The 57,671-nt window shown below is 61.4% G+C and carries 43 protein-coding genes and 1 pseudogene (2 of these 44 only partly in view); 24 read left to right on the top strand and 20 right to left on the bottom strand.

Annotation, left to right across the window (positions count from 1 at the left end):
• The 4 genes from ACMFWR_RS05890 to zwf form a co-directional block, all read right to left on the bottom strand.
• Window positions 1-176 carry the start of a hypothetical protein gene (locus ACMFWR_RS05890; protein ID WP_413194075.1) on the bottom strand. It extends 421 nt beyond the left edge of the window, so the window shows 176 of its 597 coding nt (coding positions 1-176); the start codon lies at window positions 174-176; its stop codon lies off the left edge, out of view.
• Window positions 177-312: 136 nt separating this feature from the next.
• Window positions 313-2,238, bottom strand: coding sequence for a bifunctional transcriptional regulator/glucokinase (locus tag ACMFWR_RS05885; protein WP_413194074.1), 1,926 nt, complete (start codon window positions 2,236-2,238; stop codon window positions 313-315).
• On the bottom strand, window positions 2,216-2,905 hold the full coding sequence (gene pgl / locus ACMFWR_RS05880; RefSeq protein WP_413194073.1) for a 6-phosphogluconolactonase: 690 nt from the start codon (window positions 2,903-2,905) through the stop codon (window positions 2,216-2,218). Before pgl ends, ACMFWR_RS05885 begins: the two co-directional genes overlap by 23 nt.
• Before the next feature lie 86 nt (window positions 2,906-2,991).
• Window positions 2,992-4,452, bottom strand: coding sequence for a glucose-6-phosphate dehydrogenase (gene zwf / locus ACMFWR_RS05875; RefSeq protein ID WP_413194072.1), 1,461 nt, complete (start codon window positions 4,450-4,452; stop codon window positions 2,992-2,994).
• 965 nt (window positions 4,453-5,417) lie between these two features.
• On the opposite strand from zwf, the gene ACMFWR_RS05870 reads away from it, so the two are divergent.
• From ACMFWR_RS05870 to hpaR, 5 genes and pseudogenes are all read left to right on the top strand, one after another.
• Window positions 5,418-6,659, top strand: a complete 1,242-nt coding sequence (locus tag ACMFWR_RS05870) for an ABC transporter substrate-binding protein (protein WP_413194071.1) — start codon at window positions 5,418-5,420, stop codon at window positions 6,657-6,659.
• 208 nt (window positions 6,660-6,867) lie between these two features.
• Window positions 6,868-7,746, top strand: a complete 879-nt coding sequence (locus ACMFWR_RS05865) for a carbohydrate ABC transporter permease (RefSeq protein WP_413194794.1) — start codon at window positions 6,868-6,870, stop codon at window positions 7,744-7,746.
• Window positions 7,736-8,593, top strand: a complete 858-nt coding sequence (locus ACMFWR_RS05860) for a carbohydrate ABC transporter permease (RefSeq protein ID WP_413194070.1) — start codon at window positions 7,736-7,738, stop codon at window positions 8,591-8,593. The genes ACMFWR_RS05865 and ACMFWR_RS05860 overlap by 11 nt, the downstream gene beginning before the upstream one ends.
• Window positions 8,594-8,673: 80 nt before the next feature.
• Window positions 8,674-9,792, top strand: a complete 1,119-nt coding sequence (locus ACMFWR_RS05855) for an ABC transporter ATP-binding protein (RefSeq protein ID WP_413194069.1) — start codon at window positions 8,674-8,676, stop codon at window positions 9,790-9,792.
• A gap of 120 nt (window positions 9,793-9,912) precedes the next feature.
• A pseudogene (gene hpaR, locus ACMFWR_RS05850) lies at window positions 9,913-10,329 on the top strand (homoprotocatechuate degradation operon regulator HpaR); the annotation flags it as partial.
• 273 nt (window positions 10,330-10,602) lie between these two features.
• On the opposite strand, the gene ACMFWR_RS05845 reads toward hpaR, so the two are convergent.
• Window positions 10,603-11,577 carry a glycerophosphodiester phosphodiesterase family protein gene (locus ACMFWR_RS05845; protein WP_413194068.1) on the bottom strand — a complete coding sequence of 325 codons (975 nt, stop codon included), beginning with the start codon at window positions 11,575-11,577 and terminating at the stop codon, window positions 10,603-10,605.
• A 55-nt stretch (window positions 11,578-11,632) separates the two neighbouring features.
• Here ACMFWR_RS05845 and hemL point away from each other — a divergent pair, with 55 nt between their 5' ends.
• From hemL to ACMFWR_RS05820, 5 genes are all read left to right on the top strand, one after another.
• On the top strand, window positions 11,633-13,102 hold the full coding sequence (gene hemL, locus ACMFWR_RS05840; RefSeq protein ID WP_413194067.1) for a glutamate-1-semialdehyde 2,1-aminomutase: 1,470 nt from the start codon (window positions 11,633-11,635) through the stop codon (window positions 13,100-13,102).
• Window positions 13,102-14,235 (top strand): bifunctional diaminohydroxyphosphoribosylaminopyrimidine deaminase/5-amino-6-(5-phosphoribosylamino)uracil reductase RibD, encoded by a 1,134-nt coding sequence (ribD, locus tag ACMFWR_RS05835; protein ID WP_413194066.1) that lies wholly within the window; start codon window positions 13,102-13,104, stop codon window positions 14,233-14,235. Before hemL ends, ribD begins: the two co-directional genes overlap by 1 nt.
• Before the next feature lie 55 nt (window positions 14,236-14,290).
• Window positions 14,291-14,923 (top strand): riboflavin synthase, encoded by a 633-nt coding sequence (locus ACMFWR_RS05830; RefSeq protein ID WP_413194065.1) that lies wholly within the window; start codon window positions 14,291-14,293, stop codon window positions 14,921-14,923.
• A 444-nt stretch (window positions 14,924-15,367) separates the two neighbouring features.
• On the top strand, window positions 15,368-15,787 hold the full coding sequence (locus tag ACMFWR_RS05825; RefSeq protein WP_413194064.1) for a hypothetical protein: 420 nt from the start codon (window positions 15,368-15,370) through the stop codon (window positions 15,785-15,787).
• On the top strand, window positions 15,780-17,282 hold the full coding sequence (locus ACMFWR_RS05820; RefSeq protein WP_413194063.1) for an ImmA/IrrE family metallo-endopeptidase: 1,503 nt from the start codon (window positions 15,780-15,782) through the stop codon (window positions 17,280-17,282). Before ACMFWR_RS05825 ends, ACMFWR_RS05820 begins: the two co-directional genes overlap by 8 nt.
• A 132-nt stretch (window positions 17,283-17,414) precedes the next feature.
• Here ACMFWR_RS05820 and ACMFWR_RS05815 read toward each other — a convergent pair whose 3' ends face one another.
• Together ACMFWR_RS05815 and ACMFWR_RS05810 are read right to left on the bottom strand one after the other, a co-directional pair.
• A complete protein-coding gene (locus tag ACMFWR_RS05815; RefSeq protein WP_413194062.1) occupies window positions 17,415-18,815 on the bottom strand; it encodes an alkaline phosphatase family protein in 1,401 nt (466 codons plus the stop codon).
• Window positions 18,816-18,859: 44 nt separating this feature from the next.
• Window positions 18,860-20,152, bottom strand: a complete 1,293-nt coding sequence (locus ACMFWR_RS05810; RefSeq protein WP_413194061.1) for a hypothetical protein — start codon at window positions 20,150-20,152, stop codon at window positions 18,860-18,862.
• Between the two features lie 814 nt (window positions 20,153-20,966).
• Here ACMFWR_RS05810 and ACMFWR_RS05805 point away from each other — a divergent pair.
• Window positions 20,967-21,386 (top strand): hypothetical protein, encoded by a 420-nt coding sequence (locus tag ACMFWR_RS05805; protein ID WP_413194060.1) that lies wholly within the window; start codon window positions 20,967-20,969, stop codon window positions 21,384-21,386.
• Complete coding sequence (locus ACMFWR_RS05800) at window positions 21,376-22,134, top strand: hypothetical protein (protein ID WP_413194059.1); 759 nt, start codon at window positions 21,376-21,378, stop codon at window positions 22,132-22,134. Before ACMFWR_RS05805 ends, ACMFWR_RS05800 begins: the two co-directional genes overlap by 11 nt.
• 61 nt (window positions 22,135-22,195) lie before the next feature.
• On the opposite strand, the gene ACMFWR_RS05795 is transcribed toward ACMFWR_RS05800, so the two are convergent.
• Window positions 22,196-22,993 (bottom strand): alpha/beta hydrolase, encoded by a 798-nt coding sequence (locus ACMFWR_RS05795; RefSeq protein WP_413194058.1) that lies wholly within the window; start codon window positions 22,991-22,993, stop codon window positions 22,196-22,198.
• 395 nt (window positions 22,994-23,388) lie between these two features.
• Here ACMFWR_RS05795 and ACMFWR_RS05790 point away from each other — a divergent pair, with 395 nt between their 5' ends.
• The 4 genes from ACMFWR_RS05790 (at window position 23,389) to ACMFWR_RS05775 (ending at window position 28,200) form a co-directional block, all read left to right on the top strand.
• Window positions 23,389-25,260: a methyl-accepting chemotaxis protein gene (locus ACMFWR_RS05790; protein ID WP_413194057.1), complete on the top strand. Its 1,872-nt coding sequence runs from the start codon at window positions 23,389-23,391 to the stop codon at window positions 25,258-25,260.
• A 413-nt stretch (window positions 25,261-25,673) separates the two neighbouring features.
• On the top strand, window positions 25,674-26,225 hold the full coding sequence (locus tag ACMFWR_RS05785; RefSeq protein ID WP_413194056.1) for a YfiR family protein: 552 nt from the start codon (window positions 25,674-25,676) through the stop codon (window positions 26,223-26,225).
• Window positions 26,222-27,514: a diguanylate cyclase domain-containing protein gene (locus ACMFWR_RS05780; protein ID WP_413194055.1), complete on the top strand. Its 1,293-nt coding sequence runs from the start codon at window positions 26,222-26,224 to the stop codon at window positions 27,512-27,514. The genes ACMFWR_RS05785 and ACMFWR_RS05780 overlap by 4 nt, the downstream gene beginning before the upstream one ends.
• A gap of 206 nt (window positions 27,515-27,720) precedes the next feature.
• Window positions 27,721-28,200: an OmpA family protein gene (locus ACMFWR_RS05775; RefSeq protein ID WP_413194054.1), complete on the top strand. Its 480-nt coding sequence runs from the start codon at window positions 27,721-27,723 to the stop codon at window positions 28,198-28,200.
• Between the two features lie 179 nt (window positions 28,201-28,379).
• On the opposite strand, the gene ACMFWR_RS05770 is transcribed toward ACMFWR_RS05775, so the two are convergent.
• The 8 genes from ACMFWR_RS05770 to ACMFWR_RS05735 form a co-directional block, all read right to left on the bottom strand.
• Window positions 28,380-29,927 carry a methyl-accepting chemotaxis protein gene (locus tag ACMFWR_RS05770; RefSeq protein ID WP_413194053.1) on the bottom strand — a complete coding sequence of 516 codons (1,548 nt, stop codon included), beginning with the start codon at window positions 29,925-29,927 and terminating at the stop codon, window positions 28,380-28,382.
• A 107-nt stretch (window positions 29,928-30,034) separates the two neighbouring features.
• Window positions 30,035-31,498 carry an MFS transporter gene (locus ACMFWR_RS05765; protein WP_413194052.1) on the bottom strand — a complete coding sequence of 488 codons (1,464 nt, stop codon included), beginning with the start codon at window positions 31,496-31,498 and terminating at the stop codon, window positions 30,035-30,037.
• 111 nt (window positions 31,499-31,609) lie between these two features.
• Window positions 31,610-34,492: a molybdopterin-dependent oxidoreductase gene (locus tag ACMFWR_RS05760; RefSeq protein ID WP_413194051.1), complete on the bottom strand. Its 2,883-nt coding sequence runs from the start codon at window positions 34,490-34,492 to the stop codon at window positions 31,610-31,612.
• Between the two features lie 13 nt (window positions 34,493-34,505).
• On the bottom strand, window positions 34,506-35,756 hold the full coding sequence (locus ACMFWR_RS05755) for an NAD(P)/FAD-dependent oxidoreductase (RefSeq protein ID WP_413194793.1): 1,251 nt from the start codon (window positions 35,754-35,756) through the stop codon (window positions 34,506-34,508).
• 991 nt (window positions 35,757-36,747) lie between these two features.
• Complete coding sequence (locus ACMFWR_RS05750) at window positions 36,748-39,339, bottom strand: 2-oxoglutarate dehydrogenase E1 component (RefSeq protein WP_413194050.1); 2,592 nt, start codon at window positions 39,337-39,339, stop codon at window positions 36,748-36,750.
• A 228-nt stretch (window positions 39,340-39,567) separates the two neighbouring features.
• Window positions 39,568-41,196: a methyl-accepting chemotaxis protein gene (locus ACMFWR_RS05745; protein ID WP_413194049.1), complete on the bottom strand. Its 1,629-nt coding sequence runs from the start codon at window positions 41,194-41,196 to the stop codon at window positions 39,568-39,570.
• 572 nt (window positions 41,197-41,768) lie between these two features.
• Complete coding sequence (locus ACMFWR_RS05740; protein ID WP_413194048.1) at window positions 41,769-42,494, bottom strand: glutamine amidotransferase; 726 nt, start codon at window positions 42,492-42,494, stop codon at window positions 41,769-41,771.
• Window positions 42,495-42,497: 3 nt separating this feature from the next.
• Entirely contained in the window at window positions 42,498-43,922 is a 1,425-nt protein-coding gene (locus ACMFWR_RS05735; RefSeq protein ID WP_413194047.1) for an APC family permease, read from the bottom strand.
• 136 nt (window positions 43,923-44,058) lie between these two features.
• Between ACMFWR_RS05735 and ACMFWR_RS05730 the strand changes: the two genes are divergently transcribed.
• Window positions 44,059-45,546, top strand: coding sequence for a PLP-dependent aminotransferase family protein (locus ACMFWR_RS05730; protein WP_413194046.1), 1,488 nt, complete (start codon window positions 44,059-44,061; stop codon window positions 45,544-45,546).
• Window positions 45,547-45,575: 29 nt separating this feature from the next.
• Here ACMFWR_RS05730 and ACMFWR_RS05725 read toward each other — a convergent pair whose 3' ends face one another.
• Entirely contained in the window at window positions 45,576-46,271 is a 696-nt protein-coding gene (locus ACMFWR_RS05725) for a M24 family metallopeptidase (RefSeq protein WP_413194045.1), read from the bottom strand.
• Between the two features lie 76 nt (window positions 46,272-46,347).
• Window positions 46,348-47,445, bottom strand: coding sequence for an FAD-binding oxidoreductase (locus ACMFWR_RS05720; protein ID WP_413194044.1), 1,098 nt, complete (start codon window positions 47,443-47,445; stop codon window positions 46,348-46,350).
• Between the two features lie 469 nt (window positions 47,446-47,914).
• On the opposite strand from ACMFWR_RS05720, the gene ribBA reads away from it, so the two are divergent.
• The 4 genes from ribBA (at window position 47,915) to ACMFWR_RS05700 (ending at window position 51,322) form a co-directional block, all read left to right on the top strand.
• Window positions 47,915-49,072, top strand: coding sequence for a bifunctional 3,4-dihydroxy-2-butanone-4-phosphate synthase/GTP cyclohydrolase II (gene ribBA / locus ACMFWR_RS05715; protein WP_413194043.1), 1,158 nt, complete (start codon window positions 47,915-47,917; stop codon window positions 49,070-49,072).
• 120 nt (window positions 49,073-49,192) lie between these two features.
• Window positions 49,193-49,699, top strand: a complete 507-nt coding sequence (gene ribH / locus ACMFWR_RS05710; RefSeq protein ID WP_413194042.1) for a 6,7-dimethyl-8-ribityllumazine synthase — start codon at window positions 49,193-49,195, stop codon at window positions 49,697-49,699.
• Window positions 49,696-50,133 carry a transcription antitermination factor NusB gene (gene nusB, locus ACMFWR_RS05705; protein WP_413194041.1) on the top strand — a complete coding sequence of 146 codons (438 nt, stop codon included), beginning with the start codon at window positions 49,696-49,698 and terminating at the stop codon, window positions 50,131-50,133. The genes ribH and nusB overlap by 4 nt, the downstream gene beginning before the upstream one ends.
• 4 nt (window positions 50,134-50,137) lie before the next feature.
• Complete coding sequence (locus tag ACMFWR_RS05700) at window positions 50,138-51,322, top strand: pyridoxal phosphate-dependent aminotransferase (protein ID WP_413194040.1); 1,185 nt, start codon at window positions 50,138-50,140, stop codon at window positions 51,320-51,322.
• A gap of 100 nt (window positions 51,323-51,422) precedes the next feature.
• Here ACMFWR_RS05700 and ACMFWR_RS05695 read toward each other — a convergent pair whose 3' ends face one another.
• A complete protein-coding gene (locus ACMFWR_RS05695; RefSeq protein ID WP_413194039.1) occupies window positions 51,423-52,553 on the bottom strand; it encodes a transglycosylase SLT domain-containing protein in 1,131 nt (376 codons plus the stop codon).
• A 707-nt stretch (window positions 52,554-53,260) separates the two neighbouring features.
• On the opposite strand from ACMFWR_RS05695, the gene ACMFWR_RS05690 reads away from it, so the two are divergent.
• Window positions 53,261-54,820 carry a UbiD family decarboxylase gene (locus ACMFWR_RS05690; protein WP_413194038.1) on the top strand — a complete coding sequence of 520 codons (1,560 nt, stop codon included), beginning with the start codon at window positions 53,261-53,263 and terminating at the stop codon, window positions 54,818-54,820.
• Window positions 54,821-55,076: 256 nt separating this feature from the next.
• On the opposite strand, the gene ACMFWR_RS05685 is transcribed toward ACMFWR_RS05690, so the two are convergent.
• A complete protein-coding gene (locus ACMFWR_RS05685; RefSeq protein WP_413194037.1) occupies window positions 55,077-55,400 on the bottom strand; it encodes a hypothetical protein in 324 nt (107 codons plus the stop codon).
• Between the two features lie 531 nt (window positions 55,401-55,931).
• Here ACMFWR_RS05685 and ACMFWR_RS05680 point away from each other — a divergent pair.
• Complete coding sequence (locus tag ACMFWR_RS05680; protein ID WP_413194036.1) at window positions 55,932-56,858, top strand: flagellar brake protein; 927 nt, start codon at window positions 55,932-55,934, stop codon at window positions 56,856-56,858.
• Window positions 56,859-57,234: 376 nt separating this feature from the next.
• Window positions 57,235-57,671: the start of a methyl-accepting chemotaxis protein gene (locus tag ACMFWR_RS05675; protein WP_413194035.1), read on the top strand. It continues 1,114 nt past the right edge of the window; only the first 437 of its 1,551 coding nucleotides appear in the window; it begins with the start codon at window positions 57,235-57,237; its stop codon lies off the right edge, out of view.

The following is a 57,671-nucleotide window of genomic DNA, read 5'->3' as shown; positions in this document are numbered from 1 at the left end:
CGATTGAGCCTCATCTGATCGGACGACCGGCCCATGACCCGATCCCTGGACCGCTGATTCGGATTCCACACGTCGAAGAGCTGGGGCTGCATCTTGGTCGATGAACGATACATGTGCGTGCACTCACCAAACGGGACACGCTGATCGTCACCCTTCGAGCCTTGCGCGGCTAGCATGGAACGCCGCTTCTTGCGGCCAACGCCGGGGCGAAAAAAAGAGCGGACCACGAGGTCCGCTCTTGATGTCCATGCTGCCGTGTCGCACACGAAGCTGATCTGCGCGACGATTCGCACACGCAAGGCACGACTACATTTACTCGCCCTTCTGTGCCGCCGCCGCTCCATGGCTCAGCCAGTCGAGCACATCGACCGTCTCCGCCTTTCCTTCGGCACGCGCGCGCTTCGCACTCTTCTGCACATCGACCTGCGGCGCAGCACGGCGAATCGCCACGCCCACCGCGAGTACGTCGATCATGACCAGATGCAGAATCCGCGAAATCATCGAGAGCTGCGACTCGCGAATCTCGATGTGATCGGTTTCGAGCGCCACGGTGGCCTTCTTCGCAAGCGGCGTATTGCTCGACGTGATCGCAATGACCTTCGCACCGTTCTGCATCGCGACATCGAGCACGCGTTGAAGCTCGGGCGCCTTGCCCGACTTCGAGATCGCGACGATCACGTCGCCCGGGCCGAGCAGCGCTGCCGAAGCGCCCTGCATATACAGATCGCCGTAGGCGATCGTCGGAATGCCGAAACGGAAGAACTTGTAGTGCGCGTCCTGCGCGACGATGTTCGAATTGCCGAGGCCATAGAACTCGATGCGGCGCGCGCTGCTCAGCACGTCAATTGCCTTCTCGACGTTCTCGAAGTTCAGATGCTCGCGCAACTGAAGAATCGACGACACCGTGTTGTCGAGCACCTTCGTGCCGAAGTCCGTCGGCGTATCGCCGAGATGGACCTGGCTATGGCTCATCGGAATCGTGCCCGTCAGACCTGTCGCAAGCTTCAGCTTGAAATCGGACAGCCCCTGGCAACCCAGCGTGCGGCAGAAGCGGATCACCGTCGGCTGGCTCACCGCGGCCTTGCGCGCGATGTCGACGATCGGATCGTTGATGACCGAGCGCGGATGGTTGAGCGCGAGGTCCGCCACGCGGCGTTCGGCCGGCGTCAGTGCGTCGAGCATCTGGCGAATGCGCTCGAACACCGCCGAGCCGCCGCTGCCGCGGTCGCTCAGTTGCTCGTGCAGGATCGCCGACACGCCGAGAAACGCCGGATATTCGGCCGTGATCACGTAGATCGGGATATTCGACAAATACGTTTCGAAGCGGCCCTTTGCTTCGAAACGCTGACGGAACGACGACTTCGTGAAGAATTCGCCAAGGCGCGGCACGACCCCGCCGCCGATATAGACGCCGCCGAGCGAACCGAGCGTCACGGCCAGACTGCCGGCAAAGGTGCCGAGAATGCCGCAGAACACATCGAGCGCTTCAACCGCGAGCGGCTCGTTGTCTTCGAGCGCACGGCGCGTGACTTCGGCGGGGTCGATATTCGAGCCGACGCGCTTCTTGGCGCGCGCTGCAAGCCCGCGATAGATGAGCTCAATACCCGGACCTGCGCACATGCGTTCGTACGACACGTGCGGCCACTTCTTCTGCGCATACTCGAGCAGAAAGACTTCACGCTCGTCGACCGGTGCAAACGTCGCATGACCCCCTTCGCTGCCCAGTGCGATCCAGCGATCGTCAGCCGGAATCAGGCCCGACACGCCGAGCCCCGTTCCTGCGCCAAGCAGGCCGATCACGCTGTTTTGCTTGGCCTTGCCGCCGCCGACCTGAACGCGTTGCTCGTCGGTCAGCCGCGGCAGTGCCATCGCGAGCGCGGTGAAATCGTTGACGACCAGCAGCGTGTCGAAGCCGAGCGCACGTCGCGTCGACTCGATCGAAAAGCTCCAGTGGTGATTCGTCATCTTGATCTCGTCACCATCGACGGGGTTCGCAATCGCGACCGCCGCATGGTTGACGTGACCGACCTTCGTATCCTTGAGGTACTTGCGGATTGCATCCGCGACGCCCGGATAGTCAGCGCACGGATAAACACGGACCTGTTCGATCTGGTCCGGTCCGAACTCAAGCGCGAAACGCGCATTGGTTCCACCGATGTCGGCAAGAAGGCGCGGGCCGTCCGCGTGCGGGTTTTCATGCGCCGCCGCGGTGGACTTATTCCGCTGACCAGTAGACATCGAGTTTGACTCCCTTATCATTCGCCAGCTTCGAGATGGCATTATCGAGTGGACTCGCGGCAGCTTTCTCGAGCACGTCGAGCTTGCTCTTGCCAGCGATCAACAGAAACAGGCGGTCGATCCGCTTGAGCGCGGACAACGACCAGCTCACGCGCGCGTGAGGTGCGGCGCCCGGGTGCACGAGCACAAAGCGCGCGTCGGTCGTGATGGCCTCGTTCCACTCGGGCGCATCGGCAAAGATCGATGCCGTGTGGCCATCCTCGCCCATACCCAGCACGGCGATATTGGGCAGCGCCGGGTCGCCCGACGCATTGAGCCGTGCGATCTGGTCAGCGGGATCGCGCGAGACGTCGACGAGCGGCGTAAAGCGCGCATTCGCGGCCTCGCCGCGCAGCAGGTTCTCACGTGCAAACCGGACGTTACTGTCCTTATGATCATCGGGTACCCAGCGGTCGTCGACCAGCGTCAGGTCGATCCGCGACCAGTCGAACGGCTGGCCCGACAGCGCCTGCAGGAAGCGCTTGGGACTGCTGCCGCCCGAGACGGCGAACGTGACGTGACGGGATGCGGGCCCAGCCGCAAGGTGCGCCTGAAGCGCATCGCCAACGGCGCGCGACAACGCGTCCGCCTGGACGATCGGGTCGTCGAATGCGTGAAGCTCGATCACTTCTCCTCCGTCCTTCTCTCTTTATAAGTATGAATCCGGATCTGCCGCGCCCTGGCGCGTCAGGCCCCCCTCTGCAATGCGTACGATCAGTTCTCTTCTTCGAGCCAGCATGTCCCATGTTGCGCCAGCATGGCGCTCGCCGCAGCCGGGCCCCAGGTGCCCGACGCATAAGGCTTCGGCCCCTTGAGCGGCGACGCAGCCCACTCGTCGAGAATCGGCTCGACCCAGCGCCATGCAGCTTCTTGTTCGTCGCGCCGCACAAACAGCGCAAGACGGCCGTTGATCACGTCGAGCAACAGCCGCTGATACGCCTCCATCCGGTTCTCCTTGAAGAACTGGTCGAACGCAAGATCCAGGTGCACCTGGGCGAGGCTCCACCCTTCACCGGGCTGCTTCGCCTGGCAATACAGGCGAATCGATTCATTCGGCTGCAGCCGGATCACGAGGCGGTTCTGGCCCGCGGGCCAGCCGCCGAGCGCGGAGTGCGGCACCTGCCGGAAATTGACGACGATTTCGGCGACGCGATCGGCAAGCCGCTTGCCCGTGCGCAAGAAGAACGGCACACCCGCCCAACGCCAGTTTTCGATCTCGACCTTGAGCGCGACGAACGTCTCGGTCGTGCTGTCCGCAGGCACACCCGGTTCGGCCGCGTAAGCCGGTACCGGCGTACCGCGGATCACGCCCGCGTGATACTGGCCGCGCACAGCGACCTTGCTGATGTCGCCGCGCTGCACCGGCTTGAGCGAGCGCAAGACGCGCAGCTTCTCGTCGCGCACGCTGTCGGATTCGATCGAATGGGGCGGTTCCATCGCCACGATCGAAAGCAGCTGCAGCAAATGGTTCTGCACCATGTCGCGCAGTGCGCCGGTCTGGTTATAAAACTCCCCGCGCGCCTCGACGCCGAGCTCCTCGGCGATCGTGATCTGAATGCTCTCGACCCACTCGCGGCGCCACAGCGGCTCGAACAGCACGTTGCCGAAACGCAGCGCAAGCAGGTTCTGCACCGACTCCTTGCCAAGGTAGTGATCGATCCGGTAAATCTGCTCTTCGGCGAAGATCTCGCCCACCGCGTCATTGATCGCGTTGGACGACGCGAGGTCATAGCCGAGCGGTTTTTCGAGCACGATGCGCGCGCCCGCGTTCAGGCCGACGCTCGCGAGCGCACGGCATGTCGGCACGAACAGCGACGGGCCGGTTGCGAGATAGAACACGCGCACGCTCGCCGGCAATTCCTTGAGCATGTCGCGCAGCAACACGAAATCGTCGCGACGCGACAAATCGAGCGCAGCGTACTCGAACCGGTTGAGGAAAGCCTGCCAGACGCTCTCGTCGAAGTCCGCGTGCGATACATGTGCGCGCACATGCTGTTCGACCCATGCGAGATAGCCTGCGCGATCGTAGCTGTCGCGCGCGATGCCGACGATCCGGCCGCTGTCGGCGAGCATGCCGCCCTTATGCGCTTCGTAAAGCGCAGGCAGGATCTTGCGCATCGCAAGATCGCCCGTCCCGCCGAACAGGACAAACGTGAAGCCCGAGTCGTTTTGCATGTGTCTCCGCTATTGGTTTGACTGCGATCACCGCCTGGCGGACCGCAGGACCGCTGTCCTGCTCGACCGTCGAGCGGCATGCGGGTAACACCTAGTCATCGCAGCGTGCACGTCGAGCGTTGAGGCCGTCATGGGCCCTCGCCCGCTCGCGTACATCGAATGCCGTGAAATTGATATATCAACTGACACACTTCGATCCCGGATGCCACGTCGTGGCATGCACGATGCAGTTGCCGCGCTCAACGTCAGCGCAACACGCTGTGCCGCATCCGGCCTCGATATCGGGCGCGCGCAGCGAGAGACGAGCTAAACACGCATCCGCATCCGCGCGCCGTTCGCACTGCTCACCGCATTCGCCGCCCGTGCGTCATGTCTTTGTCACGACACGCCGATACGAAGACAGGTACCGCATGATCGAACCTCGCACCCCCTGCGCCCCGCATCAAGCTTTCGATGATGGTCACAGTACGGGTGAGCTCGTGATAGGGAGTTGCCCTAAGCCGAGGTAGTCCGACCGATAAATTTTTTGACACTGAATTGTAGTTTAACTACAATCGAATTCAAGGGGTATCCCACGTTTCGGAATGCGCGGACAACACGTCGCGACATGATGTTGACCCGCATAAGGTCCATCGGTCGGCATGCGCATCACACCGGATCGCCGGGTTGCCCGGGCAGTGGTGGAGCGGCGCGGCGGGCGCAGCTCTCCTGCGTAGAACGCAACGGTTTCAGACCGTACACCCGGGTCACCAGGCCCCCTGACCGGACGAGCAGCATCCTCGAATTTCAACAAGGGGTCCGGTCAATATCAAAAGAGGAGACACGTCTTTGCTGCACGCTATGTTCATCTCTTGAGAGCCGCGGACGATCGCGCCGCCGCTCGACCGTCCCCGATGTAGTCAAAACAATGCCCGAGAGGGTTAGTCAACCATTCGTTTTCATCTGGTGTCTGGAGGAGATAAGCAATGAAAGTCCGTGCGATCATCGGCGCGCTGTGCGCAGCCGGAATGGTTGTTGGCACCGCGCAAGCTGCCGAACAGGTCGAAGTGCTGCACTGGTGGACGTCGGGCGGTGAAGCCAAGGCCGTCGGCGTGCTGAAGTCGGATCTCGACAAGCAGGGCTATCAATGGAAGGACTACGCTGTCGCCGGTGGCGGTGGTGCAGCCGCCATGACTGCGCTGAAGACGCAGGTCATCTCGGGTAACCCGCCGTCGGCAGCCCAGATCAAGGGCCCGCTGATTCAAGACTGGGCGCAACAGGACGTGCTCGTGCCGATCGACTCGGCAGCGACCGACTGGGACAAGAACCTGCCGCCCGCGATCGACAAGATCATCAAGTACCAAGGCAAGACCGTTGCTGCTCCGTTCTCGGTTCACCGCGTGAACTGGCTGTGGATCAACAAGGCCGCTCTCGACAAGGCTGGCGCTCAGCCGCCGAAGACGTGGCCGGAATTCTTCGCCCTGGCCGACAAGTTCAAGGCTGACGGCCTGATCCCGGTTGCAGCCGGCGGTCAACCGTGGCAAGACCTGACGCTGTGGGAAGACGTGGTGCTGTCGCAAGGCAACGACTTCTACAAGAAGGCGATCGTCGACCTCGACCAGAAGACGCTGACGTCGGCTCAGATGGTTCAAGTGTTCGACACGGTCCGCAAGATCACGACCTACTTCGACAAGGGCCACGCAGGCCGCGACTGGAACCTCGCAACGTCGATGGTTATCCAGGGCAAGGCTGGCATGCAGTTCATGGGTGACTGGGCGAAGGGCGAGTTCGCGAACGCAAGCAAGGTTCCGGGCAAGGACTACGTCTGCTCGGCAGCACCGGGCACGGCAACGGGCTACACGTTCAACGTCGACTCGTTCGTGTTCTTCAAGGAAAAGGGTCAGTCGGCTGCAACGCCGGGTCAACTGGCACTGGCCAAGACGATCATGACGCCGGAATTCCAGGAACAGTTCAGCCTGTACAAGGGCTCGATCCCGGTTCGCCTGGGCGTGCCGATGGACAAGTTCGACGACTGCGCGAAGGCTTCGTACGCGGATGAACAAACGGCGATCAAGGGCGGCGGTTACGTCCCGTCGCTGGCTCACGGCATGGCACAAGGTGACGCCGTTGCAGGCGCCATCACCGACGTCGTGACGAAGTTCATGAACTCGGATGAAGATTCGAAGACGGCCGTCGCAGAACTCGCGAAGGCAGCAAAGACGAAGTAATGTATTAGCAGCAGCCTGACCTTGCGGGGCAGGCTGCCGACTCCCACGTCGCGCATGTTGCAGCGCGGCGTGATTATCGGCGGCGCCCCACAAACGGGTTTGATATGTGAGTCCTCGCGCCGGCACGTGCATCCGCTTCGTGCCGGCTCGTTTTTAGGAGCGTGTTGTGGCTGTCTCCTTGAGCCCTACCGAACGGCGTGCGTCTTCCCTGAGCGCATTTGCTGACCGCGTGATTCCGAAGCTCGTTCTGTCGCCGAGCGTCGTGATCAGTCTGATCTTTGTTTACGGTTTCATCCTGATTACCGGCTATCTGTCGATGTCGACCTCTCGACTGATGCCGAATTACACGTTCGCCGGCTTCGACCGGTATGAAGAACTCTTCTCGAACGACGTGTTCTGGACTTCGGCCAAGAACCTGGCCTTGTTCGGTATCCCCTTTATCGCGATCTGCACGCTGCTTGGCCTGTTCCTCGCGATCCTGCTTGACCAGAAGATCCGTACCGAAGGCGCGCTTCGCGCCATCTTCCTGTACCCGATGGCGCTCTCGTTCATCGTGACGGGTACCGCATGGCAATGGATTCTGAATCCGAGCCTCGGCCTCGAAAAAGTCTTCCACGACTGGGGCTGGACGTCGTTCTCGTTCGACTGGCTCGGCGATCCCGACAGGTCGATTTACTGCGTGGTCATCGCTGCGGTGTGGCAATCGACGGGTTTCTGCATGTCGCTGTTCCTCGCAGGTCTGCGCGGTGTCGACGGTGAAATCTTCAAGGCCGCCCAGGTCGACGGCGCGACGCTGCCGCGGATCTATCGCAAGATCGTGATCCCGAGCATGCGTCCGGTGTTCTTCTCGGTGCTGCTGATCCTGTGCCACATCACGATCAAGACGTTCGACCTCGTGATCGCACTGAATGCCGGTGGTCCGGGCACGTCGTCGTACCTGCCCGCGATCTTCATGTACACGTTCTCGTTCAACCGCGGCCAGCTCGGCCTCGGTGCCGCCTCTTCCGTGATGATGTTGCTGACCGTGGTTGCCGTGCTTGTTCCGCTGATGTATCTCGAATCGAGGAGCACGCGCAGTGGAAACTAAATTCACCGTCAATCGCGCGATCATTTACGCGATCCTGATCCTGTTCGCGCTGTACTTCGTCTTCCCGATCTACGTGATGCTGTCCACGTCGTTCAAGGACCTCGACACGCTGCGCGCGACCAACCTGCTGACGCCGCCGTCGCATCCGACGTGGGCCCCGTGGATCCGCGCGTGGAGCGAAGCCTGTACCGGTGTGCGTTGCGAAGGCATGCAACCGTTCTTCATGAACTCGGTGAAGATGGTGATTCCGGCCGTGCTGTTCTCGTCGATCATCGGCGCGTTCAACGGCTACGTGCTCACGCACTGGCGCTTCCGCGGCGCCGACGGCCTGTTCACGATGCTGCTGGTCGGCTGCTTCATTCCGTTCCAGGCCATCCTGCTGCCGATGGCTCGCCTCGAAGGCCTGCTCGGTCTGTCGAACTCGACGACCGGTCTGGTGGTCGTACACGTGATCTACGGTATCGCGTTCACGACGATGTTCTTCCGGAACTTCTACGTGTCGGTTCCTGCTGAGCTCGTGAAGGCCGCCCGCATCGACGGCGCCGGCTTCTTCACGATCTTCAACAAGATCCTGCTGCCCGTCTCGCTGCCGATTTTCATGGTGTGCCTGATCTGGCAATTCACGCAGATCTGGAACGACTTCCTGTTCGGTATCGTGTTTTCGGGCGTCGATTCGATGCCGATTACGGTGGCACTGAACAACCTCGTGAACACCTCGACGGGCGTCAAGGAATACAACGTCGATATGGCCGCGGCCATCATCGCTGCGTTGCCGACACTGTTGGTGTACGTGATCGCGGGTCGTTTTTTCGTGCGCGGGCTGACGGCCGGCGCGGTCAAGGGTTGATGGCAAGCGCGGCGCTTGCGTGACTTGCGCCGCGCCCTCCCCTGCCAACTCACAGTATTGTTTGAAAAGGATTCAGTCGCATGGCCAGCCTATCCATTCGTGACGTCTTCAAGACCTACCCGAACGGTGTCGAAGTCCTCAAGGGCGTCAACATCGATATCGAAGACGGGCAGTTTCTGATTCTTGTCGGCGGCTCCGGCTGCGGCAAGTCGACGCTGCTCAACATGATCGCCGGTCTCGAGACCGTCACGCGCGGCGAGATCCGCATCGAAGACAAGGTCGTCAACAACCTGTCGCCGAAGGATCGCGACATCGCGATGGTGTTCCAGTCGTACGCGCTGTACCCGTCGATGACGGTTCGCGAAAACATCGCGTTCGGCCTGAATATCCGCAAGGTGCCGCAGAACGAGCAAAAGGAAATCATCGGCCGCGTGTCGGAAATGCTGCAGATGAGCCACCTGCTCGACCGCAAGCCGGGCCAGCTCTCGGGCGGTCAGCGTCAGCGCGTGGCCATGGGCCGTGCGCTCGCACGCGATCCGAAGATGTTCCTGTTCGACGAACCGCTGTCGAACCTCGACGCGAAGCTGCGTATCGAACTGCGCTCGGAAATCAAGCTGCTGCATCAACGCCTGGGCACGACGATTGTGTACGTGACGCACGATCAGATCGAAGCCATGACGCTCGGCGATCGCATTGCGGTCATGAAGGACGGTGTCGTTCAGCAGTTCGGCGCGCCGCAAGACATCTACAACAGCCCGTCGAACCTGTTTGTTGCAGGCTTTATCGGTGCGCCGTCGATGAACTTCATCAAGGGCACGCTCGTCGAAGCAGGCTCGGCTGTCGGCATCACGATTGATACGGGTGTGCAGAAGACTGTGCTGAACCTGCCGTTCAGCGCGAACGCCGTGCGTGCATCGATTGGCAAGGAAGTGATTCTGGGCTTGCGTCCGGAACGCATCACCGACGACCGCAGCGCGCACAACGTGGCCGATGCGCAGCTGCAAAGCATCGAGGTCAAGGTCGATGTGATCGAGCCGACGGGTCCGGACACGCTCGTGTTCTTCAAGCTCAACGGCGCGCGTGCGATCAGCCGCGTTCACCCGTCGTCGGATCCGCATGCGCGTGAAACGCTGAACCTGCTGTTCGACGTGTCGAAGGCTGTGCTGTTCGATCCGGCTACCGAAGCCCGTATCGCCTAAGCTGTTTTTCTGCAGATCTGCTGTTCCGACGTTTTAATCCAGACGTTCAACGGGTCGCCGCATGGCGACCACCGACGCGCCGCGCTCCCCGCGCGGCGCCATCGCGCTAACGGATATTCCATGACTGGCGAGTTCCAACACCGCAATCTGCCGATGTTGCTGCTGCAGGCCCGCGAAGCCGCGATGTCGGTGTTCCGACCCATCCTCAAGCAATTCTCGCTGACCGAACAGCAATGGCGGATCATTCGCGTGCTGCACGATCATCCGACCGGTGAAATGGAAGCCGGCCAGATTGCGAAGGAATGCTGCATCCTGAGCCCGAGCCTGACCGGCGTGCTGGAACGTATGGAACGCGACGGCCTCGTGCAGCGCGTGCGTCCGGCGCAGGACCAGCGCAAGGTGGTCGTATCGTTGAGCGCGAACAGCAAGACGCTGGTCAAGCGCATCGGACCGCTGATCGAAGAGCAATATCGCCGCATTGAAGACCAGATCGGCATTCCGCGTCTCAACGATCTGTGCCGCGTGCTCGACGATTTGAAGTCGGGCATTGCGTCTGTCGATTCCGTCACGACCGCAGAGCACGACACCCCCCTGCCCGCGCGTGTTGCCGATCCGGGTGAACATGCCGACAACGACGCCATTGCATCGGCGGAATCGGCGATCGTCTCGGCAGCAAGCTAGGTAGCTAGCAAAGCAGGCGGGCACCGTCGCACCGACAAGGTGGGGGCGCGACAGCCGAGCCGTCAAATCCACGCCTGCCCTCTCACGACAGCGGATCGTCGCTATCCAGCGAACGCCCCGCGGACTTGCTCAGTGCGCAACCGCCTCTCTGCCTCGCGCGACGGCACTGCAGTCTAGCGGCGCAGCAGCCTGCGAACGCCATTCACGCGCCGCCCTCGGCGAATCGACGAGCACCGCCTCGATCCCCAGACACGCCGCGTCGTGGTAATCGCCCACGTTGTTGACCGCAAACGCCACCGTGTGCGCTGGCCCGTTTGTATCGAGGCACGCGAGCGCCGTGCGCGTCCATAGCTTCGCCTTGACCGGCGTACGTGCCTCACCGAGCGTGAACGACTCTGTCACCTGCATATCGCGCTGCCATTCGAAGCCCGTCCACACGCCATTGGCAGGTGCATCACATTGCCCCGACAGCGCGACGTCCAGCAGGCGCCCGCGCGTCGCATCACGCGACTCGAACAAGCGAGCCAGCGGATAAGCGGCAAAGGCCTTCTGGTACGTCGCATCCGTCGAATAGATCAACACGCGTGGCCATGCATGCCGCGTGGTCAACACGGCCGCAACAGCGGCCGCCTGCGGCTCGGCCGGCAAGGCCTTCATGTCGAGGATGACCGGAATGTCCGGTGGAATCAGCGCGAGTGCGGCATCGAGCGTCGGGATCGGTGTCGGATCGACACGATAGGGAAAGATCACCTCGCCGCTCGGCAGCGTCTTTCTGAAATTCCAGCCCGCGTTGATCCGCGTCAGTTCGACCGCCGTTCGGGACGACACAGGGCCGCTCTCGGGCGTCAGTGCCTTGAGATTCGCCGGACGGTACAACACCGGAACGCCATCGGCACTGAGCTGCACCGTCAGCCAGATCCGGTCGGCGCCGTTGCGCAGCGCGCCATCGATCGCACGCAGCGTGTTTTCCGGGTAGTCGGCCGTACCGCCGCGGTGCGCGACGATCGCGGGCAGACGCGGCCCGGTCGCATCCGCTTCCGCCAGTCCGCATGCCGCCAGCCACGCAGTGAGTACGACGATCAGCACAAAGGCCATTCGATGCATCGAGTCCTCCGGTTGCGCGCACGTTCATCCGACGAAGCCGTGCAGGAGCGACAGTATGGCCGCTGCGCCTGCCGGTTGCTGGCACAAAAAGCTGGCAAATCTTTTCGCATTAGTGAAAAAGCGCCGCAGGCCCGTGCAGACGCGTGGGGCCGTCCCCGGTGGCAAACGACCCGCTCCGGTACAATCCCCGCTTGGCGAGACACATTCGCGCCCTCTGCCCCTGTCCCTCTTGCAGAACTCCATGTCGCAAAACCAAAGCCTCTTCGAGCGCGCGCAGCGGACCATTCCCGGCGGCGTCAATTCCCCCGTGCGGGCCTTTCGTTCAGTCGGCGGCACGCCGCGTTTCATCAAGCGCGCGCACGGCGCGTACTTCTGGGATGCGGATGGCAAGCGCTATATCGATTACATCGGCTCCTGGGGTCCGATGATCGTCGGTCACCTGCATCCCGACGTCCTTGAAGCCGTGCAACGCGCGATCGCGAGCGGCTTCAGCTTCGGCGCGCCGACCGAAGCCGAGATCGAAATCGCCGAAGAAATCTGCAAGCTCGTGCCGTCGATCGAACAAGTGCGCCTCGTCTCGAGCGGTACCGAAGCGACGATGAGCGCCTTGCGCCTTGCGCGCGGCTTTACCGGCCGCAGCCGCATCGTGAAATTCGAAGGCTGCTATCACGGCCATGCCGACAGCCTGCTCGTCAAGGCCGGTTCGGGCCTGCTGACGTTCGGCAACCCGACGTCGGCGGGCGTCGCGCCCGAAGTCGCCGCCCAGACCACCGTCCTCGAATACAACAACGTCGAGCAACTGCATGAGTTCTTCGGCGCGCTCGGCAACGAAACAGCGGCCGTGATCGTCGAACCCGTCGCAGGCAATATGAATCTCGTGCGCCCGACGCCCGAGTTCCTGCTCGCGTTGCGCGAACTCTGCACCGCGCACGGCACCGTGCTGATCTTCGACGAAGTCATGTGCGGCTTCCGTGTCGCCCTCGGCGGCGCTCAGGCGTTCTACGGCATCAAGCCCGACCTCACCTGCCTGGGTAAAGTCATCGGCGGCGGCATGCCCGCCGCGGCCTTTGGTGGCCGTCGCGACATCATGGCCATGCTGGCACCGCTCGGTGGTGTGTATCAGGCGGGGACACTGTCGGGCAACCCGGTCGCCGTCGCGGCTGGCCTTGCAACCCTGCGGTTGATTCAGCAGCCCGGCTTCTACGAAAACCTGACCGCGCGGACCGCACGCCTTGCAGACGGCCTGACGAAAGCCGCACAGGACTCTGGCGTCGTCTTTTCCGCTGATGCAATCGGCGGCATGTTCGGCCTGTACTTCGCGCCGCAAGTGCCCAAGCGTTTTGCTGACGTGACGCAGTCCGACATCCCGCGCTTCAATACGTTCTTCCATGCGATGCTCGATGCCGGCGTCTATTTCGCGCCGTCGGCTTACGAAGCAGGCTTTGTGTCGAGCGCGCATGGCGACGCGGAAATCGATGAAACGATTGCGCTCGCGCGGACCGCATTCTCCGCAATGGCGGCCTGATGTTCTCGGACACCGACTTCGCGCATATGGAGCGAGCCCTCGTGCTCGCGGCCAAAGGCATGTACACGACCACGCCGAATCCGCGCGTCGGTTGCGTGATCGTCAAGGACGGCGTCGTCATCGGCGAAGGCTTTACGCAGCCTGCCGGCCAGGATCACGCCGAGATCCGTGCGCTCAAGGATGCACGCGCGCGCGGGCACGACCCGCGCGGGGCCACCGCGTACGTCACGCTTGAACCGTGCAGTCATTTCGGCCGTACGCCGCCGTGCGCCAGCGCGTTGATCGATGCGAAGATCGGACGCGTGATTGCGGCAATGGAAGACCCGAACCCGCAAGTGTCAGGACGGGGCTTACAGATCCTTCGCGCTGCAGGCATCGATGTGCGATGCGGGCTGCTCGAGCGTGAGTCGTACGAACTCAACATCGGCTTCGTGTCGCGCATGACGCGGCGCCGGCCCTGGGTCCGCGTCAAAGTCGCGTCGAGTCTCGACGGCCACACGGCCCTGCCCGATGGCACAAGCCAATGGATCACCGGCGAAGCGGCACGTGCAGACGGCCATGCATGGCGCGCGCGGGCTTGCGCGATCCTGACCGGCATCGGCACCGTGCTCGGCGACGATCCGCAGATGACCGTACGCGCCGTTGAAACGCCGCGCCAGCCCTTGCGCATACTCGTCGATCGCAATCTCGAAGTGCCTTCGACTGCGCGACTGCTCGAAGGACCGGCGCCGCTCGTCTACTGCTCAAGCGATGCGGGCGAGGCTGCGCCGCGCGCGCAGGCACTGCGTGATCGAGGCGTCGAAGTCGTCGCGTTGCCCAATGCCGCGGGCAAAGTCGATCTGCCCTCGATGCTGCTCGATCTCGGCAAGCGCGGGATCAATGAATTGCATGTCGAAGCCGGCTACAAGTTGCACGGCTCACTGCTGAGAGAAGGCTGCGTCGACGAGTTGTTGCTGTATGTCGCGCCGAGTCTGCTGGGCGATGCCATGCCGATGTTCAATCTCGCGCCGCCCGCAACACTCGATGCGCGCACGCAGCTCGCATTCCATTCTGTCGACCGGCTCGGTGACGATTTACGCATTCTGGCGCGCATTGCAGCCTCCGCGGCATCGGCTCCGCCTGAGGCGGTTTGAGGCTAGCCGGGCGGTACCACCTGATTCATAGCCATTACGATTGAAGGACCGAACCATGTTTACAGGCATTGTCGCCGCAGTGGGCCGCATCGAATCCGTCGAACCGGAGCGCGCAGGCGATCCTGATGCAGGCGTGCGCCTGACGATCGAAGCGGGTTCGCTCGGTCTCGACGACGTGGCGATCGGCGACAGCATCTCGATCCAGGGCGCATGCATGACCGCGATCGAGATCAAGGGCAACCGCTTCACGGTCGACGTATCACGTGAAAGCCTGAACCACACGGTCGGGCTCGAAGTCCCCGGCGACGTGAACCTCGAGAAAGCGCTGCGTGCCAACGACCGGCTCGGCGGCCACCTGGTCTCGGGTCACGTCGATGGTCTCGGCACCGTGACGCGTTTCGCCCCGGTAGGCGAATCACATGAGCTGCGCGTCCTCGCACCGCAATCGATCGGCCGTTATCTCGCGTTCAAGGGATCGGTCACCGTCAACGGCGTGAGCCTGACCGTCAACTCCGTCAACGATCGCGCAGACGGGTGCGAGTTCTCGATCAACCTGATCCCGCACACGGTCGAAGTCACGACGCTTCGGCATCTGCGTGAAGGCAGCAAGGTCAATCTCGAGATCGACGTGATTGCGCGGTATGTGGAGCGGATGCTCAGTGCATCCGCTACGAGCCATAGTCATTGAACCGCTGTCGGTTCGCGATCACGTCTGTCGGCCCTCTTCTGGCTCTGCGTGTGCATCGTTCGGACACAATTTCTAACGCTACGCGTCAGTCGGGCACATGAGCCGTCGCGGCGCGGTCCCGACCAACGGATTTGACATCCCGTCGTCAAGACAATCGACGCGCGCTTGCTAGTCTTCGATGTGTCGCTCATAGATTGAACGGAACATTCAATCGTAAAGATCGCATTCCAACTTCAATGCGCCGTGCAAATGCGCGAATTTTGAATGCGCGACAACATCAGAACGGCGAAACTAGCGACAAGAATGCGCGAGAAGGCTCAGCGTCTGAGCACTACCTAAGCTTTAGACGTCAATGCATTCCCCATTGGTAAAATGCAACGCTCGCGAAGTGGAGGGGTGACAGACGCCCCTTGCTCAGCGACACATCTCTGCGACACCATCGCTATGAATGCCACCGCCAGCCAATATCGCGGGTCGGAAAAACACAAGAATCGTCCTTCTCATGGCGCTAAGGGCACGCTATGTCCGGAATGGACGCATTCGATACCTCAAAGCGGCTACGAAGGCGACCCATTCCACCACGATTGGTCGCAGACGGAAGCCCACACCCTTTTCGCAGCCGCCGTGCCGCACCCTGATGGAGAGGAGCGATGCTACGCGACCATGAATGGAATCGCTTTTGAGGCGAAACCTACCAATGATGGAAAATGGCATGGATACCCTGTCCCTTGGAAAAGCGTGCCGGATCTTATCGTTGACCAATGGCTTGAGAGTCGCGCTGTGACAAATCGACAAATCAAGCAACGCCAGAAATACCTCAAGACCAACATTCACTGGGCTTTGGAAGTCAATCCAAATGACTAGCATCCACACATTCGGCAATCCAGATAGCTTTGAGATTGCCGCCCAGTGGTTGAACGATCGGGAACCCAGAGACCGACTCCCAAAGGAGTTTGGATGGTCGATGGGCGAGTTGCGAATCAAGGTGGGGGGTGTCACGCTCACCGAACATTGCATTCACGACGAACGGCGAGGGGCGATTCAGTGGTACTTGGGGCCTGTTGTTTCCTGGCTCATCAGCCAGTGGAAATGGCTCATGCACGAGGAAGCGTTTAGCTGGCAGACGCGATCGGGTGAATCGGCTGCGGTCGCAGTCGCCGCCGACCTGGAGCGGTATATCGCATCAGAGTATGCTCCCGACAGGAAACTCTACAAGACAGTGCGCGACTGGTGGAAACGGCACGCACTGCATTCCGCGGATTCAAGTGCCTTATATCCCGACATCTTCTTTCGGCGAGTCAGCGACAACATCGAGATCTCTTGGCTAGACAGACAGCCTGAGTTTCCTCCTACCGGCTTTGAACTGGACTTGAGACCTGGCGCCGCGCTCCTTCCGGTGGAGGATGTCGCAAAGCCGCTCTGGGACTTTCTGCAATGGGCCGTCGGTTCGGCTCGACCTGTTACTGATGGAGATCAGAAGCAAGTTGACGACCTCCGCCTACGCTTGACCGCCCTTCACGAGACTACCGCCGCTGAATTCGAGGCGACACGTGTTGCAAACGAGACCTTGCACACTATTTTGGAGAAGGTCCAAGCTGAATCCCATTGGAAACCCAATCGGAAAGCGCTGACCACCCCTCCCGTGGTGACTGAGTTAGATGCTCCTGCTCTCATGTTCGGCGGCTTAAACGTGAACATTGGAGAGCGCGACGTGCGCGTTCTTTTTAACGTGTTGGTACAGCATCGCGATGGGATTGAATCGCATAAGCTCAACGCGCTCGCTTCGTCCCCTTCGATTTACGAATACATCCAGCCCTACACGCATGGGTACGAGCTCGCCTATCAAACACGTGAAGCCCTCGGAATCGATCATTACGCTACATACGTCGATATCGAGAAGATCCTGAGCGACCTAGGGGTCACGATCCGGGACGAGACTTTACAGACCAACAGCGTCCGTGGCGTGGCCATCGCAGGCGTTGGGTTTTCGCCATCAATCCTGGTTAACAAGAGCAGTGGATTCAACGAAAACAAGCGCGGAAGGCGATTTACTCTCGCTCACGAGCTCTGCCACATTCTTTTCGACCGCTCGAGTGCCCGACGTCTTTCTCACATAAGCGGGCCGTGGGCGTCAGCGCGTGTCGAAAAGCGAGCCAATGCGTTCGCGGCCATGTTTCTGGCCACGCCTCACGCACTGGAAAAGGCGTCGACACCAGGAGATCTTAGAACCCGGATCAAGCAACTTTCCGAAGAATTCGAGATTGGGACAAGGGCATTGCTCGAGCACATGCGCAACCTGGATCTGCTCAACGATGATGAGCTACTGCGGATGACTGACAGAAACGACGCAAGCTATTGAGACACGCCCAGCACTTCGCACACTTCTCCGGTTGGTCCATGCGTAAGCTCCCCTGTCAACTAGACAGCGGTCGATAGAGATTCGAGGCAAGGGTTAGCCTGAGCATGAACTGCTCGGCGGACGTCACCTTGCTCACGATCCCTGATAGATGTCGGGCGCTGGCCAGTTCAACGTCTTGAATGCCACAGCGCCTTGATTGATCTTCGGCGCTGCGGCTGCCGGTGCCAACGGCAATGGCGCGGGGCACGGATGGATCTCACTCGCCCTGCGTGGCTGACTCAGCGTCAACAAGTTCGCCAGCGTGGTGGCCGACCTGAAACGTGGCACGTTGAGCAAGGGAGGTGTCTTGGTATCCAGGATCAGAGCAAGCGTTGCCGCGATGGAGACGTGATCGTGAAAGCCGTGGTCGATGGTGCCTTGCTTGACGTACGGGGACACCACGATAGCGGGGACTCTGACGCCGAAGCGGTCGAAGCGGAAACCCCGCTTGGTCAGTCCGGTCGGCTGGGTCGGCTCGAGAGTGGGCATATCGCTCACCACGGACGCGTCGGGTATGACGTGATCGAAAAAGCCACCATGTTCGTCAAAAACAATCAACAGCAGGCTTTCTTCCCAATAGACTGAACTGCGAATCCATTCGTAGACGTTGGCTACCAATGCCTCGCCGCTTCTGACGTCACCGCAAGGGTGCATCGACTCACCTCGACGAAACCCTCCGATCGGGTCGTACTCAGGCTCGATAAAGATAAAACTCGCGTCGACCTTGCCTGCAGCAAGGGCAGTCTGAAGTTCGGGGTGTCTGATGAAGTTCGATGGATGCGCGTCCACGCCTTTGAGCGACCAGGATTGCGGTGTATCACCGTGAGCGACGAGCCACTGCTGCGGCGCCAATCGAGTCAGAAGCGAGTCACTACCGTTCCCGAACTTTGCACCTTCGAAGATGGTGTCCACCACGGTGTCGGCATCGCTCGGAGAGTGGTCCAGTCCCCACGATGTCCCGGCCAATGCAAACAGCCGGTTCGGCCAGGTCGGGCCCGGCATCGAGGCAAACCACCGGTCACACACGGCAAACTGGCGGGCGAGGAAGTTCAGCACGGGCAGTTGGTCTGGCGTAAAGCCACGCATTCCGACGGGCACGTCGTATCCGTGTGCCTGGAGATCGTAGGCATATCCCAACGCTGCGGGACTCGTCGCAATGGGCGGATAGGTGCCCCCGGCCAGCACAGCGGAGTCCTGCCGGATACCGGCGAGGTAAGCCGCCGCATTGACCGGACCGCACAGCTGAACCAGCGTGTCCGTAAATTCGTGGCCGGGATCATAGGGCATTCGGAACATCGCCCCAGGTCCGACGGCGTAGGCGTTGTGGTTGGCATCCGTGTTTGAGATCGCTACCTTGCCGAGCAATCCATCCGCCTGCGTCGCAGTCCCGTCAGGCGTCCAGCCGCTGATGTCCGACCAACCGAAGATGTTGTCGTACGAACGATTCTCGAGCATCAGCACAAACAGTTTCTTGATGTTCTGAATGGCCGTCATAGCGTGCTCCATGTGTCGTTGGATTTGAAACAGATACGCTGCCCTTAGTGCGACTTTGCAACGGTCAGGTATCCGATGACGAGTTCGCTTGGCGACTTCCACCCGCTATCGTCGACTGCCCAGAGAATCTTGATGGCTGCTTCGGTGGCGACACGCTGACCCAGTCTCGCTAACACGGCCTTGAGTACGGCCTCGACTGTCTTGTTATCGCCGAACGACAATTTCCCGAACACGCCAAGCGAAACACCCACGCCACCGAAGCTGCCTACCGTCAGCCCTGTCATGCCGGATACGCTCTGATTGACGAGTTGCGACACGTAGTACACGGCCTTCGCTTTGTTTGCGTCGAGCCCGCAATACGCCGCGCTGGCTGGCGTAGCAGCTGTCATCGCCGCCTCCGCCTGTGCTGCAGCTTCGCCATCGGCCGCGTCGGTCGCCCCCGCCGCTTGCGGAGCAGAAACGGTTGACGGCTTTTGCGGTTGCCCATACAGCGCCTGAACAGGCGCCCACGTTTCATCACGCAGGACCTTCGAATCCAGAATCTCCGGGTCATATTCAAATGCAACAGCGGTCGGCACAGCGATTTTGCTTCCCTCGGACGTCCCAGCCGGAGCTGGGGCTGCCGGTGATGCGGGCGCGGCCGCCTGGACAGGCACCGGCGTTGCAGGAATCGTCGCCTTCTTAGCGACACGCATGGGCTGGGCGGCATCGTGCCCGAGCTTCGGCGCAGCTTTCGCTTCTGCATGCCCGGCGGGAGCGGCGGCGGTCTCCCCCGGCACCTGACCGTCCGCACCCTTGGCTCCCGCCTTGCCCCCCGATGCGTTCGCCGTCTCCGCTCCCATGTACGGGTAGTAATGACTGTTTTTGGCCGCATAGTCCGAGGGGCTGAACGGGGCCGTGGGCGTCCCTGCCTCGACCCAAACCGGTCGCCGATCGGCGAAGTCCATCAATGCATCGACGAACACGGTAACCACCGCAGCGATTTCGGTATCACTGACGGTTGCCGACATCGCTGGCGCGGGGATCGCCGTGCCCATTCGATCAACGTACTTGTTGTTGAACAGGGCATCGAGGTAGTAGTAGAGGACGACGGCGAGCAGCCTCGCGTTCTGTTCGTCTTTTGCCGGGCCCGCTTTCGACGCTGCCCCGGAACTCGCCATCGCCCGCGTGACCTCGTGCATTTTCAGCGCGAACGTGAGCGGAGACTGCGTGACCTGACCGTGCACCTGGTGAGCCAATCCGCGCATATCCAGAGGCCCAAGAGGATTCTCGTTAATGGGCTTACCCGGCAGGTTCGTCAAACGTTCCGCGACCGAATCAAGGACTTTGCCCAACACCCCACCGCTCGGCTCGCTGGAATCGTTGTCGCCCGCCAGAATATCCAGCCCGCGCTTGATGAATCTGATGCGCTCGGGCGCGGCATCCTTCGCCTTAAAGACCTCCGAGCTTTCCAGACAGGCGGATTTCGCAAGGGGCAGCCCGTTCGCCGGTCTGACATTCGGGAGTGTTTCCTTTATATCGATTGAGCTGCAACCTGCGCAGAGGCAAATCGCGCTTGCGGCAAGTGCGCTTTCCAAGCGTCTGACATGCATCGCGGCTCCTTACTTTATTTGTTCGCGAAACCCAACGCTGCATCAATTCGGCAGAGGCGATCCGACTCAACGGAATTCACGCGTCCACGCTTGTCTGTGATCGCTTGCCGGAAATGGGCGACATCATCCCGATCGCGAGTCGTCGCGACCAAGATCCAGTTTTGTCGAAGAGTCTTGCTGCTAAGCGGATGGGTACCGTCGGCGACGCCGACGCAAGAACGCGAATGCAATTGCACACGGCGGCTGATGCGCAGACTGCAATGGGGCAGAAATTCGCACGATGAGTCTCCCGCCTGAATGTGATTTCACATCAGACTTTCATCACGACACTTAGGGAAAATCAACAACCAAGTAAGAAAGCCTTTCTTTGGCGTGCTTCGGAACGGCATGAGAATAAATTACGTCGTCCCATTTCATTCTTCAAATGCACGTATACCCTCTCGGGTCCGACGAAGTAGATGGGGGGTCCGCGGGACAATCGCGTCGGTTTGTGCAAGCGCCAACATCCCGTTTCCATTCAGCATTCACGTAGGGTCATCAACGATCGCCGAGACCATACGTGAATGCGAACAACATCAAGAAGAAACTGATCTACGAGCCAGACGAACACCGGGTCAAACACTGTTGGCATGAGCCTTTCGCAGGCATCGTCCGCTGCGGCGTGGCAGTCGTCGGCAAATGCCCCAGAGTCATGTCCAAAAGGCAGGCGCGCGACCTACTCGATGACGCTGAGTACGAGGGGAAGATCCCCGGCGAAAAGGCGTTCGATGCGCAACCCAAACGCATGTGGAATGTTCATCGAGGCATCGTATACGAAGCTGTGCGCACCCAAGCCGGTTCGTATCACGGCTATCCATGGTTTGGTCGCCCCGGCAGAAATCGCCTTCCCCGTCGCGTCCGCTCTGTTCTTCAGGAACGCGCTCAGCGGCAAGGCTATGAAAAAGAGTTTCACGAATGGATGACGTGTCATGAATGCTAATTCACTGCTCCGATTCGAGTTTTCGCCCGACAACGATGCCCAACGCGTCAATGATGGCTGGGGCCTCGGCATGCTGCTGCTAAACGGCAAGCCCTATTGGTTTTTCGGCTCCGACGCAGACCCTTCGCCAGTGTCGTGGACCTGGATTGATTTCCTCGAATATCTGGCGGGCGCGTGGAGCGCACTCGCTTCTGAACAGTCCTATCCGTTTGATTGGCTTCAGGACGCAACGCATCCCGGCGAACTATGGACCATCGCCGACCGGCGTTGGGCGCAGACCGGGGACAGCATCGCGGATCTTGAGGAGCCCGCCCTGATCGAATTCGATCGCAGGCACAACCTCTCCGCTGCGTGGAAAGGACTCGGGCTCCCGGCAGTCACCTGCTTTCGCACCGGTGAAACAGTATGGCTTTGCCCCGAGCTTGGAGAGCCGCTACGCGAATCGCTCCGCGATTGTCTGGATAGTCTTCGGGAGTTTGGCGACAGACTGGCAAGTGCCTACGCAGGTTCAAGTAACCCGCGCGTGGCCGCCGCAGTCGTAGCCTGGCGCGATCGCCACGCTACATTTCGGCCTCGAAACATGCCGCTTGTGACCGCCCTCGCACCCGCGCTTGTGGACTGCGTCGAGGAATCGCGACATACGGCGGTGTATTGGGCGAGTTCGTCAAATGCCGGGCGACCAAGATCACTGCACGCGAAGGAGCGATGCACGGCGTTCTATGGGGCAACGACCGAGCTTGATCCCTGATCTTCGCTAAAGATCTCAATCGCCGCTTGATGGAAGGCGGAGCGACGCATTTTCGCCCCGCCTACTTCGCAACTTCAGATTTTCGCAATAGCCAGTCTTGGATTCCGCCAAGCACTTGCCGCTCGATTCCAAGGAATCCATGCGGAGAGTGCCCCTGACATTCCGTCGTCTTGTCGCCACTCCCCTCGCCCGAGTCCATCGATACGAAATCGAAGTGGTTGTGATCGGCCAGCTGCTTTGCCGCGTAGGGCGGTGACGATGCACACTCGTCATGTTGGTTCGACACGACCAGTCCGCGATACTTCGTGCCGTCCACATCGAGGCTTGCAAGCGTGCCACCACCTCGGCGCGACACAGTGACAGGAGAAGTCAGCACATACGCGTCCGCGAGGCTTGGATCGCGTTGCGCTGCATTGCCGACCGAGACCGTTCCCGCGCTTGTGCCAACTAACGCAATCTTGGCGTTCGGGAAACGCTGCCGCACATTGGCCACAACGGCCTTCGAATCGGCGAACGACTCGCTGCTCAAGCGAAACAGATCGTCGACGCCATCGGCTTTGTCAGACGGCGTGTCGACGAGCACAACAGCATCGCCGGCTTCAAGCCAGTGACTCGCTGAACGCACCAGAAAGTTGCCTCTGAGCGTTGTTGCCCCCGTGGCATCCAGATGCAATGCCCCGGGCGTGCCGGGAAACAGCACGACGACCCAGTCCGGGTTCGGAGCCGGCGATTCGATAAAGATGCTTTGCGTCACACCATCTCGCGTCGTCAAGCGCACCAGATCACCGTGGTCGAGTGGCGCAGCGAAGGTTTGAATCGAAACAACGATCGCTGCCAATGCTCCCAGAAAGCGTCTCATCGAAGGTCGTCCTTTTGCACGCAACGTCAGAAACTGTCGTTGAGTCATATCAAGATGGATCTGTAAACGGCAGCGTATCCCACATATCCCTTCATTCCCTAGCCATCATCCCCCGCAAAACTCGCCTCGAAAAGCCAGCAGCGTCGTTTTCCAACACACCAATAAAATAAAATCAACATTGACACGCCAGAGACAAATTAACATCAAAGAATGACATAACGCACGCGAATACCCGCTAAGCGTTCTCTCAAAAGAAGAGAGTCTTCATTGATTGCGCACAGAATCGCAGCAGCTTGGGGAAAGCTGGATCAATGGGGCCTAAAAACAATTCCAGACCAATGACCAAATTACTTTCACAACTCAGCCTTGCCTCGAAATTGGCGATTCTCGGCGCAATGGCACTTGTTCTTGTTGCAATTCCGAGCACCTTCTATTTCTACGGCACGAATGCCCAGATCAGCCTGAAGGAGCGCGAGATCTCGGGGATTCCGACGGAACGGGCGGTCTTGCGGGCCTTGCAGTTGACACAAAAGCACCGCGCCGATTCGGCTATCTGGCTATCGCCGGACAACACCGGTGATCATTCTCCGCAAAAGACGGCCGACGATGCGGAAACGGCATACAAAACTGTCAGTGCAGAAGTCGAACAGTTCGACAAAAGCGATCCCGTGATTCAGCAATGGGCGCGCACCGTCGATGCATGGCACACCTTGCGCCAGAACGTCGCAAACAAATCCATTAATCAACGAGAGAGCTTTACGGCACACGCGAGCGTCATTGCGAATTTGCTTAAGGCAAACGCTTTGCTTCTCGATCACTACGGATTGTCGATCGACGGCGATCTCGATACGTCACACCTGACGACCAGTTCTTTAAGCGATCTTCCCGCACTGACCGAAGAGCTGGGCAAAGCACGGGCCAAAGGCGCGAATATCCTGTCCCAGGGCCACGCCACCCCGGCTGATGTGGTCGAACTCACCAATCTGCTCGACCGCGGCAAAGAGCGGTCCGGCCTGTTCAACAGCGCGATGGGCAAAGCCACCAGCCAGAATCCCGAGCTCGCCAAACTGCTGACGCGTCCGATCGAAGATGCTGAGGCCGCGGCGGCAGGCGTACTGGACCTTGCGGACAAACGCATCGTAAATGCGACGGCGCTCGATCTCGCGCCCGTCGAGTACGTCAAGCAGTACACGCACGCGATCGATCTGTTCTTCAGCGCGGGCACCATCGCCGTGGACGGCCTTGACGTGCAGCTCCGGCAACAGCGCTCCCACCTGCGCGCCATGCAATTGACCGTGCTTGCCACGCTGCTCGTCGTCGTCCTGCTGTCGGCCGCGTTCGCGATGGCGGTTATCCGCTCGGTCGTGAGGCCCATCGACCAGGCCGTCGAGTTCGCGCGCCGGGTCGCAAAGGGCGACCTCACGGGTCATCTCGCAGTCACGGGCAACAACGAGAGCGCTCAGCTCCTGCTCGCATTGCAGGACATGAACGCCCAGTTGCTCGGGCTGGTTGGCAACGTTCGACATAGCTGCCTGGCCATCGCAGAGGCCGCCAACGAAATCGCGCGCGGCAACACTGATTTGTCGCAGCGCACGGAAGAGCAAGCTGCGTCGCTCGAAGAAACGGCATCGACGATGGAGCAGCTGACCGCCAGCGCGAAGCAGAATGCGCAAAATGCGGGCGCCGCGTTTGATCTTGCGCATGCCGCATCGGAAACGTCCCGCGTCGGCGGGAGTGCCGTCGAGTCCGTGGCCGTCGTGATGGACCGGATATCGGGCCGCGCCACGAAAATCAGCGAGATCGTCGGCCTGATCGATGGCATCGCGTTCCAGACCAATATCCTCGCGCTGAACGCTGCCGTTGAAGCCGCACGCGCGGGCGACGAGGGCCGTGGTTTTGCGGTCGTCGCCGGAGAAGTCCGCGCACTGGCACAGCGAAGCGCGTCTGCGGCCAAGGAAATCAAGTCGCTGATCGAAGAATCGGTCTCGGAGATCAAGGAAGGCGCCGATACGACGACCACAGCCCGCGACACCGTGTCACGGACGGTCGACGCGATCCGGCAGGTCAACGCGATCATGGACGAGATCGCGACGGCGTCTCAGGCCCAGGGCAACGGCATCGATCACGTGAGTATCGCGATCTCGCAGATGGACCAGGTGACTCAGCAAAACGCGGCGCTAGTCGAACAAGCGTCGGCCTCCTCCGCAGCCATGGCGGAACAGGCCGAGAAGCTGACACGAGCCGTGGAAGTGTTTGTGGTTGCCTGAGTGTAAAAACGTGGCGCCTCGTCGCATCCACGGTCTTAGACAGTGCGACGAGGAATACGGCCGACATAACAGGCCGAGAGGCTGACACGAGTTGTGGAAGTGTTGGTGATTGCCTGAGTGTGACAACGTGGCGCCTCGTCGCATCCGCAGCCTTAGACGGTGCGACGAGGAATAAAGCCGATACGTAAGCCACGAGCTATGAGCAGAGCGTGCGAATGGATCTGCGGCTTGCGGGTTTTGCGGATCAATGGATTCAAACGGCAGTGCGGGTCCGTGTCGCCCGACCGCATTTCATAGTAACCTTGCGCCCATTCGCAGACTGCACGGCTGACCGGTTGATCACCCGCCACAACCCATGCAGCGCGATGACAGACACACCATCCAAGCGGTCATAAAAAAGGGGCCTGGCGGGTATGCGCAACCTGCTATCCAGAGTGAAGTTGTTGTTGATGCTGTTGGCAGTCGCGCACGCAACGTGCCCCTCCGCACAGACGACAACAGCCCCTTCGGACAGTCACGACACCGACGCGGCCATCGCAAGGGCTGTCGCAGGCATCATCAGCTACACGCATTGGCCTACCCCGTTGTCGACCGTCCGCTTGTGTGTCGTCGGCGACGCGCGGGATTGGTCCTCAGCCACAACCACATCCGCCCTGCCTTCAACGCCGCCGATCTCGGTGATGCCATCTGCACCATCGGCTGACACGCTTGTCGGTTCCTGCGATGCGCTTTACATCGGCGCGATGACCGACACCGACCGTCGTGCGCTGTTCCAGCGCATCGCGGGCCACCCGCTCCTGACGATTGCCGAGCAAGACCGCTCGTGCACGTCCGGCGCCATGTTTTGCATCAGCGCGAGCCACTCGCACGTCTCGTTCGACGTCAACATCGACAGCGTGTCCCGTAGTGGCGTCCGCGTGAGTCCGAGCGTGCTCGAACTCGCCCGCAAGTTGAATACGCCATGACGACTCGCCTGACATCCTCGACCGCCACGGCAACGGTCAACCCGGCACCTACGACCGCAACGCGCGCCACCTCCCTGCGTGCCGTGTTCCGTCGTACGTACTCACGCTTTGCGATGATGGCGATCGCGACGGCCGCGATTCCGTTGATTCTGGTGGGCTGGATCGCCCTGCGCGCCTACGCCGATGACAACCTGCATCTGGTCGCGCGCTCGCTCGCCTATACCGTCGAGGCAGCGTTGGTGTTCGGCGATAACGTCGCGGCACGCGATGCCGTCGCATCGATTGCACCGTTTGAAGACATCGCCCAGGTCCGCATTTCGGACAGCCACGGCAAACAGTTCGTCGAATGGGACGACCACGCAGACCGCTCGGTCTCGATCATGGGAAGCCTGAGCGCATTCGCACTGCCGGGCCCCGTCATCGTGCCGGTGAACCACAACGGCCAGCTCGTCGGCACGCTTGAAGTCCGCACGCGCGGCCGGCGGTTCGCGCTGTTCCTGTGGGGCGGCATCGCCGGCATCATCGCCTGCCTGATCGGCACCGTCGCTGTCGGCGCCTTGCTCGCCAAGCGCATGTATATGGACATCGTGAAGCCCCTTCGCGAGCTGGCCCATGTCGCGCACGCCGTGCGTCGGGAGCGCTCGTTCGGATCGCGCGTCGGCCCGACACCGATCGTCGAGCTCCGGGAACTCGGCGACGACTTCAACGCGTTGCTCGAAGAACTCGCAGGCTGGCAACGCAACTTGCATGAGCAGAACGCGACGCTCAGCCATCAGGCGAATCACGATGTGCTGACCGGGCTGCCCAATCGGGCGCGATTCGAATCGCAATTGCGTTCGGCAATGTCGGCGGCAAACGAGTCGGGTCACCGCGTCGCGTTGCTCTATGTCGATTGCAACCGCTTCAAGGAGATCAACGACACGCTCGGACATGATGCGGGCGATGCGGTGCTCGTCGCTCTCGCGACGCGACTGCGTCAGCCGCTGCGTGCCATCGATGTCGTTGCCCGACTCGGCGGCGATGAATTTGCCGTCATATTGCCGGGCATCGAGAACGACGTCCCGGTGCGTAAAATCGCACAATCGTTGATCGAAGCGATGCACGAGCCCATCACGATCGCCGGCTCAGTGACGCCGGTTGTCGCCGAAATCAGCATTGGCATTGCGATGTATCCGCAACACGGGCGCGACCTGCCCGAGCTGGTCCGCGCCGCGGACGACGCGATGTACCGCGCCAAGCGCACCGGCCGCAGCGCCTGGCAATGGTTTGAAGGCGAGACCGCCGTTTGACGGTTCCGTTTGAGGGGTGCGCTTGAAGGGTCCGCTTGAGGGGCCCGTTTGACGAATCACCCAGTATCCGCAGCATGCAGTTGAAACGAACAGGCCACATCGTGGGCAGCGCTCGTCGGCTCTCCACGCGGGGAAACACCATGAAGAACAATCGGCAGTCAGCTACGTTGCACGCAGTCCGGAAGCACGTGTCTCGCAGCGTGGGAATGACCTGCGTACTGCTTGCCAGTGCGCTTGCAGGAACCCTGGCGGGATGCCAGTCGGCGCCGGTGATCCACGGCTTGAACGCCAGCCAGATCCAGGCGCTCGAACAGGCCGGATTCCACGAGGTCGACGGCGCCTGGGAACTGGGCCTTGACGATCGTGTGTTGTTCGACGTCGATAAGTCCGATGTCCTGCCGGGTGCGAAAACGACGATCGGCCGTCTGGGGCAAACGTTGACCAAGGTCGATATCCGGCACGTGCGCGTCTATGGCTATACCGACTCGACCGGCAGCGACGACTACAACGACAAGCTGTCGTGGCGTCGCGCCAATTCCGTCTCCGATGTGCTTGTCGACGCCGGCATGCCGAGAGACGGCATCGTTACCGCAGGCAAAGGCAAGCAAGATCCGGTCGCCGACAACGCGACGGTCGAAGGCCGCGCACAGAATCGCCGCGTCGCGATCGTCGTGACGACGCCCTGATCGTCACGTACTCGTTTGCCAGGTTTCATGCACGACCATGAGCGTCGGAATCCGGCCGTCCCGGTGGCAGCCAGCTGTCGCAGTCAGCTGCCGCAGACAGACGGCTCGGTCAGCCTTGCCGGTCAATCGCGAACGTTCGCGCTTCGACCTCACGGAACGGCCCTCATCTTCGCAATCGCTCAAGCGGGCAGCGTAAACGAAGCCACCGAACGGACCAGATCCCCGGCCTGACTCTGCAGCGAACTCGCAGCCGCTGCCGCCTGTTCGACGAGCGCCGCGTTTTGCTGTGTCACCTCGTCCATCTGCGACACGGCATGATTGATCTGGTCGATACCGTTCGACTGTTCGTCCGATGCCGTCGAAATCTCGCTCATGATGGCCGTGACGTGCCTGACAGAGCGCACGATCTCTTCCATCGTTGCGCCGGCACGCTCGGCTTGCTGCGCGCCGGTCTGCACCTTGTCGACAGACTCTTCGATCAGCTGCTTGATTTCCTTCGCGGCCTGCGCAGAACGTTGCGCGAGCGTGCGCACCTCGCCCGCCACGACGGCAAATCCCTTGCCTTGTTCGCCGGCGCGCGCTGACTCGACAGCTGCGTTGAGCGCGAGGATGTTCGTCTGAAAGGCGATCCCGTCGATCATCGACACGATGTCGGAAATCCGCGCTGAACTCTCGGAGATGTCTTTCATCGTCGTCACGACCTCGGAGACCGCTGCACCGCCTCGCAGCGCGACTTCCGAAGCCGTGGCGGTGAGCCGGTTCGCCTGATGGGCGTTGTCGGAGTTCTGCTTCACCGTCGTCGCGAGTTCTTCCATCGACGCAGCCGTTTCCTCGAGCGACGCGGCCTGCTCCTCGGTACGCGAGGACAGGTCGGTGTTGCCAGCCGCAATTTCACCCGACGCCGTTGAGATGTTTTCCGCGCCCTCGCGAATCTGCAGCACCATATCGGCAAGACGCCCGTTCATGTTTTTCAGCGCCAGCAGCAATTGGCCCACTTCGTCCGTCGTGCGCGCTTCGATCCGGGCCGTCAGGTCGCCATTGGAAATCGTTTGCGCAATATTCACCGCTTCATTGACGGGGCGCGTAATCGATCGTGTGATCCACACGGCGAAGGCCGTACCCAGCAGCATGGCCAACGCACCGACCGCCAGCATCAGGTTGCGAGCCGACACGATAGCTTCGGTCGTCTGGACGCCCTTTTCCTGCACGAGCTTGTTTTGCAGATCGACCAGACCTTGAAGCGACTTCGACGCCACATCGAGTCGCGGCAACGTTTCAGTCATGACCAGTTGCTTCGCTCCTTCCATATCGCCGTCGCGGGTCATCTTCCCCGCTTTCGTGAACGACGCCACGTATTGCGCACGATCGAGCTTGAATTGATTCAGCAGCGCAGTGCCTTCCTGAGAATCGATCAGCTTCTGCAGCGTTTGCACGTTGTCGTCGATCAGCTTCTTGTTGTCGGCGATGTCGTGAAAGATCTGGTCTCGCTGCGCGGGATCAGTCGTGACGATCAGTTCGAGCGTGCGTCGCGCGTTCGACCGCATCGTGATGTTGATCGCACCGGCGGCCTGGGACTTGACCCAGTCGGAATCGATCAGTTGCGCGTTCATGTCCCCGATTCGCGAGAAGCGCGACAGGCCCGCACCAATCAGCACGACCATCAAAAGCATAACCAGCCCGAAACCCAGGCCTAGCCGCGTGCCGATCTTCATGTTTTCAGCATTCATCTCTTTTCTTCTCTAATTGTTCTTTGATCAGATACGTTTAACAACATCCATACAACAACCACACTCACGTCGGGCACCCCGGGGCCCGCCCTGAAGCGTGGAGGACTTCATCGCTTCGCTTCAAGCGAATCGAAATGCAATACGCCGGTAGCTGCGCCACCGGATTCCGCGGCGGACCCCATGACCGGATGCGAACCGGTCGCGTGAGTCGCGTGGCTGCTCTGGGTCGCGTGCACAGGCCGCGCCCAGACCGTCCACGACTTGCGCAACGCAAACAGCGCGCCGAAAGCGCAAGCGGCGAGCAAGCCGAACGTTGCAAAGCCGATCTGGTAGCTGCCGGTGCTTTCCTTGGCAATGCCCATGACGACCGGCAGATAGAAACCGCCGATGCCGCCTGCCGCGCCGACGATGCCCGACAGGAGGCCGGTACGCTCCTTCCATCGATGCGGCACGAGCTGAAACGTCGCGCCATTGCCCAGGCCAAATGCGAAATACAGGCAGACGAGCAGTGCGGCCCCGCCGGCAAACGGCGGCATCGCGGCGGCGAACACGAGGTCTGAAATGGCAATGCCCGCGAGCAGCACGAGCAGTGTGTGCACGCCCGACACCTTGTCGGCGATCAATCCGCCCAGCGGCCTCACGAGCGCGCCGAGGGCGGCGAGGAGTGCCATGACCAGACCGGCCTCGATCGTTGGCAGGTGGTAGAGGTTCGTCAGCAGAAGCGACACATACGACGACATGCCGACGAACCCGCCGAACGTGATGCTGTAGACGAGCATCAGCACCCACGCATCACGCTCCGCAAACACCGCGCGATAGCGTTGGGGAAGCAACGCCACAGCAAGCAGTACGCCAAGCACCGGCATCAGCAGCACGCGCGCTTTCCCGGTGCCCATCACGCCTGCATCGAACAACAGCGCAATGACGATCAACCCGGCCAGCGTCAGCATGAAGCCGCGCGCCGCTCGCATCGCACTGCCCGTCTTGGGACCGGCATCCTTCGCCCAGAAGAACAACGCCAGCGCTGACAAGGCCAACACCGGCAACGCGGCGGCGGTGGCGGCACGCCAGCCGAAGTGGGCGGCCAACGGCGGCAGCAGGAAGCCGTCCAGCACGGCGCCCAGATTGCCGGCGGCCGCGAGGCCAAGGACCAGTCCCTGCACTTTGGGCGGATAGTTGCTGCCGGCCATTGGCAATGCGACGGAAAAGCTTGCACCGCCCACGCCGAGGAAAACGCCGAGCACCAGCAAGAGCCCGTATGACGGCTCGAACGGCATGAGCGGCAATATCACAGCCGGAATCGAGCACAAGGCCACGCCGAACAACGCGATCTGCCGACCGTCCGCCGATTGATACAGATTGCCGAGCGGCACCCGCAGAATCGCTGCCGACAACACCGGCACGGCGACGAGGAACCCCTGCTCCGCCGCGCTCATCGTGAGGGTCTTGCTGATGAACGGCGCAAGCGGCCCGTACAGCACCCAGGCTGTAAAGCCACTGCCGAAATACAAAAAGCAGGCGATCAGCGTGCGCCAGTTTCCGCTTTTGAGCGAGTCGAGGACGTCCTTCATGAGGTATCTGTCTCAGTGCCTATGACTGTGTGGGTGTGGGTGTGGGTGTGGGTGTGGGTGTCAGTGTTGGTATCGCTCTATCTCGGGCTGTCCGTTGCGCTTTCGCTCGTGTCAGGGCAAGGCTGGCGCCATCGATACGGTCTCGGTCAACAGCTTCTTCAGCTCGGGCACGCACGATCCACAGTTGCCGCCGGCCTTCAGGCCCGCGGTGATCTGCGCGACGCTCGTCAGGCCTTGCTCGCGGATGGCCTCGCAGATCACGGCACGCCCGACGCCGAAACACGCGCAGACCGTGGGCCCCGTGTCGCCGCGCGCGGAGAGCGGCTCGCCAAGCAGCAAGGCCGCACGATCGTCGTCGTCGAGCACGTCCTTGGCGAACAGGCTCGCGAGCCACGTGCGCGCCGACGCCTCAGGACGCGCCGAAACGAACACGCAGCTTTCGATGCGTCCGTCCCTCACGTCGACAGCGCGATACACCCCTTCATGGCTGTCGAGGTACTCGATCAGCTCGACGTGCGGATCGTCGATACGCAAGAGTTCGCGCGCCCAAACGCCGTACTCGGCGATCGGTGCATTACCAGCGAGCTCGTAGCGCACGAATTGCGAGCCCTGAATGCGCGTCCAATACGCGCTGCCTTCGAGTGCCGGCTCGAAGCGGCTGATCGAGAACCCGTGCCACGCCGGTCGAAACGGCTCGACACGCACGGGCGTGTGCTTGAACTCGGGCTCGCCGGAGACCGGGCAGACGACAGGATTGACCAGCGCACCGACGCGCCCGCTGGAGGCGACCTGATCGTTCCAGTGGATCGGCACGAACACGCTGCCGCGTCGCACGCCGCCGCTGAATTGCACGCGCGCAAGCATCGATCCCCAGCGGGTCGACAGACGCGCGAGCTCGCCCTCGCGCACACCGCATCGAGACGCATCCGCGGCATCGATGTCGACGAAGGGCTCCGGCACGTGGTTCGCAAGCGTCGGCGCCTTGCCGGTGCGGCTCATCGTGTGCCACTGATCGCGTACGCGGCCGGTGTTCAGCGTCAGCGGGTAGGTGTCATCGGGTGCATTGACCGGGCTTCGCGGCACGGTCGCAACGAAGCGCGCGTTGCCGTCCGGATGGGAATATCGTGAGTCTTCGAGCAGACGTGCGGTCCCTCGGTCACCGGCGCGATAACGGGCATGCACAGGCCACTGGATGGGCGTCAAAGCGTCGTAACCGTCTCGACCCAGCGTCGTCAGACCGGACAGATTGAATACGCGGCGCGCGCCGCGCGCGACGGCATCGTGACGTGCGCGATCATCGGATTCATCCAGCGTATCGGTGCCTGCACGGTCACCCCGCGCCGACGGCGTGTCGTTGTGCGTCTCGGAGTGCGTGTCGTTGCGCTTGTCGTCGTGCGTCTCGTTGTGCCACGCACTCAGCCGTGCATGCTCGTCGAAGATGTCATACGGCGTCGCATACTCGAACCCCTCAAAACCCATGCGGCGCGCGACATTGCAGATGATTTGCCAGTCAGCCTGTGCTACGCCGGGAGCGTCGAGAAATGCTCGCTGGCGCGAAATGCGCCGTTCCGAGTTGGTCACGGTGCCGTCTTTTTCGCCCCAGCCCAGCGCGGGCAGCAGCACATGCGCAAAGGCATGGGTGTCGGTGTGCTCCATGCAGTCGGAGCTGACGACGAGCTCGCACCGCGACAGCGCGCGCTTGACCTGATCGCCGTCGGGCATGCTGACGACCGGGTTTGTGCACATGATCCAGACGGCCTTGACGGTGCCCGCTTCGATCGCATTGAAAAGATCGACCGCCTTGAGTCCGGGCCGCGTTGCAATGGTCGGCGAACCCCAGAACGTCTGCACCCATTCGCGATGCTGCGCGTTGTCGAGTTCCATGTGCGCGGCCAGCATGTTGGCGAGCCCGCCGACTTCGCGGCCGCCCATCGCGTTGGGTTGTCCGGTCAGCGAAAACGGCCCCATCCCGGGCTGTCCGATACGGCCGGTCGCGAGATGACAGTTGATGATGCTGTTGACCTTGTCCGTCCCGGCGCTCGACTGGTTCACGCCCATCGAGTAGGCCGTGATGACACGCTCGGTGCGCGCAAACAGACGATAGAACGCCAGCAGGTCGTGCGGCTCGATCCGGCACAGCGACGCATAGTGATCGAGATCGAACGCGCCATGCGTCTCCGATCGTGCGGCTTCGAGTGCCTGAGCGTAGCCCGCCGTATGACCTTCGACGTACGACGCATCAACGATCCCTGAATGAGCGAGGTATGCGAGCAGCCCGTTGAACAGCGCGACATCGGCCCCCGGCGCGATCGGCAGATGCATATCCGCCATCTCGCAGGTCGCGGTAAAGCGCGGATCGACAACGACCACCTTCATCTCGGGCCGCGCGGCCTTGATTCGCAGGATCCGTTGAAAGAGGACCGGGTGGCACCACGCCGTGTTCGATCCGACCAGCACGATCAGGTCGGCAAGCTCGAGGTCTTCGTAGCATCCCGGCACCAGATCCTCGCCGAACGCACGCTTGTGCCCCGCAACGGCTGACGACATGCACAAGCGCGAATTCGTGTCGATGTTGGCGCTGCCGATATAGCCCTTCATCAGCTTGTTGGCGACGTAGTAGTCCTCCGTCAGCAACTGGCCCGATACATAGAACGCGACCGCATCGGGACCATGCTGCTCGACGATTCGCCGAAAGCCGTGAGCGACGGTGTCGAGTGCGTCGTCCCACGACGACGTGCGAAAGTCATCGCTACGCGCCGCTCGCATCTTCGGCCGCAGTAGCCGCCCCTCGAGACCGATCGTCTCGGCTAGCGCCGAGCCCTTGACGCAGAGGCGGCCGAAATTGGCCGGATGCGCATCGTCTCCCGACACCTCGACACGGCCATCCGCGGACCGGCTCGCACGCACCCCGCAGCCGACGCCGCAGTAAGGGCATGTGGTCTGCACGCTGGCGATGCCCGTCGGCGCAATGGGCGTCACAGTGGGTAGGTTCATGCGATGGGTCCGTTCACGCGGCCTTGGCGTCACAAAGCGCCTGGCCAAAGAGCAGGAAACTGCGCAGCGGGGTGATATCGGTCTGGCTCCGGATGAGGTCGAAGTACCACGCACCATCCTCAACGTCGCCGAACAGCACCGCACCGACCATGCGACCACGTCGCAGTACGAGCCGCTTGTAGACGCCGCGTCGCAGATCGCGCAGCACGAGGTCTTCGGTGTCGACGCCGCCGTTGAATTCACCCGCGGAAAAAAGGCTCACGCCCGTGACCTTGAGCCGCGTCGCCGTCGTCTTCTGTTCATAACGCAGCTGATCTGCACCCGCGAGATGTGCGCCGCATACGCGCGCCTGATCCCAGATCGGCGCGACCAGGCCGAAGGTCGCGTTACGATGCTGGACGCATTCACCGACCGCGTACACCGACGGATCAGAACTCTGCAGCGTGTCGTCCACGACGATCCCGCGATCGCATTGCAGGCCTGCCTGCCGCGCCAATTCAATGTTGGGACGCACGCCGACCGTCATGACAACCAGACCGGCGGCGATCTCGCGCCCGTCTTCGAAGCGCACGGCCGTGACGTGGCCTTCTCCGACGATCTGCGTGGTCCGTGCGTTCAGCACGAACCGCATGCCTTTCTGTTCGAGCTCGTTTCGCAACAACATCGATGCAGTCTTGTCGAGCTGGCGCTCCATCAGCGTGTCGACGTGATGAACGACTGTCACCGACATGCCCTGGCTCAGCAGGCCATTGGCGGCTTCCAGACCCAGCAGTCCTCCACCGATCACCACCGCGTGACGCTGGCTTCGCGATGCAGCGATCATCGTCTCGACGTCGGCGAAGTTTCGAAATGACACGACGCCGTCGAGCGTGCTCCCCGGTACCGGCAGCACGACCGGGTTCGACCCGGTCGCGAGCAGCAGGCGGTCATAGCCGAATTCAGCGCCGGATCGGGCCCGGACGACCTGACGTTCACGATCGATCTCGATAGCCGGATCACCCGCGCGCAGCACGATCCCGTTGTCGGCGTACCACTCGGGCGTGTTGAGCGTGATGTCGTCGAAGCGCTTCTCGCCGGCGAGCACGGGTGACAGCAGAATGCGGTTGTAGTTGCCATAGGGCTCGGCCCCCAGCACGGTAATGTCATAGCGCTCAGGGGCGAGCGTCAGCAGTTCCTCGACCGTGCGCATGCCCGCCATGCCGTTGCCAATGACGACAAGGCGCGGGCGCGGCCGCTCGCGCGATGGATCGAGACCACCCCGCATGTCGACGGATGCGTGACCCGAATCCACGGCGATCCGCGAAACGCCTTGTCGCGTTGCGTGGTCGATCGTGTGCTGCTCGTCCCGTTGGGCATCACCGCGATTCAAAACCATTCTTTTTCTCTGCGCTCGAAACAAAGATCCGATTCCACGACGGCTTGCGCGGAATCCGACTCGATGAAGGGGAACTGACGAGTAAAAGTAATGCGTGTAAGACGCTATCCTAGCTTGATGTCATTTTTTTGGCGTGTTAATCGAATAATCCAAATTACAAAATATTTTCAACGCCGCATTTTCATCACCCCGTAAAAATCCAGAGCACGCAAGGCCTGCGTGGAATCACTATGAATATGGAACCCCTCAAGACGGCACTGTTTTCGGAAACTTTAGGGGTCATCTTATTTTTTATTTTCTTTGCATTTATGTGACTGGACTATGCTTCCAGAATCGCGGCATCAGATCCAGGAAGTTCTGCCAAGACGCCGTTCAGCCTTGCATTGCAAGGCTTTGAGCGATATTGATGACACCGGAAATGGGCAAAGAAAGTGCGCCTGAATCAGTCCGATCGGGCGCTGATGCGCCGCGAGATCCTATTTTCCAGAATCACGCTTTGCGGTACGTCAATATTTATTGATTTAACAAACGGTATACCATTTGAAGCAAATCTTCTGAATAAATGAAATGACAAAACATGTCACCCATCTTATTGAACAACGAGAATCAGCCGACTCGCACGCCGCGAGTCGGCCGTGATCTACGATTAAAAAGATTCAGGACGACGAACGTTATTCCAATTTCAGGTTTTAGCGTGACGCGAAATGCGAAATGCGATCGTATATCGACGTGTTCAATGCTCCTGAAGAAACATTTTCGGCTTCATCACTGGCGCTACTGATCCAACTAACGCTACTGACGCGACACGACCGACGCGACCGACGTTACTGACTACTGACGTCACTCAACGCATCACTGAACGCGTCGCGTCCCGGTCGCTTCACGCGAATGCACGGCCCACGAGTCTCGACTGCTCACGCAAATGCGCGGTCACCGACGAATGCGCGCCTGAAGCTGTCGACTCACGGCATACGTCCGTCAACGCATAGCGGCCCGCCACGATCGACTCCAGCTCGACACGAATCGATCGCCAGGCGCCCTGATTGGCATCCTCTTCCTGCGCCCAGACCACTTCTTCGAGGTTCGGAAAGCGCGCAAGCTCGGCACCAAGGTGCGCGGCCGGGAACGGATAGAGCTGCTCGATGCGAACGATCGCAACCGATATGCAGTCCGATTCGCGCTCCGGTTCGCGCTCCGACCCGCGCCGGGCGAGATCGAGGTCGTAGAAGAACTTGCCTGCGCACAGGATCACGCGCCTGACGGCGGTCACGTCCTCAATCGTGGCGTCACCGAGCACCTCGTGGAAATGCCCGTCGACCAGCGACGAAGTCGGCGAATGCGACGCCACGTTTCCATACAGTTGCGATTTCGGCGACATCACGATCAGCGGCTTCGGCTCCACGGCACTCGCCTGCCGACGGAGCAGATGGAACCATTGCGCCGATGTCGACGGCATCACGACCTGCATATTCGCCTCGGCGCACAGCTGCAGGAAGCGACTCAGATAGGCATTCGAATGCTCGGGGCCGACACCTTCATGTCCGTGAGGCAGCGCGACCACCAGCCTCGATCGATAGCCCCATTTGGACTCGCCCGACGCGATGTACTGGTCGATAAAAACCTGCGCCCCGTTGACGAAGTCGCCGTACTGCGCTTCCCAGATCGTCAGTCCGTCCGGCGCCTCGACGCTGTAACCGTATTCGAAGCCGAGCACGGCCTCTTCGGTCAACGGCGAGTTGAACACATCGAAGCGCCCTTGCTCCGCACTGATATGTTTGAGCGGCAGGTACGTATCCGGCACGCCTGTCACGCCGTGTTGCGAATGCCATACGGCATGCCGATGCATGAATGTGCCCCGCCCCACGTCCATGCCCGAGATGCGCACATCGACACCGTCGGCGAGCAGCGAAGCCAATGCAAGGTTCTCGGCGAAGCACCAGTCGGCGCCCGCGTGGCGACCGCTCGCAGCGCTTCGCCACGCATCAAGCTGTACCTCGATCTTCTTGTGCAGACGCATATGGGGCGGCACGCGCGTCAGAGCAGAAGCCAATGCCGCCATGCGTGACGTATCCATCGCCTTGATGCCCGGCTCAATCCCTGTCGCAACGCCGACACGTACGTGGCTTTCGTCTTCTTCAAGCAGCTTCTGCGCCGCCTCGGCACGCATCGCATCGAGATCGATCCGCTCGCCGAGTGCCGAGTGATACAGCTCAGTGACCGTCGGATGCGACGCAATCACGCTGTGCAGATAGGGCTGCGTGAGGCTCGGCACGTCATGCTCCGAGTGCCCGAGGCGGCGATACCCGACGAGATCGATAATCACGTCCGAACCGAAGACCATCCGGTAATCGAACGCAACCGCCGCGGCACGCAACACGGCCTCCGGGCGATCGGCGTTCACGTGGATCACGGGCGCATCGACCATGCGACCCGCGTCGGTGCAATACACCGCGTCGACGGCGTTCGCTGCGTTCGGCGTCGTGAATCCGATCTGGTTGTTGACGACGATGTGGATCGTGCCACCGTGGTCGTAGCCGTTCTTGCGCGTCATGTTCAGCGTTTCCATGACGACACCCTGCCCCGCAAACGCCGCATCGCCGTGCACGATGATCGCCGCGCCCGGGCGGTCCGGATGGGCGTCGTTATAGGCGCGCGCCATGCCGGACACTACCGGCGTTGCGCTTTCGAGGTGCGAGGGGTTGTGCGACAGCGTGAGCGTCACATCGCCGTGCGGCGTCGCACGCGTGGTCGTCGCACCCAGGTGATACGGCAAGTCGTTCGCTTGCGCCGCGAGGGGCGTCGCCTGATCGAGGCGCGCAAGGATTTCTTTCGCCGGCATGCCCATCAGATTTACAAGCACGTTGAGACGGCCGCGATGCGGCATGCCGACGAACAGGCGATCTACGCCACGCCGCGAGGCATGCTCGACGAGCGAAATCATCAGCGGTATCAGGCTCTCGCAGCCTTCCAGCGAGAATCGCTTGGCATGCTCGACGTGCTCGCCCGCCACGCGCTCCCACATTTCCGCACGGATGAGTTGCTCGAGCAACGCGTGACGCGCATCGAGCGCGAGGTCGGCGGCGGAGGTCGACTCCATGCGGGCGAACAGCCAGGCGCGGCGCGTCGCATCACGCACGCCCGTGCAGTCGAGTCCAATCGCATCGCAGTAGATACCGCGTAGTGTCCGCTCGAGCAGGTCGATGACCGTGTTGTCGGTCGCGATGCCGTACTGCGCGTGCACGTCCGGGGTCGTCACGGAAGCACCGGTCCGTAGCTCGGACAGTTCGGGGACCGCGGCGAGACCCAGCGGATCGAGATCGGCGATCCGATAGCCGTGCAAGCGATACGACTCGATCAGGTCCCCGATACTGCTCGACACCGCGGACGCGGCAACGGGCTCGGGGACGACTCGACCAGGTGCGCGACCGTCCCGATGCAGGGCGTCAGGCTGCGAAACAAGGAGTGTGGCCATGGTAAGCAAGCGCTCGAAAAAAGGCGTTGTTCAGACCCCGCCGCTTACGGTCCCGCCCTGCGTACGCGCAAGGCTCGCCGCGCCCGCTGCATGGACGCGCCCCGAAAACTCCACGAGGTGGCTGCGAAGCGCTCACCCTCACGCGGTTCGGCGTGGAATTGCGCTCCTGTGTTGGCGAGCCCACAGCATTGCCGTGACTCGTGTCCCCTTCCGCATCCTCGCGCCGCGTCAGGCAAACATTGCCCTGCGTCCGACCGAACCTGCGCGCTCACGTGCATGCTCAAACCCGTGGGCAGCATGCGAATGCGCAGGCCCGTCGATACGGAACGCGCTGACCGTCTCGGTCAGGTGATCGGCCTGATCCTTCAACGCCTGGGCAGAGGCCGCGCTCTGTTCGACAAGCGCCGCGTTTTCCTGCGTCACGCGGTCCATCTGCGTGATGGCCTGGTTGATCTGCTCGATACCGTCGCTCTGTTCGCGGCTCGAGCCGCTGATCTCGGCAACGATTTGCGTCACGCGCTGGATGCTGGTGACGACTTCTTCGATCACGCGTCCCGCGTCCTGCACCAGCTCGCCACCGGCACTGACCTGGCTCACCGACTCGTCGATCAAGCCCTTGATTTCTTTCGCGGCCACGGCGCAGCGTTGCGCAAGGCCGCGCACTTCGGCCGCGACGACGGCAAACCCGCGCCCGTGTTCACCCGCACGCGCCGCTTCGACGGCTGCGTTGAGCGCAAGGATATTGGTCTGGAATGCGATGCCGTCGATCACGCCGATGATGTCGACGATCTTGCGAGACGACAGATGGATCGCGGCCATGGTGTTCACGACCTGATCGACCGCTTCACCGCCCTGGCTTGCGACCGTCGAGGCGCTCGCTGCGAGCTCGTTCGCCTGCACGGCGTTGTCCGCGGTCTGCCGCACCGTCGACGTCAGCTGTTCGAGCGCCGCCGCGGTTTCCTCGAGCGCGCTCGCTTGTTGCTCAGTACGCGTCGACAGGTTCGCATTGCCGGCGGCGACGTCTCGCGACGCGCTCTCGATGGCGTCGGTACCCGTGCGCACTTCGGTGACGATACCGTTCAGGTTCTCGGTCATGCGCTTGAGCGCGGCCGACAGCCTGCCGATTTCGTCCGTGGTTTCCACTTCGAGCTGATGCGTCAGATCGCCCGACGCGACCGCCTCGGCGAGCTCGACCGCGCGCGCGACGGGGCCCGTAATACTGCGCGTCATGAACACGGCCATGCCGGCCGAGATGGCGATCGCCAGCAAGGAGATCACGATCATCTGGATTTTCGCCATGTCGGCATCGTGCGTCGCGCCGGCCACGTCGTTGCTCATCTGCTCCGCCTGATACGACACCATCTTGTCGACGTAGACGTAGTACTGATCCTGCAATTGGGCAAATTCACCCTGATAAAGATCGCGCGCCGCGTCCTTTTGATTCGACGCAATTAAATCAAATACTTTCTTGACGTCTTTTCCATAAGCCGTACGCGCATCGAATTGCTGCTGGAATAGCGTTTTGCTCGTATCGTCGTCAAGCAAGGCTTGTAGCCGGGCATACGCGTCGGCGTTTTTCTGCCGAATCACCGCGTAGTCGTCCATATAGTGTTTCGCCTGCTCGGCCGAAGTCGACATCAGGAGATTGCTCAGAACCGCATTCGCCTTGTTGCCGTTGTTTTTGATCTGGGTACTGAGATCGATCAGCGTGTAACGCTGATGAACGATTTGCGTCATTCTTGCCGTACTGGCGTTTAAATGAATGACACCGACTAGTGCTACGGCGACCATCAGCATCACAACAAACAAAAACGTCATTCCGAGGCGAACCCCGATTTTCAGATTTGAGACCTTCATCGCTTTCCCCGTGCGGCTATGCGCTTGCAACCATCTAGGTCCTATAACGGCAGGCACATTCATCAGATTAAATATTTTTTTATCGATCCTAGTGCGACAGGCTCCGTGACGCAATCACACGCCAAAAATCAGAGACAGGCATGTCGGCGCGCAATTATTGCCGACCATCATGTCAGAAAAAATTACGCCACTCGTTCATTTGATAAAACGCAAGATCGCATCGAAAATCACGAATCTTTGTATACCAACCCCATTCCCACATCCGGAAATCACGAAAAGTAAAGCAGAAAGAAAATATTGCGCGTCGATGGCAGATATGCAGAAACCCAATATAGGGTCGCAATGAAAATCTCGATCAAATTGAAATAACTTGCGTGCCGCTTATCGCACGCGGGTTCGCGCGATTTAAAGGGCAAACGGCGGAATGGGAAGGATCACCGAATAATCGGAGCGCACTCCTGAAGGGTGCGCTGGAGAAAGCGGGTCTCCGGCACGGCCTCTTGAGTTGAAAGGCGCACGTTGCGCCATGCCTCGATCGACATGGCGCATTCACAACGTGGCGTCGTTGCGCGCTACACGATGGCGGGTGTCGACGCTCGCGCTGGAACCGACGCCTCTGCGGCGTTCAGCCAGTCCAACACAATCGCCGCTCCGTACGTTCCCGTTGCGGGGGCCTGATTGCGAAGCGTCTGCACGTCAATGCCCGCATGCGCGAGTTCGACCGCATGACCGACCAGCCAGCGCTCGAGCGCCTGCGGGCTCGCTTCGAGATGAAACTGCAATCCGAGCACGCGGGGCCCCATCGAAAACGCCTGGTTCGCGTATAAGGCAGTCGAAGCCAACCGTTCGGCACCCGCGGGCAAATCGAACGTATCGCCATGCCAGTGCAGCACTGGGGTCCCGTCGCCGAGTGGCGACAGCGCCGAACGTGAGCCGGCTTCCGTGAGGCTCACGCCACTCCAGCCAATCTCTTTCTCAGGCCCGGCATAAACGCGCGCACCGGCCACACGCGCCATCAATTGCGCCCCCAGACAGATACCCAGCAACGGCCCACTCGTTTTCAGGCGCGCCTCGATAAGCGCAAGCTCACGACTCAAAAACGGATACCGGTCGTCTTCGTAAGCACCGATCGGGCCGCCCAGGACAACAACAAGGTCCGGCGTTTCAATATCGAGCCCCTGCCATGCGTGCGTCGGGGCGTCGACATAGTGGATCTGATATCCGGCCGATTCCAGCGCCGGCTCCAGCGTGCCCAGGTCTTCGAACGCGACGTGACGGATGGCAAGGACTTCTTTCATGGATCAGATCTCGGTGAGGGGTGGATTCGACGACAAGGGATAGCCTTCATGCATGGCGGCGAATTCTTCGCGAATCCGGGCACGTGCCGCAGGAACGCGCCGATGAAACGACACAATCCACACAACTCCCGCCAGCAAATAAGCCACGAAAAGATACGGGAAGTAGATCACCGGTGCAGGCGGCACCGGATACACACTGCCGACAGCGGGGATTAACAGCAGAAGCAGCGCGGCCACGCAGTAGCCCATGTCGCGACGACGCAATTGCCCGATGCGGGCGAGATACACCGGCGCAGCGATCGTGATCAGGAAATACGGCACGAGAAAGCCGAACGCCGCCAACGTGCCGACCCAATTGAAAATATCGAGCGGCTCGTTGTGCAGCAACGTGAGCACGGTCGGCACGATAAACGCAATCGCGGCCATCACGCTGATCGCGACATGCGGCGTCTCGTTCGTCGAATGCGATCCCGCTGTCGATGCATGAAACAGCCCGTGCCGCCCCATGGCGAAAATCACACGAGCGCCCGCGTTGATGCATGACAGCGCCAGCGAGAAAAACGTGAACATCGCGCCCAGGGAAAGCGGCACCTGCAGGAACTTCACATGTGCGAGCTCGGCAAGCACATTCAGGGGGGCATCGATCTTGTCGAGTGTCATCGAATAGCCGTTGAAGCCGTCGACCATCGCATACGTGACGAACACAAAGAACACACCCGATACGATCAGACTCCAGATCACCGCACGCGGAATCGACTTGAGCGGGTTTTTCGCCTCGGTGCCGAAAGCCGTCGCACATTCGAAGCCGACGAGGCTGAAGATGGCCACCACCACGCCGAGGCCCATGCTCGACAACGGCGTGTCGCTGAGGCTGAACTGCCGCGCGTCGATCGCGAAATGATGTTGCGACAACACCAGCGTGCAGAGCCCGACGATCAGCAGCATCGACACGCCTTCGAGCACGAGCATCAGCACGGCGGAAAGCTGCACGTTCTTCCACGCGCAGTACCACGCAGCTGCTCCGCAGATCACGAAGAACACGACGGGCGACGCGCTGAGCCCGACCATCTCGGCCAGCTTGCCCGCGAAGACAGCAAAGCCCGTCATGCCCGCCATCGCAATACCCAGATACGCCCAGACGAGACACCACCCTGCGATGCCGCCAGCCGTCAGCCCGAGGCCACGGCTGACATACGCATACATCGAGCCGACGCCCGCAGATCGACGCGCGAACTGATTCAGGTTCAACGCAACGAACAACAGCATGACCGTACCGAGCAGGTAGGCGAGCCAGCTCATATTGGCCGTGTTCGAAAACATGACGGGGATGATCAGCGCGGCCGTCATGGTCGGGGATATCAGCGCGACTGCCTGACCCAGTAGTTCGGAAAAGCTCAGACAGTTGGCGCGTAGCGCATTGCTTTCCATGGAGTGCACCTCGAGGGCAAGAACGACGTACAGGGGGCGCCGCGAATAAATTCCGGCTTCGGTTGTCAACAACCTGATGCTAGGATCTCCATGGACCAGACGAATCCTCCAGAAAATTAAACGCGGGTGGACCAGCATGCTGCGAGCGTCGGAGTTGGGCATCACGATCAATCGCGACTCGCGCACGCCGCCCTATTTGCAGATCGTCCACGCGGTGATCGAGGAAATCCGGCGCGGCCGCCTGCAACCGGGTGATGCCTTGCCCGGTACGCGAGACCTTGCCGAGGCACTCGAGGTCAATCGCAAGACGGTGATCCTGGCCTACGACGAGCTGACCTCGCAGGGATGGCTGACGCCGGAGCGCGCGCGGGGCACCTTCGTGTCGCCACGCTTGCCGACCGCGCAGCCGGCTGCGTTCGCTTTTCGCCCGGTCGAGACGCCGCGCGTTCCGGAGGAGCCCGATTTCCGGTTACCCGGCCAGAAGACGCGGGTCGACTTCCTGTTGCCCGAGCCCGGTGTGCTGATGTTCGACGACGGCGCACCCGACACGCGCCTCGTGCCGGTCAACGAGATGGCGCGCGCGTACCGGCGCAGCCTGTTGCTGCTGAGCCGGTCGAATCAGTTGGGCTACGGCGATCCTCGCGGTACATGGGCGTTACGCAGCGCGATCTCGGCGATGCTCAACGCCGACCGCGGACTGAATACGACTGCCGAGACGATTTGCCTGACGCGCGGCAGTCAGATGGCGATCTTTGTCGCGGCCCGTGTGTTAACGCAGCCTGGCGACACGGCCGTGCTCGAGTCACTGAGCTATCCGCCCGCACGCGAGGCATTTCTCGCGAACGGTGTCGAAGTCGTGACCGCGCATATCGACGACAAGGGGATGCGGCTCGACGAGCTCGAAAGGCTATGCCGCGTCAAACGCGTGCGATGCGTCTACTTGACGCCGCACCACCAGTTTCCGACGACGGTCCTGTTGCCGCCCGAGCGGCGCCTTCGTCTGCTCGCCCTCGCCGATCAGTTCGGCTTTGCGATCATCGAGGACGACTACGACCATGAGTTCCATTTTTCACATCGCCCGATGCTGCCGCTCGCGAGCGCCGATCAATGGGGCAAGGTCGCGTATATCGGTTCGATGTCGAAGTTGCTGACGCCGAGTCTGCGCAGCGGCTACATCGCCGGTGCGAAGCGTTTTGTCGATCGCGTCGCCGAAGAGATCTTGCTGATCGATCGGCAGGGCGACCCGGCGACGGAACGCGCGGTCGCCGAAATGATGGAGGCCGGCGAGATACGCCGGCACGCGCGGAAGGTACTCAAGATTTACGACGAACGGCGGCTGTTGTTCGCCGAGCTTCTCAGGCGTCACTTTGGTACGGCGATCGAATTCGATGTACCCGACGGCGGACTGGCGTTCTGGGTTCGCTTCGACGACGGCGTCGATGTCGAAAAACTGGTCGCACGTGCGGCGTCGCATGGCGTGAAGGTGCTGCCCGGGGCCACGTACTCGATGTCGGGCGAACCGACGTCCGGGCTACGCCTTGGCTTTGCAGGCCTCAACGAGCAAGAGCTCGAAGAGGCCGTGACACGGTTGGCGAAGAGCTGGAAAGGGTTGCGGGAAGGTTAGGGTTGCGGGAGGGTCAGGCTCGCAATCGCTTACGCCGCATCGTCGAAGAAACTGTCATCCAGCAACATATCTTCGAAGAATGCCCCGTAGGCCTTCTCGGGGTGACGGATATGGATTTCCAGGACCCATAGCAGCGGCGACGGCGCGAAGGGCACCTCGGCAAGCGGCCCTTCATAGACCGCCGCATGAGGGAAATCGGAAATGCGGTGCCCGGAAAGATCGAGATTGAGCTTCCATCCGAGCTCGCTCGCACGACGGTCGGCGAATTGATAGAGCGCTTCGCCCGTGAGCTTGTCGTCGCGCCACTTCGCGCGGACTTCGTGGAAGAGTGCCTTGGCATCGCGCGCGCAGCGGGCCATCTCTGTATCGGTGCCGGTAACAAACGTGTCGCCACCATCGCCTTCCCATTGCTCCCACACAGGGCCGATATCGATCAAGAAGATATCGTCGTCGCCGAGTACGACTCCCGGTTCCGATGCAGCGCCAAAGGTCTTCGTCGTATTCGAGCCGAAGCGCACATAGACGTCGTGCCAGCCGCGGCGCATCCCGGCGGCCTTGAGAATGTGCTTCGCCATCTCGACGGCATCTTCTTCGACCATGCCGGGCTTGCACTGCGCGGCGATCTCGTGGATCGCGGCACGGGTCTTGTCCCGCACGGTCAGCATCGTATCGGCTGCGAAGGCGGTGCCGACGCGTTCGAGGTCGGCCAGGGCAACGGTACTCATGGGGTGAAGCTCCTTTAGTGTGGGGACAGTAGGGAACAGGTTCAGGCGTTGCACAAGCGGTCAAGCGGTCAAGCGGTCAAGGAATCGACAGGACAAGTCCGTCCATCGATTCATCGAGACGCAGTTGGCAGGCAAGTCGTGAACGTGGCGTCACGTTGGGCAAACACTCGAGCAGGTCCGTTTCGTCGACGCCTGGCGCCGGCAGGGAGGCATGCGACGCCTCGCCGATTTCGATCCGACACGTACCGCATGCGCCTTTACCGCCGCACACACTCTGCATCGGGACACCGCCCGAACGCAGGGCCGCGAGGAGCGTTTGATCGCCTGCCAATCGATACTCGACGCCGTTCGCGTGAACACGTATTTCGCTTGCGTTTGGCGTTCTGCTGACCGCGTCATCGATGGGTCCAAACGGGTCTGCAAAAAACGACTCGCCTCGGAGGCCACGTTCGGCGATCAACGTTGCCCTGGCATCGGTGACCATCGCCGGCGATCCGCACGCGTAGACGGACGCGTTTTCAAGTGCATCGAAATCCGCCATGACCGCGTGCTGGACATATCCGCGTCGCGCATCCACGAGACTGTCGGCACCACTTTCGGCATCACCCGAAAGAACTGGCACGAACCGGAAGTGGCGATGCGTTCGCGCCCACTCGCGCGCCTCATCAATGAAATAGAGATCGGCCGCGGACCGGCCGCCCCAGTACAGCGAAACGGGACGTTCGAGCGATGTCGACAGCAAGCTCTGCACGATCGCTCTGACTGGTGCGTAACCGGTACCCGTACACATGAAAAGAACATGCGTAGCGTGAGGCAGATCGCGCCAGCAGAACTCGCCGAACGGACCGCGCCCGGACACGCGATCGCCGGGCTCAAGCCTGTTCAACGTGCGATCGCTGAATGCGCCTCCGGGGACGTGGCGAATGTGAAGTTCGATGCAGCCATCAACGAGCCGCGCTCCGGCGAGCGAGAAGCTACGGAAGCCACCCTCGTCGGCCAGCACGTCCACATACTGGCCTGGCAGCCAGCGAAACGCGTCCCCTTGCGCCACACGGATCGTGACCACTGCCACGGTGGCGTTCACGCGATGGATCCGATCGATGCGGCCTTGCCACGCTGCGGGTCGGCGCTCGGCTGAGGCGCGGCTTACCTCGCTCGTCGTCAGGGAAGTCATGAATCGCCTTCTGCTTGAAATCACGCCCCAAGCTTAGGCAGTCACTGGTCCCGAAAGCACCTCCAGTTTGACAAAAGCACCTGGTCCAGTCGCAGTTTTTTGATGTCACCCGTGCTTCCGGCGGCCGCACGGTGCCTCGATGCGCATCGTGGCTGCCGGTCCGCGATTTCCGGTGGCCGTGTCGCCCATAACAGGATGTTCGCCACCCAGCACACATCGGCGAAGGAGCGGGTCGGGGCAATCACAGAACAGACCGGCCGGCAGGCGGGATCTGTGAATAGCAGAAAAGACCGGCACGAGTCGAGCCGAAGAGCGACGCACTATCGGGACAGGACTCGGACAGATTGCGCCTTTCGTCTAGAAACCACCCGTTCAGCCAGTGCCGCGGCCAATGCCCGGCCTGGCGCCGCCATCATGGCGTAAAATACCGGCCTTGCCGCCCATTCGGCGCTTCCGACCGTATTCCACCATGACGACCATCGCCTCTACGCAGGAAATCATCGCCGAGCTCAAAGCAGGCCGTATGGTCGTGCTCGTTGACGAGGAAGATCGCGAGAACGAGGGCGACCTCGTGATCGCCGCCGAATTCGTCACGCCCGAAGCCATCAATTTCATGGCGAAGTACGGGCGTGGGCTCATCTGCCTGACGCTGACGCAAGACCGCTGCCGGCAGTTGAATCTGCCGCTGATGACGTACAAGAACGGTACCCAGTACGGCACGGCATTCACGGTCAGTATCGAAGCCGCCGAAGGCGTGACGACGGGGATCTCGGCCGCCGACCGTGCCCGCACGGTGCTGGCCGCGGTCGCACCGAATGCGCGCGCCGACGATATCGTCCAGCCGGGTCACGTGTTTCCGATCATGGCCCAGCCCGGCGGCGTGCTCGTCCGCGCAGGCCATACCGAAGCGGGTTGCGACCTGACCGCCCTGGCCGGGCTCACGCCCGCATCCGTCATCTGCGAAATCATCAAGGACGACGGCACGATGGCGCGCCTGCCGGACCTGACCGTCTTCGCGGCCGAGCACAACCTCAAGATCGGCACGATTGCCGACCTGATCCACTACCGCAGCCGCACGGAATCGATCATCGAACGCGTCGGTGAGCGCACCATGCAAACGGTCTACGGTGCCTTCCGCTCGATCATGTATCGCGACAAGCCGAGCGGCGCACCTCACCTTGCTTTGGTCAAGGGCTCGCCGGAGCCGGCGCGCGATACCATCGTCCGTGTGCACGAACCGCTCTCTCTACTCGATCTGCTCGAGACGTCGTGCTCGACCCACTCATGGACGCTGCACGCGGCGTTGCGCGAAATCTCGGAGCGCGAGTCGGGCGTCGTCGTGCTGCTGAACTGCGGCGATTCGCAGGACCACTTGCTCGAAGTCTTCGAGGCCTTCGACTGCGCCGACAAAGCGCAAGCGCTCAAACGCCGGCCGGTCGATTTCAAGACGTTCGGCATCGGCGCGCAGATCCTTCGCGACCTGGGCGTCGGCCGCATGCAAGTGCTGTCCAACCCGCGCAAGATCAGCAGCATGTCGGGATACGGCCTCGAGATCACGGGCTTCGTACCGATGCCCGGCGTCAAGGCGCCAACGCCGGTTCCCGCGGAGCTGTATACGGGGGCTTGATACAGCGAGCAAAAGTAGTGATCCTGCGTGGTGATCGTGCGCGCTGACATCGAATCGTGATGTAGCGCCGCAAAAATCTGGATTCCAACCGAATACGAACTTCCAACCCGGAACCTGACAATGGAAATCGGACAATACCAACCCAACCTCGACGGTGATGGCCTTCGCATCGGCATCGTGCAGTCGCGCTTCAATGAACCGGTCTGCAACGGCCTCGTCGACGCGTGCGTCGAAGAGCTCGAGCGTCTCGGCGTCGTCGGCGAAGACGTCCTGCTCGTGACGGTGCCCGGCGCGCTCGAAATTCCGCTCGCGCTGCAAAAGCTCGCAGAAAGCGGCCAGTTCGATGCGCTGATCGCGCTCGGCGCCGTGATCCGTGGCGAAACGTACCACTTCGAGCTGGTCTCGAACGAAAGCGGTTCGGGTATTTCGCGCGTCGCGCTCGATTTCAACCTGCCGGTCGCCAACGCTGTCCTGACGACCGAAAACGACGAGCAAGCACTCGCTCGCATGAACGAAAAGGGCCGTGACGCCGCGCGTGTCGCCGTCGAAATGGCCAACCTCACGTCGGCGCTCGACCAGCTCGCGCAGGACGGTTCCGATGAAGATGAAGAAGGAGAAGGTGAATGAAGAGCGCACGCCGTCGCTCCCGCGAATTTGCCACGCAGGGTCTGTATCAATGGCTGCTCTCGGGTGCGGGTCACACCGAAATCGAAGCGCAGCTGCGTGGCGCGGACGGCTTCGACAAGGCTGACAAGGCGCTGTTCGACACGCTCGTCAAGGGCGTGATTCGCGACTCCGAAACGCTCAGCGAGAAACTCCAGCCGCTGCTCGACCGCCCGATCGCCGAACTCTCGCCAGTCGAGCGCTCGGTGCTGCTGATCGGCGCGTACGAGCTCGTCAATCAGATCGACGTGCCGTATCGCGTGGTGATCAACGAAGCGGTTGAACTCACCAAGACGTTCGGCGGCTCGGATGGGTACAAGTACGTGAACGGCGTGCTCGACAAGCTCGCCGCACAGGTTCGTCCCGAAGAAGCGAAACAGCAACGCCCGAGGTCGTAAGCGCATGGTGTTGCCCAAGCTCGCGGCGCGCGTCGATGACATCGCGCCGTTCTATGTGATGGAGTTGATGAAGGAGGCGTTCGAACTCGAGCGCGCCGGACGCAACATCATCCATATGTCGGTCGGACAGCCGGATTTCACGGCGCCGCCGGCCGTCGTCGAGGCCGCCGCCGCTGCGATGCATGGCGGCCGTACGCATTACACCAATGCGCTCGGTCTCACGCCGCTGCGCGAAGCCATTGCGCGCTTTTATCGCGATACCCAGCAACTCGACATCGATCCGTCGCGCATCATCGTGACGGCCGGCGCGTCGGCGGCCCTGCTGCTGGCGTGCACGGCGCTCGTCGATCGCGACGACGAAGTCCTGATGCCCGACCCGTGCTACCCGTGCAACCGGCACTTCGTGTCGGCCGCCGACGGCAAGCCCGTGATGATCGAAAGCGGACCCGAGGCCCGCTTCCAGCTCACGGCAGAGCACGTCGAGCAGCATTGGGGCCCGCGCACGCGCGGCGTGCTGCTCGCGTCGCCGTCGAACCCGACCGGCACATCGATCGAGCATGACGAATTGCGCAGGCTCGTCGATGTCGTGCGTTCTCACGGCGGCTTTACGGTCGTCGACGAGATCTATCAGGGCCTGAGTTACGAAGCGCATCCGAAGTCGGCGCTCACGCTCGGCGACGACATCGTGACGGTCAACAGCTTTTCGAAGTACTTCAATATGACGGGCTGGCGACTCGGTTGGCTCGTCGTGCCGCAGCAGTGGGTTGCGGTATTCGAGAAGCTCGCACAGAACCTGTTTATCTGCGCCTCCGCGGTGTCACAACACGCGGCGATCGCCTGCTTCGAACCTGAGACGCTCGCGATCTACGAGTCGCGCCGTCGCGAATTCCAGCGGCGCCGCGACTACATTGTGCCGGCATTGCGTCAGCTGGGTTTTGGCGTGCCCGTCGTGCCCGACGGGGCGTTCTATGTGTATGCAGATTGCACACAGGTCCCGCATGCGGCGCGCGGGGACAGCTCGGCGCTGACGCGCGCGATTCTTCATGACGCGGGTGTCGGCCTCGTCCCGGGTGTCGATTTCGGCACGGCTGCGCCGCGCCAGTATCTGCGTCTGTCGTATGCGACGGCGTACGAGAAGATCGAGGAAGCGGTCGAACGAATCGGGACGTTGTTTGCGCGGAGCGCCTAGCACGCGGCGCTTTTCGATAAAGGAAACGTAAAAAAAGCGGATACGCCCTTGGCGCATCCGCTTTTTTGTTTTCAGTATCCGGTGTTGCCGCTGCCGAAGCTTAGCTCGCGTCGGCGATATGCACGGCGGCCTTGGCGCCGGCATGGCTCGGCGTCGACGTATCCGTCGTCGTGTCTTCGTCCGTCGACGCATCCGTCGACGAGCCCTTCGTCGTGTGCGCAGCCGGAATCGCCTTCGCGGGCGCAGGCGCGGCCTGAGCCGTCGTCTGAACCGGCAGTTGCGGTGCATTGATCGGCACCGCGCGGCCGTGCGCGACATCGCGCAGACGCGTGCGCTCGGCGATCACTTTCAGACCGTAGCCACCGTCGCTATTGGGCGTCGTCGAGCCGACGTAGAGACGCAGGCCCGTAGGCAGTGAACCACCGCGCGCGATGCAATCCTTGAGCACCAGCGCACCGACCTTGATGTTCGCGAGCGGTTGAAGCGCAGCCGCCGGACCGCCGAAGTAGTCGAACTTGTCCGAGTGCACCTTCGACATGACCTGCATGAGGCCCTGCGCGCCCACGCCGCTTTCAGCATAGGGATTGAAGGCCGATTCGATCGCCATGACCGAGAGCAGCAGCAGCGGATCGAGACCGACTTCGCGACCGGTGTCGAATGCGGCATGAACCAGACGCGTCATTGGCGACTCGGCCACGTGATAGCGGCGCGAGAGGAAATTGGCGACACGGTCCTGCTCGACCTGCGACATGATCACGCGATCGTCGCGCGCATCGGCGACGACACGATCGTCCGGGATCAGACTGGCGAACGGCTGGATCGACGGCATCCGCGTCGAGTTCACGTCGAGCGACGAATCGTTGGCGGTCGCCGAGGACGCACCGAGCTGCTGGGCGTTGCCCTCGAACGCGAGCGGCGGCTGGGCGTACGGGACCAACGGCATGCTCGACGCGCGCGCATCCGCGCTCGGCACGAGCACCTGGATCGCGCCGCTCGAAAGCAAGCGACCCACGGCAGGTCCCGTCTGCTCAGCAGCCGCGAGCAGCGGCATCAGGCGTCCGGCAGCGGCCGCTCGCCACTGCGGCTGAAGCCACAGCGCAATCGCGACGACCGAGGCCGTCACGCCGAGCGTGCTGAAGAAATGTTGGCTGTACCTCGTCGCGCGTCGGAAAGCCACGCGCACGACCTGCGGAATTCGCGAATCGGCCAGCCAAGGTAATCGAGCATTCATGCTGCGAATCTCCCTCGTGCATGGTGGACCGTCGAAGCCGGAACGGCGCTTCTCGGGCAGACCAAGGTGTCTGCGCGGACCAGGGAGGGTTCGCGCCCGACACCGGGGTGAAGGCAATTGCTGTCGCAGAGGCTGCATCCAGGCCCGCGGCTTGCGGGGCACTACGCAGTACTACACCACGTCAACACCACCGGGCGTCGCGCACTAGGGGCGCACGTCCGGTAAGCCATCTCATTCAAGGCCGGGCGGGGAGGCGGCCAACGCCGAAGCGTCCCGGACGGTTCGTCCGGTATGGAAACCCATCGTTTAGAGAGCCCCGCGACTAGTGGGAGCGGATTCTAGCAGGGTTTTATGTTCCGTCAACGATAAAACCCGGCCACTTGATAACAAAAAAGCATAAAGACCCGACAGGCAAGAGTTCACCCTCGGGACGTGCCCCAAGCAACGAGGTCTCCAAGTTAATGGGCACTTCGGAGTTAATTGTTACTATCGGTAAATCTGCGTGGGGTCCCCCACGTAGAGGTAATTGATCCTACAAACGCTCGCCATTTTTCCGTCATGCGCATGCCATCGGACTGAGCTACGCAGCAACTTGTACGTCGTGCTGAAGAGGACTTTTCCGATGCGCGATGCACAACACACCAGGCCGGGCAGAAATACCGGCGAGCGGCGACAATGCTGGCCGACACAAGCACGGCTCCCATCGAATGAAATACAAAGATCTGCGTGACTTCACGCACCAGCTCGAAGCACTGGGCGAACTCAAGCGCGTCTCGGCTCCCGTCTCACCGGTGCTCGAGATGACTGAACTCTGCGACCGTGTGCTGCGTGCTGGCGGGCCTGCGCTTCTATTCGAGAAGCCTGCCGGCGCAACGATGCCTGTACTGGGCAATCTGTTCGGCACGCCGCGCCGTGTAGCACTGGGCATGGGCGTCGATGCAAGCGGCAACGACGGTGCACTCACCTCGCTGCGCGATATCGGACGCCTGCTCTCCGCTCTTAAGGAACCCGAACCACCCAAAGGGCTCAAGGATGCGGGCAAGCTGTTGTCCCTCGCCAAGGCCGTCTGGGACATGGCGCCGAAGACCGTGTCGTCGCCCGCGTGCCAGGAAGTCGTCTGGGAGGGCAACGATGTCGATCTGTATCGACTGCCCATACAGACATGCTGGCCCGGTGATGTCGCACCACTCGTGACATGGGGTCTCACCGTGACACGCGGACCACACAAGCCACGGCAAAATCTCGGCATCTACCGGCAGCAGCTGATCGGCCGCAACAAGCTCATCATGCGCTGGCTTGCGCATCGAGGCGGCGCACTCGACTTCCGCGAATTCGCGGCGCAAAACCCGGGCAAGCCCTACCCTGTCGCGGTGGCGCTCGGCGCCGATCCGGCGACGATTCTCGGTGCGGTGACGCCGGTGCCCGACACGCTGTCCGAATACCAGTTTGCCGGCCTGCTTCGAGGCGGCAAGACCGAGCTCGCGAACTGCCTGACGCCCGGCCTCGAATCCCTGCGCGTGCCGGCACGTGCCGAGATCGTGCTTGAAGGTTTCATTCATCCGCAAAACGGCGCGCCCGATCCTGCGCCCGCCGGCGCACCACCCCGCCCCACGAAGGGGCCGGCGGCTCTGTATGAACACGCCCTCGAAGGTCCGTATGGCGATCACACGGGCTACTACAACGAGCAGGAATGGTTTCCGGTGTTCACCGTCGAGCGCATCACGATGCGTCGCGATGCGATCTACCACTCGACGTATACGGGTAAGCCGCCCGACGAGCCTGCGGTACTCGGTGTTGCGTTGAACGAAGTGTTCGTTCCCCTGTTACAAAAACAGTTTACCGAGATCACGGACTTCTACCTGCCGCCTGAAGGATGCAGCTACCGCATGGCGATCGTGCAGATGCGCAAGAGCTATCCGGGTCATGCCAAGCGCGTGATGTTCGGCGTCTGGAGCTTCCTGCGGCAGTTCATGTACACGAAGTTCATCGTGATCGTCGATGAAGATGTCGACATTCGCGACTGGAAGGAAGTGATCTGGGCGATCACGACGCGAGTCGACCCGAGCCGCGACACCCTGCTCGTCGATCGCACGCCGATCGACTATCTTGACTTTGCATCACCGATCGCTGGCCTCGGTTCGAAAATGGGGATCGACGCGACCAACAAATGGCCGGGAGAGACCGATCGCGAATGGGGCCGCGCGATCGAAATGGATGCCGCCGTCAAGGCGCGCGTCGACGGGCTGATGCAGACCCTCGGACTGTGACAACGTGGTGTGACAAATAAAAACGCCGTCGCTGGCACTGTTTCTTCCCGACCGGACGACATTCCGCGGGGAGATTCAACGCTACGACGGCGTTTCATTTTCATTCATTCGGAACGCCGCTTTAAGCGGCCGATCCGAAACTGAGACTCCCGGTCAAAACCGGTTCGTTCTGCTTCTTATACTGCCGAGGGAATCGGTGTCTGACACCGCCTCGTTGAAGCAACGATCGCGACGATCCGTACCGGCAGCAAAACGATCAATACCGGTGGTAGTAGTGCGGGTGCCCGTAATACCCACCATGGCCGTAGTAACCACGACCGTAATAACCGCGGCCGTAGTAACGCGGACCGTAGTACACGCCTCCGCCGTAGACAACCGGGGCCGGAGCATACACAACCGGCGGCGGCGCGTAGACGACCGGCGGGGGCGCCGCGTACACCGGAGCCGGTGCCACGTATACAGGGGCTGGCGCGACAAACGGCACCCCGATACCGATCCCGACCGACACGTGTGCCTGCGCGGCGCTCGCGGCACCCAATGCAATACCGGCAACGGCAATCAATGGAACGATCTTTTTCACAGCGCTCTCCTGGTGACTCTGCGTCCAAATGGGCCTACTGAGGCGATAACGTCCAAATGGACCTTTGCGATGACTTCAATTTAGCGAAAACAGAGCCCGGCTGCAGAAGCCATTTGTACCAAATTGCAATTCACGTTTCTGTAATCGCCTTGCGCACACGATGGGACGCACTGTGTGTGCCCAATTCAGATCGTGGTGTTTCTATCAAAATCAATAGACAGCGCGCCCATGCCCGCACGGAACGTGGCAAAATTTGCAGGACAGACGGAAGGATCATTTTTTTGCGGTAATTTTTATTTACAAAGCGCTCGGGCTTATCAGAGCGCGACGAATGCAGCACGCGACTTCACGAGCACGTATCGCATACGTTCCGGCACCCCGCAGCGTCGAGGCGGCGTCGACCGGGGTAGCGAACAAGAGATGAGGCGCGGAAAGCACGAACGCGAATACGCGCGCGAGCACACGCGACGGACATGCAGGGAGCGGCCGGCCATGCCGCTATGGACCAGCACAGGGGAGTAGAAGAACAACATGGAATTCAAACGACTCGACCGAGGAAGCGCACTTCAGCCGCTGTTGCCCAGCGAAGTGCTCCCGCAGACCAAACTCGACTGGCCGATTTTCGATTCGGACGGCACGCTGATCGCCGAGCGCGGCCAGATGCTGCCGAGCCGCGAGGACCGGGACTTCCTGTTCATTCATTTCGAGCCGCATCGCACGAAGATCGACGGCGATCAGACGATTGCGATCGACGGACCGGCCGGCACGACGGCCGCCATGTCGCCTGAAACAGCGAACGGCACGCCGTCGGATTTCTCGCTGCAAACAGGCCACGTGCTGCGGATCAAGACGCCCAAGGGCATCAAGCAATCGCATGCCCTGAGCCGCGTGATCGGCCAGACGCTGAACCAGAAGACGTTTATCTCGCCGCCGCTGGTCGACGGAAAGCCACTGCGACTGCTGCCGGGCGAAGAGATCCAGATCATGGCGTTCTCGGGCAAGCATATTTTCGAGTTTCGCTGCTCGGTCGAAACCGTCTGCATGACGCCGTTCGAGTACCTGATCCTGTCGAAGCCGTTCGACGTGCGCCGCGTCAAGCTGCGCCGCTCGGTTCGCGTGTCGGCGCGCATCGCATGCTGGCTCTCGTCGGGGGAACGTTTCCAAGGCACGTACGACATGCTCGGCGTCGTGCGCGACATCAGTGTGATGGGCGCGTCGCTGAACGCTCGCGGCCGCATTGCAGAGGCCGGTGGACGGCTCCATTTGCGTTTCTCGGTGCGTACGCAGGACTACGACATCGAGATCCGCACGCCCGCCATCATTCGCAGCATCAATGCGTCGGCTGACGATCCGACCTTGTTTGTCTACGGCCTCGAATTCGAAGCGCTCGCGCCGGTCGAGCACCTCGCGCTCCAGTGTTTCGTCAACGAACACTCGGCCGGCAGCACGACGAACTAAACACTCCTCTGCTTCAAACCCCGTGACACGTCCTTCAGGCATCCGTCGGATGTCTGATGCAAGGCGTGTCACGCGAGCGTCATATCACTAGCGGGCTCGCAGGTTCAGCGATGCAACCGCGCCCAATGCTCTGCTCTCCTACGTTTCCCCTCTGCGCTCTCCGCACCGTTCGCTAAGCGCACGCGCTTCGGCGACGAAATGTCAGTCTCACATCGCGCGCCGATCCAGCAACCCTTGCCTACCTATCACTCAAAGCGATAGGTAAAAACTTCGACATCGATCGTTAAGATGTTCTTTATCTTGTCGTAAACACCGATGAGCGCCGCGCTAAACAAACCGGCATTTCGTCCTCGTTTCGCAATACCAATCAATTGCCATGCTGAAGAACATCACGATTCGCACCCGGCTCGCGCTGGCCATGGGGTTTCTGGGCCTTTTGCTGATCATCGGCGCTGCGCTCGGCGCAGTCGGTATCTCGATGAGCAATGCGGATCAGAAGGAGCTGTACACGAATCAACTGACATCGGCCGTCGCACTGGGCCGCTCGAGCGTGTTCTATGCACGTGGCCGCCTTGTGCTCGACCGTATCGCGATCGATCCGAACCGCAGCGATGCCGCTGACCTGCTCAAGCGCGCCCACGAGATGTTCAGTTCGGCGGACGCCACCTGGGACGCCTATCGCGCCCTGCCGTCGTCGCCGGATGAAGCCGACCTGACGGCTCAGGTCGACACCAAACGCAAGGCCTTTGAGGCAGGCGTACTCGCCAAAACGTTCGCCGCACTCGAGGCAAAAGACACCGCCGCAGTCAACGA

Origin of the sequence: Pararobbsia alpina (genome assembly GCF_965118125.1) — a bacterium.
GTDB classification, from domain to species: Bacteria; Pseudomonadota; Gammaproteobacteria; order Burkholderiales; family Burkholderiaceae; genus Pararobbsia; species Pararobbsia alpina_A.
Note: the sequence above shows the minus strand (reverse complement) of the source record. Positions and strands in the feature narration are given on the sequence as shown.

Bases quoted from the DNA above. Each gene is read 5' to 3' on its own strand.
- ACMFWR_RS05680 (WP_413194036.1), top strand. From the start codon at position 55,932: ATGGAATTCAAACGACTCGACCGAGGAAGCGCACTTCAGCCGCTGTTG.
- ACMFWR_RS05870 (WP_413194071.1), top strand. From the start codon at position 5,418: ATGAAAGTCCGTGCGATCATCGGCGCGCTGTGCGCAGCCGGAATGGTT.
- ACMFWR_RS05775 (WP_413194054.1), top strand. From the start codon at position 27,721: ATGACCTGCGTACTGCTTGCCAGTGCGCTTGCAGGAACCCTGGCGGGA.
- ACMFWR_RS05795 (WP_413194058.1), bottom strand. From the start codon at position 22,993: ATGAGACGCTTTCTGGGAGCATTGGCAGCGATCGTTGTTTCGATTCAA.
- ACMFWR_RS05765 (WP_413194052.1), bottom strand. From the start codon at position 31,498: ATGAAGGACGTCCTCGACTCGCTCAAAAGCGGAAACTGGCGCACGCTG.
- ACMFWR_RS05730 (WP_413194046.1), top strand. From the start codon at position 44,059: ATGCTGCGAGCGTCGGAGTTGGGCATCACGATCAATCGCGACTCGCGC.
- nusB (WP_413194041.1), top strand. From the start codon at position 49,696: ATGAAGAGCGCACGCCGTCGCTCCCGCGAATTTGCCACGCAGGGTCTG.
- ACMFWR_RS05700 (WP_413194040.1), top strand. From the start codon at position 50,138: ATGGTGTTGCCCAAGCTCGCGGCGCGCGTCGATGACATCGCGCCGTTC.
- ACMFWR_RS05695 (WP_413194039.1), bottom strand. From the start codon at position 52,553: ATGAATGCTCGATTACCTTGGCTGGCCGATTCGCGAATTCCGCAGGTC.
- ACMFWR_RS05720 (WP_413194044.1), bottom strand. From the start codon at position 47,445: ATGACTTCCCTGACGACGAGCGAGGTAAGCCGCGCCTCAGCCGAGCGC.
- ACMFWR_RS05735 (WP_413194047.1), bottom strand. From the start codon at position 43,922: ATGGAAAGCAATGCGCTACGCGCCAACTGTCTGAGCTTTTCCGAACTA.
- ACMFWR_RS05845 (WP_413194068.1), bottom strand. From the start codon at position 11,577: ATGCATCGAATGGCCTTTGTGCTGATCGTCGTACTCACTGCGTGGCTG.
- ACMFWR_RS05885 (WP_413194074.1), bottom strand. From the start codon at position 2,238: ATGTCTACTGGTCAGCGGAATAAGTCCACCGCGGCGGCGCATGAAAAC.
- ACMFWR_RS05790 (WP_413194057.1), top strand. From the start codon at position 23,389: ATGGCACTTGTTCTTGTTGCAATTCCGAGCACCTTCTATTTCTACGGC.
- ribH (WP_413194042.1), top strand. From the start codon at position 49,193: ATGGAAATCGGACAATACCAACCCAACCTCGACGGTGATGGCCTTCGC.
- ACMFWR_RS05760 (WP_413194051.1), bottom strand. From the start codon at position 34,492: ATGAACCTACCCACTGTGACGCCCATTGCGCCGACGGGCATCGCCAGC.
- ACMFWR_RS05725 (WP_413194045.1), bottom strand. From the start codon at position 46,271: ATGAGTACCGTTGCCCTGGCCGACCTCGAACGCGTCGGCACCGCCTTC.
- ACMFWR_RS05830 (WP_413194065.1), top strand. From the start codon at position 14,291: ATGTTTACAGGCATTGTCGCCGCAGTGGGCCGCATCGAATCCGTCGAA.
- ACMFWR_RS05785 (WP_413194056.1), top strand. From the start codon at position 25,674: ATGCGCAACCTGCTATCCAGAGTGAAGTTGTTGTTGATGCTGTTGGCA.
- hemL (WP_413194067.1), top strand. From the start codon at position 11,633: ATGGCCGCTGCGCCTGCCGGTTGCTGGCACAAAAAGCTGGCAAATCTT.
- ACMFWR_RS05770 (WP_413194053.1), bottom strand. From the start codon at position 29,927: ATGAATGCTGAAAACATGAAGATCGGCACGCGGCTAGGCCTGGGTTTC.
- ACMFWR_RS05820 (WP_413194063.1), top strand. From the start codon at position 15,780: ATGACTAGCATCCACACATTCGGCAATCCAGATAGCTTTGAGATTGCC.
- ACMFWR_RS05780 (WP_413194055.1), top strand. From the start codon at position 26,222: ATGACGACTCGCCTGACATCCTCGACCGCCACGGCAACGGTCAACCCG.
- zwf (WP_413194072.1), bottom strand. From the start codon at position 4,452: ATGCAAAACGACTCGGGCTTCACGTTTGTCCTGTTCGGCGGGACGGGC.
- ACMFWR_RS05825 (WP_413194064.1), top strand. From the start codon at position 15,368: ATGAATGCCACCGCCAGCCAATATCGCGGGTCGGAAAAACACAAGAAT.
- ACMFWR_RS05690 (WP_413194038.1), top strand. From the start codon at position 53,261: ATGAAATACAAAGATCTGCGTGACTTCACGCACCAGCTCGAAGCACTG.
- ribD (WP_413194066.1), top strand. From the start codon at position 13,102: ATGTTCTCGGACACCGACTTCGCGCATATGGAGCGAGCCCTCGTGCTC.
- ACMFWR_RS05855 (WP_413194069.1), top strand. From the start codon at position 8,674: ATGGCCAGCCTATCCATTCGTGACGTCTTCAAGACCTACCCGAACGGT.
- ACMFWR_RS05750 (WP_413194050.1), bottom strand. From the start codon at position 39,339: ATGGCCACACTCCTTGTTTCGCAGCCTGACGCCCTGCATCGGGACGGT.
- ACMFWR_RS05815 (WP_413194062.1), bottom strand. From the start codon at position 18,815: ATGACGGCCATTCAGAACATCAAGAAACTGTTTGTGCTGATGCTCGAG.
- ACMFWR_RS05740 (WP_413194048.1), bottom strand. From the start codon at position 42,494: ATGAAAGAAGTCCTTGCCATCCGTCACGTCGCGTTCGAAGACCTGGGC.
- ACMFWR_RS05800 (WP_413194059.1), top strand. From the start codon at position 21,376: ATGAATGCTAATTCACTGCTCCGATTCGAGTTTTCGCCCGACAACGAT.
- ACMFWR_RS05745 (WP_413194049.1), bottom strand. From the start codon at position 41,196: ATGAAGGTCTCAAATCTGAAAATCGGGGTTCGCCTCGGAATGACGTTT.
- ribBA (WP_413194043.1), top strand. From the start codon at position 47,915: ATGACGACCATCGCCTCTACGCAGGAAATCATCGCCGAGCTCAAAGCA.
- ACMFWR_RS05755 (WP_413194793.1), bottom strand. From the start codon at position 35,756: ATGCGGGGTGGTCTCGATCCATCGCGCGAGCGGCCGCGCCCGCGCCTT.